The organism is Peptostreptococcus stomatis DSM 17678 (assembly GCF_000147675.1).
Lineage (GTDB): Bacteria > Bacillota > Clostridia > Peptostreptococcales > Peptostreptococcaceae > Peptostreptococcus > Peptostreptococcus stomatis.
On record NZ_ADGQ01000032.1, the window covers coordinates 1 to 57,671 of the forward strand.

General features: G+C 37.0%; 48 protein-coding genes, 1 riboswitch and 1 other annotated feature (1 of these 50 running past the window's edge). Of the genes, 35 read left to right on the top strand and 13 right to left on the bottom strand.

The window, feature by feature from the left end; genetic code table 11:
- From HMPREF0634_RS02860 to HMPREF0634_RS09480, 23 genes are all read left to right on the top strand, one after another.
- Positions 1–537 (top strand): 2-hydroxyacyl-CoA dehydratase subunit D (locus HMPREF0634_RS02860; RefSeq protein ID WP_007788857.1); only part of this gene is annotated, 537 nt, incomplete at its 5' end.
- Between the two features lie 27 nt (positions 538–564).
- Positions 565–1,707: a putative isocaproyl-CoA dehydrogenase AcdB gene (gene acdB, locus HMPREF0634_RS02865; RefSeq protein ID WP_007788862.1), complete on the top strand. Its 1,143-nt coding sequence runs from the start codon at positions 565–567 to the stop codon at positions 1,705–1,707.
- A 16-nt stretch (positions 1,708–1,723) separates the two neighbouring features.
- The gene (gene etfB / locus HMPREF0634_RS02870; protein WP_007788868.1) at positions 1,724–2,509 is read left to right on the top strand and encodes an electron transfer flavoprotein subunit beta; all 786 of its coding nucleotides are present in this window, start codon (positions 1,724–1,726) and stop codon (positions 2,507–2,509) included.
- 27 nt (positions 2,510–2,536) lie between these two features.
- Positions 2,537–3,547, top strand: coding sequence for an electron transfer flavoprotein subunit alpha/FixB family protein (locus HMPREF0634_RS02875; RefSeq protein WP_007788870.1), 1,011 nt, complete (start codon positions 2,537–2,539; stop codon positions 3,545–3,547).
- 331 nt (positions 3,548–3,878) lie between these two features.
- A complete protein-coding gene (locus HMPREF0634_RS02880) occupies positions 3,879–4,877 on the top strand; it encodes a D-2-hydroxyacid dehydrogenase (RefSeq protein ID WP_007788835.1) in 999 nt (332 codons plus the stop codon).
- A 120-nt stretch (positions 4,878–4,997) separates the two neighbouring features.
- Positions 4,998–6,108, top strand: a protein-coding gene (prfB, locus tag HMPREF0634_RS02885) for a peptide chain release factor 2 (protein ID WP_408634983.1) whose coding sequence is annotated in 2 segments (ribosomal slippage) — positions 4,998–5,063 and positions 5,065–6,108 — 1,110 coding nt in all. Because the reading frame shifts where the segments join, the coding sequence is not laid out codon by codon here.
- 47 nt (positions 6,109–6,155) lie between these two features.
- A complete protein-coding gene (locus tag HMPREF0634_RS02890) occupies positions 6,156–8,318 on the top strand; it encodes a Tex family protein (RefSeq protein ID WP_007788872.1) in 2,163 nt (720 codons plus the stop codon).
- Positions 8,319–8,384: 66 nt separating this feature from the next.
- Positions 8,385–8,496, top strand: a riboswitch (FMN riboswitch).
- An 88-nt stretch (positions 8,497–8,584) separates the two neighbouring features.
- Positions 8,585–9,205 carry an ECF transporter S component gene (locus HMPREF0634_RS02895; RefSeq protein ID WP_007788901.1) on the top strand — a complete coding sequence of 207 codons (621 nt, stop codon included), beginning with the start codon at positions 8,585–8,587 and terminating at the stop codon, positions 9,203–9,205.
- Between the two features lie 288 nt (positions 9,206–9,493).
- Complete coding sequence (locus HMPREF0634_RS02900; protein ID WP_007788836.1) at positions 9,494–10,288, top strand: acyl-CoA dehydratase activase; 795 nt, start codon at positions 9,494–9,496, stop codon at positions 10,286–10,288.
- A gap of 345 nt (positions 10,289–10,633) precedes the next feature.
- On the top strand, positions 10,634–11,554 hold the full coding sequence (locus tag HMPREF0634_RS02905; RefSeq protein WP_007788840.1) for a phosphate acyltransferase: 921 nt from the start codon (positions 10,634–10,636) through the stop codon (positions 11,552–11,554).
- Positions 11,555–11,797: 243 nt separating this feature from the next.
- Positions 11,798–12,256, top strand: a complete 459-nt coding sequence (gene tsaE / locus HMPREF0634_RS02910) for a tRNA (adenosine(37)-N6)-threonylcarbamoyltransferase complex ATPase subunit type 1 TsaE (RefSeq protein ID WP_007788893.1) — start codon at positions 11,798–11,800, stop codon at positions 12,254–12,256.
- On the top strand, positions 12,253–12,972 hold the full coding sequence (gene tsaB / locus HMPREF0634_RS02915) for a tRNA (adenosine(37)-N6)-threonylcarbamoyltransferase complex dimerization subunit type 1 TsaB (protein ID WP_007788899.1): 720 nt from the start codon (positions 12,253–12,255) through the stop codon (positions 12,970–12,972). Before tsaE ends, tsaB begins: the two co-directional genes overlap by 4 nt.
- Complete coding sequence (gene rimI / locus HMPREF0634_RS02920; RefSeq protein ID WP_007788846.1) at positions 12,962–13,408, top strand: ribosomal protein S18-alanine N-acetyltransferase; 447 nt, start codon at positions 12,962–12,964, stop codon at positions 13,406–13,408. Before tsaB ends, rimI begins: the two co-directional genes overlap by 11 nt.
- Positions 13,409–13,411: 3 nt before the next feature.
- Positions 13,412–14,431, top strand: coding sequence for a tRNA (adenosine(37)-N6)-threonylcarbamoyltransferase complex transferase subunit TsaD (gene tsaD, locus HMPREF0634_RS02925; protein WP_007788833.1), 1,020 nt, complete (start codon positions 13,412–13,414; stop codon positions 14,429–14,431).
- Between the two features lie 15 nt (positions 14,432–14,446).
- The gene (locus tag HMPREF0634_RS02930) at positions 14,447–16,378 is read left to right on the top strand and encodes an ABC-F family ATP-binding cassette domain-containing protein (RefSeq protein WP_007788842.1); all 1,932 of its coding nucleotides are present in this window, start codon (positions 14,447–14,449) and stop codon (positions 16,376–16,378) included.
- Positions 16,379–16,507: 129 nt separating this feature from the next.
- Positions 16,508–17,143, top strand: coding sequence for a redox-sensing transcriptional repressor Rex (locus tag HMPREF0634_RS02935; RefSeq protein WP_007788824.1), 636 nt, complete (start codon positions 16,508–16,510; stop codon positions 17,141–17,143).
- Positions 17,144–17,535: 392 nt separating this feature from the next.
- Positions 17,536–17,703, top strand: coding sequence for a DUF362 domain-containing protein (locus HMPREF0634_RS02940; protein ID WP_007788886.1), 168 nt, complete (start codon positions 17,536–17,538; stop codon positions 17,701–17,703).
- A 294-nt stretch (positions 17,704–17,997) separates the two neighbouring features.
- A complete protein-coding gene (gene gluD, locus HMPREF0634_RS02945) occupies positions 17,998–19,251 on the top strand; it encodes an NAD-specific glutamate dehydrogenase (protein WP_007788874.1) in 1,254 nt (417 codons plus the stop codon).
- A 188-nt stretch (positions 19,252–19,439) separates the two neighbouring features.
- Positions 19,440–20,096: a hypothetical protein gene (locus HMPREF0634_RS02950; protein ID WP_040565690.1), complete on the top strand. Its 657-nt coding sequence runs from the start codon at positions 19,440–19,442 to the stop codon at positions 20,094–20,096.
- 313 nt (positions 20,097–20,409) lie between these two features.
- Positions 20,410–20,628: a FeoA family protein gene (locus HMPREF0634_RS02955; protein ID WP_007788817.1), complete on the top strand. Its 219-nt coding sequence runs from the start codon at positions 20,410–20,412 to the stop codon at positions 20,626–20,628.
- 115 nt (positions 20,629–20,743) lie between these two features.
- Entirely contained in the window at positions 20,744–20,977 is a 234-nt protein-coding gene (locus HMPREF0634_RS02960) for a FeoA family protein (RefSeq protein WP_007788880.1), read from the top strand.
- A 27-nt stretch (positions 20,978–21,004) separates the two neighbouring features.
- Positions 21,005–23,155 carry a ferrous iron transport protein B gene (gene feoB / locus HMPREF0634_RS02965; protein ID WP_007788853.1) on the top strand — a complete coding sequence of 717 codons (2,151 nt, stop codon included), beginning with the start codon at positions 21,005–21,007 and terminating at the stop codon, positions 23,153–23,155.
- A gap of 29 nt (positions 23,156–23,184) precedes the next feature.
- Positions 23,185–23,352, top strand: a complete 168-nt coding sequence (locus HMPREF0634_RS09480) for a FeoB-associated Cys-rich membrane protein (RefSeq protein WP_083799379.1) — start codon at positions 23,185–23,187, stop codon at positions 23,350–23,352.
- A gap of 104 nt (positions 23,353–23,456) precedes the next feature.
- Here the strand turns inward: HMPREF0634_RS09480 and HMPREF0634_RS02970 are convergent, their stop codons facing one another.
- From HMPREF0634_RS02970 to HMPREF0634_RS02985, 4 genes are all read right to left on the bottom strand, one after another.
- Positions 23,457–25,013: a PH domain-containing protein gene (locus HMPREF0634_RS02970; protein ID WP_007788864.1), complete on the bottom strand. Its 1,557-nt coding sequence runs from the start codon at positions 25,011–25,013 to the stop codon at positions 23,457–23,459.
- A 2-nt stretch (positions 25,014–25,015) separates the two neighbouring features.
- Complete coding sequence (locus HMPREF0634_RS02975; RefSeq protein ID WP_007788822.1) at positions 25,016–25,501, bottom strand: PH domain-containing protein; 486 nt, start codon at positions 25,499–25,501, stop codon at positions 25,016–25,018.
- Positions 25,502–25,512: 11 nt separating this feature from the next.
- The gene (locus HMPREF0634_RS02980) at positions 25,513–26,163 is read right to left on the bottom strand and encodes a trimeric intracellular cation channel family protein (protein WP_007788858.1); all 651 of its coding nucleotides are present in this window, start codon (positions 26,161–26,163) and stop codon (positions 25,513–25,515) included.
- Positions 26,164–26,295: 132 nt separating this feature from the next.
- Positions 26,296–27,249 (bottom strand): AEC family transporter, encoded by a 954-nt coding sequence (locus tag HMPREF0634_RS02985; RefSeq protein WP_007788831.1) that lies wholly within the window; start codon positions 27,247–27,249, stop codon positions 26,296–26,298.
- A gap of 350 nt (positions 27,250–27,599) precedes the next feature.
- Between HMPREF0634_RS02985 and tnpA the strand changes: the two genes are divergently transcribed.
- Together tnpA and HMPREF0634_RS02995 are read left to right on the top strand one after the other, a co-directional pair.
- Positions 27,600–28,061 (top strand): IS200/IS605 family transposase, encoded by a 462-nt coding sequence (gene tnpA, locus HMPREF0634_RS02990; protein ID WP_007788888.1) that lies wholly within the window; start codon positions 27,600–27,602, stop codon positions 28,059–28,061.
- Between the two features lie 162 nt (positions 28,062–28,223).
- Complete coding sequence (locus HMPREF0634_RS02995; protein ID WP_050786340.1) at positions 28,224–29,432, top strand: IS256 family transposase; 1,209 nt, start codon at positions 28,224–28,226, stop codon at positions 29,430–29,432.
- 217 nt (positions 29,433–29,649) lie between these two features.
- On the opposite strand, the gene HMPREF0634_RS03000 is transcribed toward HMPREF0634_RS02995, so the two are convergent.
- The 5 genes from HMPREF0634_RS03000 to HMPREF0634_RS03020 all read right to left on the bottom strand — a co-directional run bounded on the left by HMPREF0634_RS03000 (position 29,650) and on the right by HMPREF0634_RS03020 (position 34,041).
- A complete protein-coding gene (locus HMPREF0634_RS03000; protein WP_040565691.1) occupies positions 29,650–30,363 on the bottom strand; it encodes a hypothetical protein in 714 nt (237 codons plus the stop codon).
- A 14-nt stretch (positions 30,364–30,377) separates the two neighbouring features.
- On the bottom strand, positions 30,378–31,241 hold the full coding sequence (locus tag HMPREF0634_RS09320; RefSeq protein ID WP_007788895.1) for a hypothetical protein: 864 nt from the start codon (positions 31,239–31,241) through the stop codon (positions 30,378–30,380).
- 12 nt (positions 31,242–31,253) lie between these two features.
- Entirely contained in the window at positions 31,254–31,796 is a 543-nt protein-coding gene (locus HMPREF0634_RS03010; protein ID WP_050786337.1) for a C39 family peptidase, read from the bottom strand.
- Positions 31,797–31,856: 60 nt separating this feature from the next.
- Positions 31,857–32,144: a hypothetical protein gene (locus HMPREF0634_RS09830; RefSeq protein WP_007788897.1), complete on the bottom strand. Its 288-nt coding sequence runs from the start codon at positions 32,142–32,144 to the stop codon at positions 31,857–31,859.
- Positions 32,145–32,991: 847 nt separating this feature from the next.
- The gene (locus tag HMPREF0634_RS03020) at positions 32,992–34,041 is read right to left on the bottom strand and encodes an IS30 family transposase (protein ID WP_007788876.1); all 1,050 of its coding nucleotides are present in this window, start codon (positions 34,039–34,041) and stop codon (positions 32,992–32,994) included.
- Between the two features lie 199 nt (positions 34,042–34,240).
- On the opposite strand from HMPREF0634_RS03020, the gene HMPREF0634_RS03025 reads away from it, so the two are divergent.
- From HMPREF0634_RS03025 to HMPREF0634_RS03055, 7 genes are all read left to right on the top strand, one after another.
- A complete protein-coding gene (locus HMPREF0634_RS03025) occupies positions 34,241–34,882 on the top strand; it encodes a hypothetical protein (protein WP_040565692.1) in 642 nt (213 codons plus the stop codon).
- A gap of 231 nt (positions 34,883–35,113) precedes the next feature.
- Complete coding sequence (locus tag HMPREF0634_RS03030; RefSeq protein WP_007788855.1) at positions 35,114–36,271, top strand: cysteine desulfurase family protein; 1,158 nt, start codon at positions 35,114–35,116, stop codon at positions 36,269–36,271.
- Between the two features lie 93 nt (positions 36,272–36,364).
- On the top strand, positions 36,365–37,552 hold the full coding sequence (thiI, locus tag HMPREF0634_RS03035; RefSeq protein WP_007788828.1) for a tRNA uracil 4-sulfurtransferase ThiI: 1,188 nt from the start codon (positions 36,365–36,367) through the stop codon (positions 37,550–37,552).
- The gene (locus HMPREF0634_RS03040) at positions 37,536–38,501 is read left to right on the top strand and encodes a patatin-like phospholipase family protein (RefSeq protein ID WP_007788847.1); all 966 of its coding nucleotides are present in this window, start codon (positions 37,536–37,538) and stop codon (positions 38,499–38,501) included. The genes thiI and HMPREF0634_RS03040 overlap by 17 nt, the downstream gene beginning before the upstream one ends.
- A 239-nt stretch (positions 38,502–38,740) precedes the next feature.
- On the top strand, positions 38,741–40,405 hold the full coding sequence (locus tag HMPREF0634_RS09325; RefSeq protein ID WP_007788884.1) for a cell wall-binding repeat-containing protein: 1,665 nt from the start codon (positions 38,741–38,743) through the stop codon (positions 40,403–40,405).
- A gap of 33 nt (positions 40,406–40,438) precedes the next feature.
- The gene (locus HMPREF0634_RS09330; RefSeq protein WP_050786338.1) at positions 40,439–42,814 is read left to right on the top strand and encodes a hypothetical protein; all 2,376 of its coding nucleotides are present in this window, start codon (positions 40,439–40,441) and stop codon (positions 42,812–42,814) included.
- Between the two features lie 279 nt (positions 42,815–43,093).
- Positions 43,094–44,710 (top strand): DEAD/DEAH box helicase, encoded by a 1,617-nt coding sequence (locus HMPREF0634_RS03055; protein WP_007788838.1) that lies wholly within the window; start codon positions 43,094–43,096, stop codon positions 44,708–44,710.
- Positions 44,711–44,799: 89 nt separating this feature from the next.
- Here the strand turns inward: HMPREF0634_RS03055 and HMPREF0634_RS03060 are convergent, their stop codons facing one another.
- Positions 44,800–47,565 (bottom strand): transglycosylase domain-containing protein, encoded by a 2,766-nt coding sequence (locus HMPREF0634_RS03060; protein WP_007788882.1) that lies wholly within the window; start codon positions 47,563–47,565, stop codon positions 44,800–44,802.
- Positions 47,566–47,750: 185 nt separating this feature from the next.
- On the opposite strand from HMPREF0634_RS03060, the gene HMPREF0634_RS03065 reads away from it, so the two are divergent.
- Positions 47,751–49,301 (top strand): ABC-F family ATP-binding cassette domain-containing protein, encoded by a 1,551-nt coding sequence (locus tag HMPREF0634_RS03065; protein WP_007788866.1) that lies wholly within the window; start codon positions 47,751–47,753, stop codon positions 49,299–49,301.
- A 203-nt stretch (positions 49,302–49,504) separates the two neighbouring features.
- On the opposite strand, the gene HMPREF0634_RS03070 is transcribed toward HMPREF0634_RS03065, so the two are convergent.
- A complete protein-coding gene (locus HMPREF0634_RS03070; protein WP_007788878.1) occupies positions 49,505–51,055 on the bottom strand; it encodes a 4Fe-4S dicluster domain-containing protein in 1,551 nt (516 codons plus the stop codon).
- Positions 51,056–51,532: 477 nt separating this feature from the next.
- Positions 51,533–51,761 (top strand) — a binding site (T-box leader).
- 47 nt (positions 51,762–51,808) lie between these two features.
- Between HMPREF0634_RS03070 and HMPREF0634_RS03075 the strand changes: the two genes are divergently transcribed.
- Positions 51,809–54,460, top strand: coding sequence for a valine--tRNA ligase (locus HMPREF0634_RS03075; protein WP_007788820.1), 2,652 nt, complete (start codon positions 51,809–51,811; stop codon positions 54,458–54,460).
- A gap of 165 nt (positions 54,461–54,625) precedes the next feature.
- Here HMPREF0634_RS03075 and HMPREF0634_RS03080 read toward each other — a convergent pair whose 3' ends face one another.
- Positions 54,626–55,303, bottom strand: a complete 678-nt coding sequence (locus tag HMPREF0634_RS03080; protein ID WP_007788860.1) for a phosphoribosylaminoimidazolesuccinocarboxamide synthase — start codon at positions 55,301–55,303, stop codon at positions 54,626–54,628.
- A gap of 295 nt (positions 55,304–55,598) precedes the next feature.
- Entirely contained in the window at positions 55,599–57,029 is a 1,431-nt protein-coding gene (locus HMPREF0634_RS03085; RefSeq protein ID WP_007788851.1) for an aminoacyl-histidine dipeptidase, read from the bottom strand.
- 332 nt (positions 57,030–57,361) lie between these two features.
- Between HMPREF0634_RS03085 and HMPREF0634_RS03090 the strand changes: the two genes are divergently transcribed.
- Positions 57,362–57,671, top strand: partial view of a bifunctional folylpolyglutamate synthase/dihydrofolate synthase gene (locus tag HMPREF0634_RS03090; RefSeq protein ID WP_243440505.1) — the start only. 1,052 nt of this gene lie beyond the right edge of the window; the window shows 310 of its 1,362 coding nt (coding positions 1–310); the start codon lies at positions 57,362–57,364; its stop codon lies beyond the right edge, outside the window.

Here is a 57,671-nt window from a genome sequence, read left to right on the forward strand (position 1 = left end):
GTATTAAAGAGTGCTCACTTTATGAAGGTTGAAGAACATACAGCTTTAGTTAAAGAATTGGTAGCAGGCCTAAAGGCTATGCCTAAGGAAGACTTTAAGGGCAAGAAGATAATCACTTCTGGTATAATACTAGATGATAAGGGATTATTAGAAGTATTCGAAGCAAATAACATGGCTATAGTAGCTGATGATATTGCTCAGGAAACTAGACAGTTCAGAACTCTAATCCCAGAAGGTGGTAGCGCATTAGAAAGAATGGCACAGTGGTGGGCTGACGTTGAAGGATGTTCACTAGCATACGACCCTGCTAAATTAAGAGGTAAGATGGTAGTAGAAGATGCTAAGAAGTTAGGCGCTGACGGTGTTGTTTACGCACTAATGAAATTCTGTGACCCAGAAGAATATGACTATCCAATCTTCAAGAAGGATATGGAAGGGGCAGGAGTACCTCACCTATTTATTGAGATTGAACAGGGAACAACTAGCATAGAACAAATAAGAACAAGAATACAAACATTCGCTGAAATATTAGCGTAATTGTAATCAAATTTTTGGAGGTTAAAAATGATACTAAAAAAAGAGCATGAATTAGTAAAAAAATCAATTAGTGATTTTTGCCAGCGTGAATTGTATGATACTGATTTAGCTGAAAAGATGGACAGAGAAGGCGTTGATATGCCACAGGAATTTATTGACAAGCTAGCTAGATATAAATTCTCTTGCCCAATCGTACCAAAGGAATATGGCGGTGCGGGAGCAGATTATGTTTCATACGCGCTAATAATGGAAGAATTATCAAGAGCAGATGCTTCTTGTGGTACTTACGTAACTGCAGGTGCATCATTGGTTGCACTTCCACTAATCAACTTCGGTACTGAAGAACAGAAGCAGAAATATCTTAAACCACTAGCTGATGGTACACTAGTTGGTGCATTCGGTCTTACAGAGCCAGGTGCTGGTTCAGATGCAGGTGCTACTCAGACAACTGCAGTACTTGAAGGTGACTACTATATACTAAATGGTAGAAAATGCTGGATAACTAATGGTCCTTTCTGTGATTTTGCTATAGTTTCTGCTGTAACTGAAAAGGGTAAGGGAACTAGAGGAATATCTACTTTCATAGTTGAAACTAAGTGGGAAGGATTCTCTCATGGTGCACACGAAGATAAGATGGGTATCAGAGGTACTAGAACATCAGACCTTATATTTGAAAATATGAAAATTCCAAAAGAAAACCTACTTGGTAAGCTAGGTGGCGGTTTCAAGGTTATGATGAATACTCTTGAAGCTGGTAGAATAGGTGTTGCTGCTCAGGCAGTTGGTGTTGCTCAGTCTGCTCTAGATGAAGCAATCAAGTACACTAAGGAAAGAGTACAGTTTGGTAAGACAATTTCTAAGTTCCAGAACACTCAGTTTACAATAGCTGACATGGCTACTAAGGTTGAAGCTGCTAGACTATTAGTTCATCAGGCAGCTCAGTTAAAGGACAACAAGCAGAGCCCTGCTCTTCTATCATCAATGGCTAAGTACTATGCTGCAGAAGTAGCTAATGAAGTTGCTTACAAGGCATTACAGCTACACGGTGGATACGGATTTGTTAAGGACTATAGAATAGAAAGAATATACAGAGACGCTAGAATTCTTTCAATCTATGAAGGAACTTCTCAGGTTCAGCAGATAGTAATCGCAGGAAATGTATTAAAATAAGAGGGTGGTGTGAATTTTGAAGATCATAGTATGCGTAAAGCAAGTACCAGATACAACAGAAGTTAGAATTGATAAAGAAACAAACACTTTGATAAGAGAAGGTGTACCAAGTATATTAAACCCAGATGATGCAAATGCCTTGGAACAGGCTCTAGCATTCAAGGATGCTAATGAAGATGTTCATATAACAGTTGTTTCAATGGGACCTCCACAGGCAGATGTAATGCTTAGAGAGTGTTTAGCAATGGGAGCTGACGAAGCCATTCTACTATCAGATAGGGCTTTCGGTGGTTCAGATACATGGGCTACTTCAAATGCAATAGCAGCAGGAATTAGAGCTATTGGAGATTATGATTTAATATTAGCTGGTAGACAGGCGATAGATGGAGATACAGCTCAGGTTGGTCCTCAGATATCTGAAAAGCTTGGAATACCTCAGGTTACATATGTAGAAGGTCTAAAGGTTGATGGAAAGAAACTTACAGTTAAGAGACAGTTAGAAGATGGATATGAAATGATCGAATTACAGATGCCAGCTCTACTTACAGCTGTTAAGGAACTTAACGAACCAAGACATATGTACATAGATAAAATATTCGAAGCCTATGAAAAGGAAATTAAGGTTCTTTCAATAGATGATGTTGATATAGAAAAGACTGAAGTTGGTCTTAAGGCATCACCTACAAGAGTATTTAGATCATTTACACCAGAAGTAAAGGGTCAGGGTGTTATATTAGAAGGAACTGAAAAAGAAGTTGCAGCTAAGGTTGTTAGCGAATTAAAGGCTGTACATATAATATAATTTAATTGTTTATAGGAGAAGAGTATTATGGATAGAAATGAATTGAATCAGTACAAGAACATTTGGGTCTATGCTGAACAGAGACAGGGAAAACTTACTCCAGTTGTAATTGAATTACTAGGAGAAGGTAGAAAATTAGCTGACGTTAGAGGAGTTAAGTTAAATGCTATACTTCTTGGTCAGGATATGGACGAATTGGCAAAAGAATTAATTAGCTACGGTGCTGAAACTGTATATGTAGCTGATGATGCTCTTTTAAAGAACTACACAACTGATGCCTATACTAAGGTTATAGTTGATGCTGTTCATGAAATCAAGCCAGAAATAGTTTTAGTTGGTGCTACTCATATAGGTAGAGACCTTGCTCCAAGAATAGCTTCTAGACTAAATACTGGTCTTACAGCTGACTGTACTAAGTTAGAAATAGATCCAGAAGATGGTAAGATTAAGCAGACAAGACCTGCATTTGGTGGTAACATAATGGCTACTATCATATGCCCAGACAATAGACCTCAGATGTCTACAGTTAGACCTGGTGTTATGGACAAGGCTCCAAAGGATGACTCTAGAACTGGTGAAGTTGTTAAGTTAAACATAGATCTTAAGGAATCTGATATCAGAACTAAGGTATTAGAAATCGTTAAGTCTGCACACGAAAAGATATCCCTAACAGACGCTAACATAATCGTATCTGGTGGTAAGGGACTAGGAACTCCAGACGGATTCAAGCTTATAGCTGAATTAGCTGAAGCTTTAGGTGGTGTAGTTGGTTCTTCAAGAGCAGCTGTTGACGCTGGTTGGATAGACAGATCTCACCAGGTAGGACAGACAGGTGTTACTGTTAAGCCTAACCTATACGTAGCTTGTGGTATATCAGGAGCTATACAGCACTTAGCTGGTATGAAGGAATCTGACCTTATAATAGCTATAAACAAGGATCCAGATGCTCCAATATTCGGCGTTGCTGATTATGGTATCGTTGGTGACCTTTACAAGGTAATACCAGAAATACTTGAAGCTTTAAAGGCTGTTAAGTAATTAAGTAGAATTTTTAATCTACAAACTATATAGTGGTAGTTGTGTCGCCGTATCTAGTATATGGCGACCTATTATCATAGTTTTAACTGAAGTATTAATTCAGCTGTGTTTTTTTAATATTGATAGTTAAAAATTTGTTATTGTCATATGAGTGACATAAAATTTGTGTTTTTAATATTTATGTGTTTATAAAATTGTGTTGTTAATCAATATGTTGAGAAAACGTTTAAATTAACAGAATATAGTATAAAATTAAAGAAAAAGAATCAAAATTATTAGTTAATGTTTTTATTAGTTTAAAGTAAATTTATGTGTATTAGGAGGCAGTGTTATGAAAATTTTAGCATATCATGTACAGGGTTACGAAGAAAAGGCATTTAAAAAATGGTCAGAAGAAAATGGAGTTCAGGTAGACTTAGAATATGGTCTAATCACACCAGAATCAATCGAAAAGGCCAAGGGTTATGACGGAATAACTACCCAGCAGGTTATACCTGTTAAGGATGAAGAAATATTCAAGAAGATGAAGGAATATGGCCTAACTCAGGTCGCATCTAGAACTGCTGGTGTTGATATGTTCGACCTTAAGACTGCAAGAAAATACGGAATCTCTGTAACAAATGTACCTAGATATTCTCCAAATGCAATAGCTGAATTAGCTGTTACACACGCTATGACACTACTAAGAAATATCGGACATATTAGAGCAGCTCAGTTTAAGGGTGACTTCACTTGGAATAAGGATCTTATCTCTAAGGAAATCAGAAGCTGTACAGTAGGTATAATAGGAACTGGTAGAATAGGTCTTACAGCTGCAACTCTATTCAAGGGATTAGGGGCTAAGGTTATAGGTTTTGACGAATTTAAAAACCCAGGTGCAGATGGAATCCTAGAATATAGAGATACTGTTGAAGCTTTACTAGAAGAAGCAGATGTTGTTTCTCTTCACCTACCACTAACTGATGGTACTTACCATATGATAAACAAGGATAGAATAAAGCACATGAAGGATCATGCTATCCTAGTTAACACTGGTAGGGGTGGTCTAGTTAATATAGACGATGTAGTAGAAGCTTTAGAATCTGGAAAGATAAAGGGAGCAGCTCTAGACGTTCTAGAATGCGAAACTCTATACGTAAATCAGAAGATAGATCCTAAGAAGATAGAAGGAACAGTAGTTGAAACGCTAATGGGAATGGACAATGTTGTGTTGACAGGACATTTCGCATTCTTTACTGAAACTGCAGTAGATAATATGGTTTCAACTGCCCTTGACAACCTTAAGGTAGAAATCGAAACTGGTAAAGTTCAGAACTGTATGAATGCTTAATTAGGCAAGAGCCTTTCTAAAATTTTAATTTTTTTATCAATGCACGCCATATTTTATGGCGTGCATTTTTGTGCTATAATAAAATAATGAAATTAAGTAAATAACTAAGGGGTGATAGGGTTGATCAACGTTCAAGATTATAAGTCTGAATATGAAGATATGATAAAGAAGGCCAAAGAATTGGGTGAGTCACTTTGACCTAAAGGGTCTAGAGTCTAGAAAGGTAGATATTGAAAAATTGATGGCTGAACAAGATTTTTGGGAGGACACTGACAAGTCCAATAAGATTTTGCAAGAAAATAAAACTATTGAAGTCAGGTTGACACAGTATAGCCAACTAATAACTTCCATAGAGGATATAAATATTTTATTAGAACTAAGTGAAGAAGATAGCACAGAAGAAGACCAGGAAATAGAAAATTCAATAATTGACCAGGTAAAAGATGCCAGGGAAAATCTAGACCGCATGACAATGGAAATGCTATTTAGTGGTCAGTATGATTCCAACAATGCAATTTTATCGGTGAACTCTGGTACTGGTGGACTAGATGCCCAAGACTGGGCCCAAATGTTGCTAAGGATGTATATCAGGTGGTCTGAATCCAGTGGCTATAAGGTCAAGTTAATAGATATTAACTCAGATCCTGAAGCAGGTATAAAGACGGCAACCATACTAGTCCAGGGGCAAAATGCCTATGGTCACTTAAAGAGTGAAAAGGGAGTACATAGGTTGGTTAGGATATCTCCTTTTGACTCGTCTGGTAAGAGACATACATCCTTTGCTTCAATAGATGTAGTACCCGAATTAAACGAGGATATAAAGGTCGAAATAAATCAGACAGACCTAAAGATAGATACATATAGGTCATCAGGTGCAGGTGGTCAGCATGTAAACACGACAGACTCTGCAGTCAGGATTACGCACATACCTACAGGTATAGTAGTCCAGTGTCAGAATGAAAGGAGTCAGCATTCCAACAAGGATATAGCCATGAAGCTTTTGATGGCCAAGCTTATCCAACTAAAGGAAGAAGAGAACAAGGAGAGGATAGAAGACCTCCAGGGCAAGTACTCACAGATTACCTGGGGAAGTCAGATAAGGTCTTATGTATTCCAACCCTACAAGCTGGTAAAAGACCACAGGACAAATGAAGAAAATGCTAATGTAGATGCAGTTATGGATGGTAAGCTGGACAATTTTATGTTCGAATACCTAAAGCAAAAAGTATAAATAACTGGACTTAATCTAGATACGAAAAAATATATTAAGAGGAAATTATGGATATTAAAGAAATACTTATTAAAGAGATGGGCTTGCGTCCAAGTCAGGTAGAAAATACCATAAGGTTAATTGATGAAGGTAATACAATACCCTTTATAGCAAGGTATAGAAAAGAAATGACTGGAGAGATGACAGATGTCCAGTTGAGAGATTTTGGGGACAAGTTGACCTACCTTAGAAATCTTGAAGAAAGAAAAGAGGATGTAAAGAGGCTGATAGATGAACAAGGCAAACTTGAAAAGGGCCTGGTTGAAGCTATAGACAAGGCCAAGACCCTACAGGAGGTAGAAGATATATATGCCCCTTTTAAGCAGAAAAAGAGGACTAGGGCAACTATTGCCAAGGAGAGGGGTCTAGAACCACTGGCTAATATGATACTCCTATCCAAAAATTTAGATATAAGAAAAGAGGCAGAGAAATTTCTTGATCTGGAAAATGGTCTAGACGATATTGACATGGCCATATCAGGAGCAAAAGATATACTTGCAGAAGTCATGAGTGATGATGCAGAGATAAGAAAGTATATAAGGTCCCAGGCCTTGAAAAGAGGCCAGGTTCAGTCAAAGGCCAAGTCAGAAGAGGACTCTGTATATGGAATCTACTATGACTTTACTGAGAGGGTTGTAGATATCCTGCCACATAGGACCCTAGCCATAAACAGGGGTGAAAAGGAAGGCTTCCTAAGCGTTAAGGTCTTGGTTGATGACCAACAAATGATAGACAAGATTGTTGACTCATACAGGAGTCCTCAAAATATGGGAAATGAAGGTATCCTGGAAGAAGTTGCCCAAGATGCCTATAAGAGACTAATTTTCCCGGCAATAGAGAGGGAGGTCAGGAACCACCTGACAGACCTGGCCCAGGAAAGAGCTATAAAGGTATTTGGCAAAAACCTCCAGGGTTTGCTCTTACAGCCACCAATAAAAAATGCTGTAGTTATGGGATTTGACCCAGCCTATAGGACTGGTTGTAAGATAGCAGTAGTCGACAAAAATGGTAAGTTACTGGATTTTACAACTATATATCCAACCAAGCCACAGAATAGGGTGGAGGAGGCCAAGTCTATCCTCAAAAAATTAATTCAAAAGCATAAGGTTGATATAATATCCATAGGTAATGGGACTGCTTCAAGAGAGTCGGAAAAATTTGTTGCAGACATGATAGGTGAAATAGATAGGCCGGTTTCCTATCTGATAGTAAATGAGGCAGGGGCATCAGTCTATTCTGCCTCCAAACTAGCCAATGAGGAGCATCCAGACATAAATGTATCCATAAGAGGTGCTATATCAATAGCTAGAAGGCTCCAAGACCCTATGGCTGAACTGGTAAAGATAGAGCCAAAGAGTATAGGTGTTGGCCAGTACCAGCATGATGTAAATGAAAAGAGACTGACTGAGATCTTGGATGGTGTGGTAGAAGACTCTGTCAACCAGATAGGTGTGGATGCAAATACAGCTTCATACTCCCTACTCGAGCATGTTGCTGGTATATCTTCAGGCCTAGCCAAGAATATAGTTGCCTACAGGGATGAAAATGGAGACTTTGAAGACATTAATGATTTAAAAAATGTAAAGAGGTTAGGACCAGCTGCCTTCAAGCAGGCTGCAGGCTTTATAAGACTTCCAAATGCAAAGAATACCTTGGACAATACTGGGGTTCATCCAGAATCCTATAAGGCCTGTCTAGCCATGTTAGACCTACTGGCTTACAGTTTAGATGATGTGGATGCATCAAGGCTAGACCAAATAGATAAAAAAGTCAAAGATTATGGCTTGGACAAACTTAGTTCAGACATAGGGGTAGGTCAGGCTACCCTAAAGGATATAATTGAAGAAATTAAAAAGCCTGGTAGGGACATCAGGGAAAGTGGTACAAAGCCTATTCTAAGAACAGATGTAATGCAGCTAGAAGACCTTGAAGAAGGCATGGTCTTGAATGGTACGGTAAGGAATGTTGTAGACTTTGGAGCCTTTGTCGATATTGGTATAAAAAATGATGGCCTGGTCCATATATCCAAGATATCAAATAAGATGGTAAAAAATGCATCAGACTTCTTGACAGTTGGTGATATAGTCATGGTAAAGGTTATAGGAATTGACAAGGACAAGGGCAGAGTATCCCTTTCAATGAAGGGGGTTAGCCAGGATCTACAGGCTTAAAATATGATCAAATAATATTGACTTTTAGACAAGATTCTAATATAATAATCTTGTAAAATAAATAAAATTAATCTTCGGGGGTGGGTGAGATTCCCTACCGGCGGTATAGCCCGCGAGCGTAAGCTGATTTGGTGAAATTCCAAAGCCGACAGTAAAGTCTGGATGAGAGAAGTATTCTATAGCAATGTTTATTGTGATGAAGTTGTTATTCCTGGGGATGTTTTCTCCAGGAATTTTATTTTTCCCTCGAAAAACAGGAGGATAAAATGGAAAAGGTTAATTCAGTAAATTTAAAGAAGAGAAGAGTATCTACAATCTCTTTGGTAAAGGTAGCCCTATTGGCTGGGATAGCGTATGCATTGATGTTTTTAGAAATGCCAATACCACTATTTCCCGGTTTCTTAAAGATTGACTTATCAGATATGCCAGCCCTAGTAGCAGGTTTGGCGCTTGGACCAATAGCAGGTTTTGCAGTTGAAGCAGTAAAGAACTTTCTTCACCTGATTACAGCTACTAGTACAGGTGGGGTTGGTGAAATAGCCAATATAGTAGTGGGTTCTTCCTTTGTAGTTGTGGCATCTCTTGTTTATAAGAAAGAAAAGAGCTTAAAGACTTTGGTTAAGGGATTGGCCCTAGGAACAATAGCTATGGTTCTTATAGGAACAGCTATGAACTACTTTATAATGTTGCCATTCTACGGTCAGCTTATGGGACTAGATGCTATAATTGGCATGGGTACAGCTATCAATCCTAATGTAAAGGATCTATTATCTTTTGTTCTTTGGTTTATAGCTCCATTTAACCTAATAAAGGGTATATTATTATCAATAATTACAATACCACTTTACAGAAAGATTGAAAAATTGATAAAAAATAATTTAGCTTAAATTAGGAATAAAAATTAAATGAAAATTTATAAGAGGCCCTATTTTCAATAAGATATTGAAATTGGGGCCTTTTATATGATATAATTGACGAGGAGATGGGTTTGTCAATAGTCCTTGATATTGTTTTTTAATTATCAATGGATAACGGTTGCTAAGAATTAAAATTTGCTACAAAATGTTAAGAAATAAATTTATATTTTGCAAAAATGGGTATTATACTAAATGTTAAAATCTATCGACGATATTTAATCTAAACAAATTATATATGAGTACAGGAGGCGTTTTAAAATGAGCAGTGTATACACAATGGGTATTGACATTGGATCAACATCATCAAAGTGTGTGATAATGAAGGATGGTAAGGAAATTGTAAGTGAAGGTGTAGTTAGCTTGGGTGCTGGAACTAAGGGTTCTGACCTAGTTATTGAGGAAGTGCTTGGTAAGGCAGGAATGACTTTCGATGAAATAGACCTAATCGTATCGACTGGATATGGTAGAAATAGCTATGAAAGAGCTGCCAAGACTGTTAGTGAGCTTAGTTGTCATGCCAAGGGTGGTGGATATATCTTTGGTGGTGCCGGAACTATTATAGATATCGGTGGTCAGGATATAAAGGTATTGAAGCTAAATGACAAGGGTGGTCTTGTTAACTTCCTGATGAATGATAAGTGTGCTGCCGGTACAGGTAGGTTCTTGGAAGTTATGTCTGGCGTATTGGATGTAAAGCTAGATGAACTAGGGGAACTAGATGCCAAGGCTACAGAAGTTACACCAATCAGTTCTACATGTACAGTTTTTGCTGAGTCAGAAGTTATATCATGTATGGCTAAGAAGATTCCTCTAGAAAATATCATAAGAGGTATACACGCATCTGTTGCAACAAGGGTTGCTAGTTTGGCAAGAAGAGGTGGTTTGAAGACTCCTGTAGCCATGACAGGTGGAGTTAGTAAGAACAAGGGTATAGTAAGGGCTCTTAAAGAAGAACTAGAATGTGATATCTTGATATCTCCTGATTCTCAGATGGCTGGTGCTATAGGTGCAGCCCTATATGCATATGACGAATACCAGAAGCAAAACGCTTAATAAATATATAGAGATTTATAGTCTCTCTTAACTCGATTTGTTGGGGATCCTTTTTAGGGTCCCTTTTTGTGTGTACTGTTTTTACAACTATAGTTGAAAGGAACTTTTTGCAAGAATTGTAGATTAACGGAATAAGGGACGATATAGGCTGATTACAGATATATTTTAATAGGTGAAATGCTTAAAAAAGATTATAAATATAAACAAAATGTTAAAAAATACAAAAATTTACAAAAAAATTCAAGAAAACGATACTATTCTCCTATAAATATGATAAAATATATATAAGTGAGTGGTTCTTGGATAACCTACGATAATAAGACTTATGTTATAGGAGTGTATAGAATGATAAATCAGGATTATTTTATTAATTTAGCTAAGGAAAAAACTGGTGATGCAATTCAGACAGTCGCAGTTGCAGCACCACACGACTTAGCCACATTAGAATCTTTAAGAAATGCGGTTGATTTAGGATTTGCAAAGGCCATCCTAGTTGGTGATGAAAATATCATCACAGATGTTGCCAAGGAAGGTAACTTAGATATATCTGATATGGAATTGGTACATGCAGAAGACTTGGCAGATGCGGCTCAGAAGTCTGTTGACCAGGTTACTGCTGGTAAGGCTAGCTTGATAATGAAGGGTCTAATAGATACTTCTGTAATACTAAAGGCAGTAGTAAAGAAGGAAAATAACCTTAGAACAGGGAATACCCTAAGTTATGTTGGTATCCTATTTAATGAAAACAAGGAAAAATACTACCTGACTTCTGATGGTGCCATGCTTATAGCCCCAGATGTTGACCAGAAAAAGGGTATAATAGAAAATGTTGTAGATGTTGCCCATGCCCTAGGAAATGAAATGCCAAAGGTGGCAATGATTTGTGCAAAGGAAAAATACTATGAAAAGATGCCAGCTACAGTAGATGCGGTTGCTCTACAGAGGATGAACCATGAAGGTGAAATCAAGGGTTGTATAGTAAGTGGACCATTACAGATGGACAATGCTGTTGACCTACATGCCGTTGAAGTAAAGGGTATAGATGATCCAGTTGCAGGTTATGCGGACATCCTAATAGTTCCAGCAATCGAAGCTGGTAATGTACTACTTAAGACTGCTAAGTACCTAGGTGGATGGACATTCGGTGGTATAGTTGTTGGTGCTAAGGTACCAATCGTTGTATGTTCTAGGTCTGACGGAGAATCTGCTAAGCTAGTTTCTATAGCCGTTTCTTGTATGTTAGCTGCTAGGAATGCAGGAAAATAAAAACCTATAGGGGTTTATGAGTCCATACCTAGATGTAATTTTTAGTATATATGGACACGTGAAATTAGTAAACATATATTGATTATAATATTTATAAATGAGACACTACCCGAGTCTAGGGCTTTCAGATTTTATTGAGTTTGGAAGTCAATAGACTTGGGTAGTGTCTTTTTAGGCATATTTATTTGTGGGATAGAGTCTATTAATGGTATAATAATATTATTTGATGTATGAGGAGGCTATATGAAGAGTATTTATCTAGAAAATGAAAAAGCTACTTCCAGTCTAGGTAAAAAGATAGGGGAAGTTTTGTTTCCAGGAGCTATCTTGTGCCTAAATGGTGACTTGGGTGCTGGCAAGACCGCCCTTACAAAGTCTATTGCCCTTGGCCTGGATATAAAAGATGATATAACTAGTCCTACCTTTACTATAGTCAATGAATATGAGGAGGGCAGGTTAAAGCTAAACCACTTTGATGTATATAGGATAGGATCAAGTGATGAGATGTATGATATAGGTTTTGAAGAATATATAGGTTCTGAAGGAGTCTGTATTATAGAGTGGTCTCAGATAATAGAAGATGTATTACCTGATGAGAGGTTGGATATAAATATAAAGTATGAAGATGAGGGTAGGCGCCTGGAATTTATACCTAGGGGCCAGGCCTATGAGAGGCTAGTAGAGGAGGTTACTAGAGGATGATTATTTTAGGTTTAGATACTTCGACTAGGGCTGCCAGCGTAGCCCTATGGTCAGATGGGGACTTGTTGGGAGAACTTGTGATAAATGACAAGAGGACCCACTCACAAAAGTTAATGCCCATGTTGGAGACCTTGTTCCAGTTGGCTAATATGAAGGTTGATGATGTGGACCTTCTGGCAGTTTGTATTGGTCCAGGTTCCTTTACGGGGATTAGGATAGCAATGGCAACTGTAAAGGCCCTTGGTCATGTAAGAAACCTGCCTATAGTAGGTGTAAATTCCCTAGAAAGCCTAGCCTATAATTTATATAATTGTCAGGCCAGACTAGTGCCAATTTTAGATGCCCAGGCTAGCCAGGTATATTCTGCCATATATGAAAACATAGATGGGGGACCAAGGCTAGTTAGGGATATAAGGGTTGTGGATATAGATGACCTGGTAGAAGAAGTAAAAGATCTTGATGGACGGACTATATTCTTGGGTGAAGGTCTCAACAAGTATAAGGACAAGTTAAGAGACCTAGGTCCTAATATAAGCTTGGCATCTAATAATACAAATGTATCCAGGGCAGCTAGTGTATGTGCATGTGCCTTATACAAGTATACTATGAGACAAGATATCCATACCTGCTATGATATAATGCCTATGTACATTAGAAAGTCTCAGGCAGAGGTTCAATATGAAGAAAAGCAGAGGGCTATGAAAAATGATTTATAGAAGGATGACTGTCGATGATATAGAGGGGGTTTATGAGGTAGAAGTATCTGCCTTTGAGGACCCTTGGTCATATAACTCCCTAAGGGGGGAACTAAAGAACAAACTGTCAAGATATATAGTAGCAGAAGAAGATGGCAAGATAGTAGGCTATGTCGGGGCCTGGTATATATTAGATGAAGCCCATATTACAAATGTGGCTGTACACAAGGATTTTAGGGGGAAAAAGATAGGTAATGGTCTTATTGAAGCCCTAATTGATATGTGTGACAGGGATAAGATGGCTTCCATAACCCTAGAGGTAAGGTCTGGAAATTTTGTGGCCCAGGGCCTATACAAGAAGTATGGCTTCTTGGCAGGCGGTGTTAGGAAGGAATACTATACGAACAATAGGGAAGATGCAATAATAATGTGGAAACAGCTCAGGGAGGTGTTTTAGTAAGTGAGTGATATTATAACTTTAGCTATAGAGAGTAGTTGTGACGAAACAGCCTGTGCCATCACTAGAAATGGTAGGGAGGTCCTTGCCAATATCATATCTACTCAGATAGATATACATAAAAAATTCGGAGGCGTAGTGCCAGAAGTGGCATCCAGAAAGCATATAGAGAATATAGATCCGGTAGTCCAGGAGGCCCTGGATACAGCTGGTATGACTTTTTATGATATAGACCATATTGCTGTTACATATGGTCCCGGTTTGGTAGGAGCCTTACTAGTGGGCCTATCCTATGCCAAGGCCTTGGCCTTTGGACTAGGCAAGCCCCTTGTTGGTGTAAATCATATAGAGGGCCATCTTTCTGCCAACTATATAGAACACAAGGACCTAAAACCTCCTTTTATCACCCTGATAGTATCAGGTGGCCATACCCACCTTGTAGAAGTAAATGGCTATGGCAAGTATGAAATCTTGGGCAAAACCAAGGATGATGCCTCTGGTGAGGCCTTTGACAAGGTTGCAAGGGCCATGAATTTAGGCTATCCTGGTGGTCCTATAGTTGACAGGCTTGCCAAAAAGGGTAATCCCAAGGCCATAGACTTTCCGAGGGCATGTATCCATGAGGAGGGGTATGACTTTAGTTTTAGTGGTCTTAAGTCTTCTGTATTAAACTATTTAAACTCAATGAAGATGAAGAATATAGAGGTCGTTCCAGAGGATGTCTGTGCATCTTTTCAGGCCGCGGTTGTAGATGTCTTGACTGATAAGGCGATAAAGGCCTGTAAGGATAAGGGCTACAAGACTATAACCCTATCTGGTGGAGTTGCATCAAATTCTGGCCTAAGAGACCAGATGGCAGACCTATGTGCCAGAGAAGGTATAGATTTAAGGTATCCACCCCTAGTCCTTTGTACAGACAATGCAGCCATGATAGCCTGTGCAGGTTACTATAGGTATATGGCGGGTAGGAGAGATAGCATGGACCTAAATGCCCTTCCTAACCTAAAGATAGACCAGGAATAGAATGGGGGTAGGTCTATGATAATGTTATCGTGTAATAAGGTCTCCAAGACTTTTGGAGTGGAGACCATATTAGAAAATATTTCCTTTTCGGTAAATGAGGGGGACAAGATAGGTATAGTAGGGGTAAATGGTACTGGAAAAACGACCCTATTTAAGGTGATAACAGGTATATTACCCCATGATAGGGGGGAAATTTTTACCTCAAAGAATTGTAGGTTGGGGTATTTAGAACAGAATACCAACTTTTACTCGGAAAAGACTATATATGATGAAGTAGTCTCTGTCTTCTCTGACCTTATAGGGGCAGAGGAAGAACTGAGGAGTTTGGAACACCAGATAGCCAGTCTATCTGACAAGGGGGGTTCATCGGGAGACCAATTAAAAAAGACCATGGACACCTATGGTAAAAAATATGAGGAATTTGAAAAAAATAATGGATATGCCTATAAGAGTGAAGTAAGAGGAACTTTAAAGGGTCTAGGCTTTAGTGATGAAGAAATGGACAAGCCTGTAAATGTCCTGTCAGGAGGAGAAAAGACCAGGGTCTTACTAGCCAAACTCCTTCTGAGCAAGCCGTCACTTTTGCTACTAGATGAACCTACCAACCACCTGGATGCTGATGCCATAGAATGGTTGGAAGGTTTTTTAAGGTCTTATGAGGAAACTATAATGATTATTTCTCATGATAGGTACTTCCTGGACCAGTCTGTAAACAGGATTTTTGAAATGGAAAACAAACACCTGACGACCTATAATGGAAACTATACAGACTATCAGAAACAGGCTAAGATCAATAGGGAGATAAGGCTAAGGCAGTATGAAAACCAGCAAAGGGACATAAAAAAGCAGGAAGAATCAATAGAAAGACTCAAGGCCTATGGTAGGGAAAAGCACCTTAAGAGGGCCAGGTCTAAGGAAAAAATGCTAGACAAGGTAGATAGATTAGAAAAACCACAAGAGCTGAGAAAAAAGGCTAGGTTTAACTTTGTCCTAAGACACCATAGTGGTAATGATGTCCTAAAGGTCCAGGGCCTGGCCAAGTCATTTGATGATAGAAAGCTATTTGAGGGTGTGGACTTTGACCTATATAGGGGGGAGAAGGTTGCCTTGATAGGGCCAAACGGAGTAGGTAAGTCCACCCTATTTAAGATTATTATGGGGGATGAAAGTCAGGACCATGGTGACTACAAGCTTGGTCAAGGGGTGGATATAGCCTACTTCCACCAGGAACAGAAGTCCCTAAACTTGGAAAATACTATTATAGACGAGGTTTGGGATGACAATCCTCATATGACCCAAACAGAGGTTAGGAACCTCTTGGGAGCCTTCCTATTTGAAGGGGAAGATGTATTCAAAAGCATAAGGAGTCTGAGCGGTGGTGAAAGGGCCAGGGTTGCCATATTAAAGTTAATCCTATCAAGGTCAAACCTCCTACTACTGGATGAGCCTACCAATCACCTGGATATAGATTCGAAGGAAGTTCTTGAAGATGCCCTAAAAGAATACGAAGGGACCCTATTAACCATATCGCATGATAGATATTTCCTTAACACAGTTGTCGACAGAATCCTGGTACTTAAACCAGATGGGGTAGAAGAATATTTGGGTAATTACGAATATTATCAAAATAAGAAGAAACAGGAGTCTGAAAAGAGCTACTTGGCTGATATGGAAGACCAGGTAAGCAAGACGAAGACCCAGATAAGGGAAGAAAGAAGACGGGAAAAAGAGCTTAAAAAGAATGAAAATAAGGCCAAAAAACTAATAAAAGATTTAGAAGTCGAAATAGAATTAACTGAGAAACAAATCGGTGGTCTAGACCATATGCTTTGTCAAGAAGAGGTCTACACTAGTCCAGAGCGTATGAAAGAGGTCAATCAGGAAAAAAGTGACCTTGAAAAGCGTTTATCCAAATTATACGATAAATGGGAACAAATAATAGGATAAAAAGTGTTTTAAATTTATCGAAAATGGGGTATAATATATATTATAATTGTGTAAAATGCTAGAGTTGACTCTTTTTTAACAAGAATCAGCTTATGACTTTATAAAATATAGGATACTAGGAGGACTAGAATGGGAAATAAGAATATTTCGATGGCCGTAATCAGGAGATTACCTAAGTATTATAGATATTTGGCAGACTTATTGTCAAAAGATGTGCAGAGGATATCTTCAAAAGAATTAAGTGAAATAATAGGATTTACAGCTTCTCAGATTAGACAGGACCTGAACAACTTTGGTGGTTTTGGTCAGCAAGGATATGGATATAATGTAGAGGCTCTTCACAAGGAAATAGGTAAGATACTTGGACTGGATAGGAAGTACCGTGCAATTTTGATAGGTGCTGGTAACCTGGGTCAGGCCTTAACTAACTATACTGGTTTTAGACTTGCTGGATTTGAAACAATAGCAGTCTTTGACGCTAATCCAAAGATGATAGGTCTAAAGATCAGAGATTTTGAAATAATGGATTCAGATAATGTAGAAGAGTTTGTTAGGGAGAATGATGTAGATATAGCTATAGTATGTATACCTAAAAACGGTGCCCAACTTGTAGCGGATAAACTTGTTAGGGCTGGTATAAAGGGTATTTGGAATTTTGCTCCAATAGACCTTGAAGTACCAAGTGACATTATAGTAGAGAATGTAAACTTGACAGAGAGTTTATTTACCCTTTCTTACTTGATGAAGGAAAATTTAGAAGGTTAAATTTAATTAGATATTATAATTAGAATATGTAGATATAGGATAGGGGCTAGACCTTAATCCTATATCTTTTTTTTATATATTATTTTAAAAGAATAATAAGGGTTTATAGTCGAAGTTATAATATAATGGATAAATAGTATGTAGATCGTATAATACTGGATGAAAATACATAACTACTGATAATGAAAGTAAATCATTATAGATATTCAATTCTCAATTAATATAAAATACATGGAAAGTTGATAAAAATAGGAAATAAAAAAACGAGTAATAACAAGGGTTATAAGTGTTAATAAATTTTTTTATTTTTTTAAAAAATCAATTGCAAAAAGACAGAGACTTTGTTATAATAAGTCTATCGATAAAATATAATTAATTAGGAGGAAATGAAAATGGCATATGTAATTAAAGATTCTTGTATAGCTTGTGGTGCTTGTGCAGCTGAATGTCCAGTATCTTGTATATCTGAAGGAGATATCTACACTATAGATGCTTCAGCTTGTATCGATTGTGGATCATGTGCTGGTGTTTGTCCAGTTGATGCTCCTCAGCCAGAATAATAGCAAGAGCAAATTTAGAATTTAAGGGACCCAATAAAGGCCCTATGACTACCGAATGTGGAGACACATTCGGTATTTTTTTTAATCATTTAAGATAATTAATATAGGACAAAAAATATTGTTAAAATATAAATTATTATACACTATTTAACTTACATGTGTTATAATTCTATTAGGGCAGGAAAATGTTTCTTTAGCACAGGAAAGGGATTTTCGAATCACTTTTTGTGCTTAAAATATGTTTTTCTGGAATAAATAAAATTTAGAGTATCTTAAATTTAAGGAGGCTTACAAATGGCAAATGTATTTGAAATGGCACAGGCTCAGGTTAAGAATGCTTGTGACAAGTTAGGAATGGAACCACAGGTTTATGAACTATTAAAGGAACCAAGAAGAGTTATCGAAGTTAACATTCCAGTTAAGATGGATGACGGTTCTATAAAGGTGTTCAAGGGATATAGATCTCAGCACTGTGATGCAGTTGGACCAACTAAGGGTGGTATCAGATTCCATCCAAACGTATCTCTAGAAGAAGTTAAGGCGCTTTCTATATGGATGACATTCAAGTGCTCAGTAACTGGTATTCCTTACGGTGGTGGTAAGGGTGGTATCATAGTTGACCCATCTGAACTATCTGAAGGTGAATTAGAAAGATTATCTAGAGGATACATCGATGGTATCTATAAGTTAATCGGTGAAAAGGTTGACGTTCCAGCTCCAGACGTAAATACAAACGGTAAGATAATGTCTTGGATGGTTGACGAATATAACAAGCTAGTTGGTGTTTCTTCTATCGGTGTATTAACTGGTAAGCCAGTTGAATTCGGTGGATCTCTTGGTAGAAACGAAGCTACTGGATACGGTGTTGCTGTTACAGTAAGAGAATCTGCTAAGAAGATGGGTATAGATATGACTCATGCTAAGATAGCTGTTCAGGGATTCGGTAACGTTGGTGCTTTCACAGTTAAGAACATCCAGAAGTTAGGCGGAACAGTTGTTGCTGTAGCTGAATGGGCTAAGGAAGTTGGACCATATGCTATATACAAGGAAGATGGACTAGACTTCCAGGCTATGTGGGATTACAGAGCTGAAAAGGGTAACCTAGTTGACTTCCCAGGTTCTAAGATGATATCTATGGACGAATTCTGGTCTGCACAGGTAGACGTTGTGGTTCCAGCTGCTCTTGAAAACTCTATAGACGCTGCTGTAGCTGAAAAGATCCAGGCTAAGCTTGTTTGTGAAGCTGCTAATGGTCCTACTACTCCAGAAGGTGACGAAGTTCTTAACAGAAAGGGTATCATACTTACTCCAGACATCTTAACTAATGCTGGTGGAGTTACAGTTTCTTACTTCGAATGGGTACAGAACCTATACGGATACTACTGGTCAGAAGCTGAAGTAGAAGCTAAGGAAGACGAAGCTATGGTTAAGGCTTTCGAAGCTCTATGGGCTATAAAGGAAGAATACGGAGTAACTATGAGAGAATCTGCTTACATGCATTCTGTAAAGAGAGTTGCTACTGCTATGAAGCTTAGAGGATGGTACTAAAATATAAATAATATTTAGTATATTGTAAATTTCTAAATACATATAAGGGCTAAAGATATAGTCGTTAAACAGTATATGAATTACAACTGAATAATCAAGAGTCACTGGTTTTACTGGTGACTCTTTTTTTATCTCCGGGAAGATATAATCATCGTAGTGTGGTATAATAAAACTGTGGAGGGGAAGCTATGAAGAAGATAATAAAGATATTGTTAGGGTTGACAGTTTTATTTGCTTTGTTAATGCTGACGGTAACCTATTTTTTAAAGCCTAGTGACAGACTTAAAAATGATGATAGACTGTGGAATGTATCAGACAATGTTGATATAGACTCATATAATAGAGAGGTTTTGGGTAATATCAGTCTGGACAAGGGCAAGCTAGTATCTGAAATAAAAATTGATGATTATAATTTCAAGAAGCTACTTAAATATGCCTTGGCCCACAATGGGAATGCAGAAATGCAGGAGGCTAGCTATAGCTTAAAGGGTGACCGTATATTGATAAAATACCCGGTAAAGTTGTGGTTATGGAATAGTCAGGTAGATATAGAAGCCAGCCTGTCAAATACCAGTAATGAATTAGTATTTAAGGTTGAAGAAGCCAAGTTGGGTAAGGTCAACCTATCAAAAAATATGATAAGTAGGGTCCTAGCTAAATTAAAGGAAACTGGTTATGGAAATATTAGGATAGAGGACAAGAAGATATATGTCCAGGTAAATGCACCTAATATAAGTATCAGGAAGGCAAGTATAGCTAATGATGTCATGAGGCTCCAGGTACTTGTGAAATATAAGGGAAGAATAAATATACAGAGAGAGATTATAGAGACGCTGGTTCAATAAAACCAGTGTCTTTGTATATTTAGAGATATAAACACTTGTGGTTTTGGCTTAATTTTTGATATACTATAGTGACTTGACAAATAATATAGTAAATATCACTATAATAAATGTATATTAATAATAGTCTGAATATATTGATAATAAAATTGATTGAAGTATTAGCATGACTCGCTTCTTCAAGAGATAAAAACTATCATAACTTATTGACATATACTACTGAATGTTTTATACTAAGATGTAGAAATAAAGGTTTTAAGTCTTTTTCATAAGCAATTCAACGCTTTTAATTACAGTTTGGGGAGGAGGAACTACTATGAATTTGTCCATAGCACCAATGGGAGTAGCACTGAAAATTTTAAAAATTAAAATCGAAGGAGATCAGAAAAAGCTATTAGCTAATATGGGGTTTGTTGTCGATGCCAATGTTACTGTTGTAGCTGAAAATGCGGGTAACCTTATAATTAATATTAAGGATAGTAGGGTTGCAATTGGGCCAGATTTGGCTAAAAAGATAATGGTAAGTCCTGTATAAATGTAGTTAAAAGCATAATGAGCGATACGGTAGGACTGTATGGTTCATTTTTATGCTATATTGACGATATATATTATCAATATCAACGAAAAAATAAAAAGGTAGGAGGAGTATTATGACAACGCTGAGAGAAGCCATAGTAGGCAAGAACTATGTAATCAAAAAGATACATGGTGCAGGTCCTTTAAAGAGAAGGATTATGGATATGGGGCTATCTAAGAATGCTGAAATTTATGTCAGGAAGGTAGCGCCACTTGGAGATCCAGTTCAGATTAGAGTAAGAGGTTATGAACTGTCATTAAGAAGAGAAGATGCAGAATGTGTCGAAGTAGAAGAAATCAACGTATAATATTTTGAGAATTGAAAGGGGAATAAAATGAGCATAACAATTGCCTTAGCGGGAAATCCCAATTGTGGTAAATCAACTTTGTTCAATGCCTTGACAGGTTCTAACCAGTATGTTGGTAACTGGCCAGGTGTAACGGTTGAAAAAAAGGGTGGTGTATATAAGAAGGACAAGGAAGTTAATATAACTGACTTGCCAGGTATCTATTCTTTATCACCATATACTTTAGAGGAAGTAGTAAGTAGAGAGTACTTAATTAATGAAAAGCCAGATGTAATCGTTGACGTTATAGATGCATCTAATATAGAGAGAAATCTTTATTTGGCAACTCAGCTATCAGAAATAGGTATACCAATGGTATTGGCCCTAAACATGATGGACGTAGTTGAAAAGAATGGTGACAAGATTGATACTGACAAGCTAAGCCAAGAGTTTGGTTATCCTGTTGTTGAAATATCTGCCCTTAGAGGTAAGAATATAGACAAGGTAATTGAGGTTGCTAAGCAGGTTGCTGGAAGAAAGCACGAAGTAGTTAATGTCTATGATGAAAAGCTTGAAAAGGTCCTATCAGACATAGAGGCTAGTGCAGGATGTCTAGCAAATTCTGAATACAAGAGATGGTATGCTGTTAAGCTATTTGAAAAGGATACAAAGGCTACAGAAAAATTGGAATTATCTTCTGTTGAAAGAAATAATATCGACGAAATTATAGCAAGGGCTGAGGAAGACTTTGATGATGATGGTGAAGGTATCATAACAGATGCACGTTATACATATATAACAGATGTAGTTGCAAGAACAGTAAGCAAGGGAAGAGCTGGTCTTACTACAAGTGATAAGATAGACAAGTATGTAACTAGTAGACTATTGGCTATACCAATCTTTGCTGCCATGATGTTCTTGATATACTATGTGGCAGTAACTGTTGTTGGTGGTCCAGTTACAGACTGGGTAAATGATGTGTTCTTTGGTGAAATAATTGGTGGTAACGTAGGTAAGATGTTAGAGGGAGCTGGAGTGGCTCCTTGGGTAAACAGCCTAGTTGTAGACGGTATCATAGGCGGTGTTGGTGGAGTTCTTGGCTTCCTACCTATAATCGCAACACTTTACCTATTTATGGCTATCCTAGAGGATATAGGCTACATGTCAAGAATAGCCTTCATACTTGATAGGATCTTCCGTAAGTTTGGTCTATCTGGTAAGTCTTTTATACCTATCCTTATAGGTACAGGTTGTTCAGTACCAGGTATTATGGCTACTAGGACTATAGAAAATGACAATGATAGAAGGATGACTATTATGGTTGCTTCTTTCATGCCATGTGGTGCCAAGACAGATATAATAGCCCTATTTGCAGCTTCGATATTTGCAGGCAGCAAGGGCTGGTGGTTCGCCCCAGTTTGCTACTTCTCAGGTATATTAGCCGTTATAATCTCAGGCTTGATGTTAAAGAAGACTAAGCAGTTCGCAGGAGATCCAGCACCATTCGTAATGGAGCTACCAGAATACCATATGCCTCTTGCTTCAAATGTTCTAAGAACACTATGGGATAGGGTTAAGGCCTTCATAGTAAAGGCCGGTACTGTAATCCTAGTTGCAACAGTAGTAATCTGGTTCTTAAAGAATATATCTACTAGCTTTGAATTTGTTGAGTTCTCTGACAATAGTCATTCACTCCTTGAAGCTATAGGTAAAACTCTAGCACCAATCTTTAGCCCTCTAGGCTTTGGTAACTGGGCAGCCACAGTTGCAACAGCTTCAGGTCTAATAGCCAAGGAAGTAGTAGTAGGTACATTGGGTGTTGTTGCTGGTCTAGGTGAAGTTGGCGCTGATGATGCAGGAGTAATAAGCTATGCAGCTACTTTATTTACAAGTGTATCTGCCCTAAGCTTCATGCTATTCAACCAGTTATGCATACCTTGTTTCGCAGCAGTTGGTGCTCTAAGGGAAGAAATGAACAGTGCTAAGTGGACTTGGTTCGCTGTAGCCTACCAGTTGTGCTTTGCATATGCAATAGCCCTAATGGTATATCAGTTTGGTAATGTACTAGTAATGGGTGCAGCTCCAACAGTATGGACAGGTGTAGCAGTAGTGATTTTAGTTGCTATGATCTATGCAATGTTTAGAAAACCTAAGTTTGATAAGGTTGAAGCTAAGAGAGCCGTACCAGAAAATAACTAGTAAGGTATTTTTTGAAAGGAAGTGTAGACATGGGAAATACTTCAATGGTGTCAACACTAATAGTATTGGCAGTAATAGCGGTAGCAGTTGGTTTTGCTATCAAGAGAATGAGGAAGAAGGGAGCTTGTGGCTGTGGTCATGAAGATGGCTGTGGAGGTTACTGTAGTTCTTGTGGTCCTAAGGAAAAAGAAAACTAAATTGTTATGTATACTTAGACCACTTCCAGGTCTAGGTTAGGAAAATAGAAAAGATAGTGCTAAAGAAAAATTTATTCTTGGCACTATCTTTTTATTTTTGTTATTTATTGGCTAGGAATTTCACCATTGATGTAGTAGTCAATTAGCTGGTCAAATATACCAACCGGATAGGGACCAGTATCTACAACAGTTTTTCCCGTCTTGGGATCCCTCTTATATATAGTGAGCGAGTAAAGCCCCAACTTCTTGTAGACAGGGTTTTGGTTTATGGTTAACATATCTATTTGATTAATCGGTATGATAAGGGTTTGAGATGAAAAGAGACCTTTTTTTATTATCAAGTCCTTATCTGTTAGTTTTATCTTACGTCCTAAAAACTTATATAGGCTAGCGACTAGGGCTAAGGGCAGGCCTATTAGTCCTGTCCAGTACTTACCCAGGGGTAGGCCAATTACTACAAATATAAGGAGGAAACTGATAGTGAATAGGGGGCCATAGTATTTTAGGATACTTACTGGTTTAAGTATATAATCACTCTCATCTTCATCCAGGGTGAACTCTGGTATGACTCTCTCCATAAAGGTATTTATAGAATCATTTTTCATATATAGTGAAAGAAGTCTATTTTCATTCACTTCGTTGCCATATCCTATAGCGTCAAGGGTTAGGCACTTGTAACCAAATATTCTTGCTATAATCGACTTATGACAAGCTACAGAGGATATATTTTCTATTGGTATAGTAAAGTCTTTGAGGTTGAATAGGCCATATTCAATGTGTATATGGTCTGGATACCTCTTGACCTTAAATTGGTAAAGGGCATCTATCTTACTTGAAAAAGTCTTTATCATACCGAGGTTGGCTATGGCGAATAAGGCCAGCACCTTGGTTATTAGGGCAATTATAGCTGCTACAAAGAGAACAATATTAAAAACACTAATATCCAAGAAAAAGTGGCGTATAGCATCTTTTGACATAAAAGTATATGTGGCCAGGTCTTGTTGGTTACCCCTATATTTTGGCCTTAAATCGACTTTTTTATCTTCATTTAAATCACTTTCTACAAGAGTATTCTCTTTATCACTAGGACCTTCTATTTCGATAGCAAGACTTTCATTTTTTTCAGAAGAGACTTCTATTCTCTTATTGGGGTCCAGAACCCAGTTCTTAAATATCTGGACATTTTTTTTGGATAGGTATATTTTATAGTCCAGTTCTTTGGCAGTTGCCGAAGAATCTATATCTATAGTCAAAACACTCAATCCCAATATACCATATATAATTCCTGAACGAATATTTACATTAGCTATATTGGAGAAGTTGACTTCCCTGTGAACCTTACCCAAAAGCCCCTGCCTGGTATAAAATAGGGTATTTTGACCAAGGCTTATAGAGGAATTCTTCCATTCAAAAAATGACCTAAGTAGAAAAAGCATGATGACTACAAGCATTCCAGCAAACATAAGAGAAGGTATCTTGTGGTCTAAAATATAGCCTATCATATCTCTTGTCAAGTACTTACCTAGATCAGTCCATAACTCAATAAGGCTAAGGTCACCCTCAACTATCTCTTCTATTATTGAAAAGGTAAGCCAGGCAAGAAAACCCATGATAGCAAGAATGGGTTTTAAAAGTATTATTGGATGGTTCTTGAATTTCATACCTAGACCACCCTTTCATTAATTTTTTTCTTTAGGTTTTCAGCCAGGAGATCTGCCTGGTCTAGGGGCAAGAAGTCTATACTGGCCACACCACCACCGGTAGTTATGCTTATATCAGCCAGGTTAAACAGCTTGTTAATGGGACCTATGCTGATATCTATTTGCTGCATCCTACGAATAGGTATTACTGTGTGTTCTATAAAAAATACACCCTTTATAATATCTATACTTTCATCATTAATCCTGTATAGGTGTCTTTTATAACCCAACGTTGGCTCCAATATCAAGTATAGACCTAGATAGCCTATAATCAGGCCTCCTATGCACTTATACCAGAAAAATACTGGTTTGGGTATTGGAAATATATGTAGTATTTGCCATATAGATACTATGATGGCAAGGGCTATAACAAGGCCTATTGCAGATCCAAATATCATACTATACCGAGCCCTTGCCGGTATCTTATTGTAGTCATTTTTGTTTATCATAAATACTCTCCTTATTCTTTAAAGTTATGACCCTGAATTATAGGCAGGTCTAGTTTGAAGCGGGCTGCCAAGAACCTTATCAAAAAGACTGTTGATGTTCCGGCCAGCATGGCTATACTTTGGCCGCTTATATCCCATAGGTATATACATACTATAGCACCCAGGATAGAGGCCGATGCATATATATGTTTGACAAAGATATAGGGCTTGTCCCCAGCCATAATATCCCTTACCAGGCCACCTCCTACACCCGTAACCACACCAACCAAGACTAGGAGGAAGAATCCGGGTGAATTTAACCTGTGATAGGCTGCATTTATACCTACAACTGTAAAGAGGCCTAGACCTATAGAGTCAGATACCAAAAGAAGGTTGTTGTAGACCAGTTTGAAACTATACTTGATGGGCCTATCACGGTATATATAGGCCACTAGAAAGACTAACAATGATGTGGCTATAGAAACCTTGGCATATATGGTATCCTGGACGCTAGAAGGGGGTATGACTCCGATTATGACATCCCTGATAATTCCACCGCCTATAGCAGTGGTCAGGCCCAAAACAATGACCCCTAGTAGGTCCATTTGCTTTTTTATAGCCAATGCTGAGCCTGATACGGCAAAGGCTATAGTTCCTAATATTTCAATTGCAAAAATTAACAAGTTATTCCTCCCTCTACTTAATCCGGAAAATCTTTATAATTACCTTATATATTAAGCCTTGTCCTAGCCAGGCATAATAAATCTACTGGCTAATACAAGGCTCTTATTTACATTATTAAATGACTAGTATTCCTATATCAAGGACATATACCTCAAGATAAAGATCCAGAAGGTAAAGGTCACTGATGATAATAGGGTGGTCATGACCACTATATTTGACATCAAGACATAGTCATTGTCCATAGCCTTGGACATTATATATCCAGACACTGCTGAAGGTGCTCCTAGCATGACCAGGATAGCTATCAGGGCTGAATCCCTAAATCCCATATAGATGGCTATAGGAAGTACAGCTAGTGGTAGTATCACCAACTTTATGGTAGATGCTATGGCTGACGGCTTGAATTTTGCAGTCAGGTCGCTCATCTTGAAGTCTGCCCCTATTGATATTAGCATTAGGGGTACTGCCATGGTTCCTATAGAGGTCAAACTCTTGTCCAAGATAGGTGGCAACTTGATGCCGAGTATACAAAATGGAAAACCAATCAAGATGCCCCTGATTAGGGGGTTTTTAAAGATTGATTTTAGAATCAGCCTGTACTGAATTTTTGTCTTGGAACCACTTAAAAACTTTCTTGATGAAATGGTCAAGATGACAACCGAATAGGCATTGAACAAGGGTACGGCTGCCAGTATCATCAGGGGTACCATCCCTGGATCACCATATATATTCGTTACAAAGGGTATACCCAATATGGCAGCACTACCCCTGACAGCCCCCTGGGCAAATGACCCCACCATGGTCTTGTCTTTTAGGCAAACCATGCTTATCAGGTAAATTAAAAAAAACATGGCCGTTGTAGATACCATACAGAATATGATAAAGGTCATGTCCAGGTCCTTATGTATATCCATCTTGGCTATATCTAGGAACAGGACTACGGGCAGGGCATACCTAAAGGCCATCCTGTCAGAAATCCTTGTCCATTCCTCATTTATTATACCAACCTTCATAAAAAATCTTCCTACTAGGATTACCAGGAAGACTGGAAGAGTCGAGTTTAATGCGAAAATAAAGCTACTCAAAATAAACATCTCCTTTATATACTAAGTATACAAAAATGGTATGTAAATTACAACTATTTTAATGTGGTATTTGAGTACAGTTTTTAATAAAAATAAATACGTAAATTGCAATATCAATAAGAGTATGCAAAAAAACTCTGTAAATTAAAATAAGTCCTTCTATGGTAAAATATAATTATCATAGGAGGGCTTTTAAAATGTAGGGACGTGTCCCTGTTGAGCTCGCAAAGCGTGCGAAACAATAATCCACCCGCTATGCGGGTGCGCGACAGATGTTATACAAAAAAATCACCATTCCGTAGTATAATTGAATTGTTCAAGCTCAATAATACGAATAGGAAGGTGATTTTATGGCTAATAAAGCGAACAGCTTATCTCACACAAAATGGATGTGCAAATATCATATAGTATTTACACCAAAATACAGGCGAAAAATAATATACAATCAGTATAAACAAAGTATAGGCCAAATTCTGAGACAATTATGTTCGTATAAAGGTGTAGAAATACTAGAAGGTCATCTTATGCCAGACCATGTACATATGCTAGTAAGTATACCACCTAAAATTAGTGTATCACAATTTATGGGTTATCTCAAAGGAAAAAGTGCACTAATGATATTTGACAAACACGCAAACTTAAAATATAAATTTGGAAATAGGCATTTTTGGTCTGAAGGATACTATATAAGTACAGTTGGATTGAATGAAGCAACTATAAAGAAGTATATTCAAGAACAGGAAAAACATGATATAGCCATTGATAAATTGAGTGTCAAAGAATATGAAGATCCCTTTAGGGATGGCAAGTAGTACAAATACCCTTTAAAGGGTGGCGACGAGTCAAAGGCCGAGCTTGAACAGAGTGAAAGCCAGCGCCTTTAGACGCTGGCCGGTAACCCTTGGGCTTATAGCCCTTGTGCAAACCACCCGTTGGACGGGTGGTCATGATTGGGAAGAAGAAAAAAAGAACCAATGGATCCGGCAAAGAAAAATATTGTAAGTGAATTAATTAAGACTTATGATATCAAAACTGCAAAAGATATTCAGGAAGCATTAAAAGATTTACTAGGAGAAACTCTGCAAGACATGCTAGAAGCAGAAATGAATGAACATCTTGGCTATGAAAAATATACTCGAGAAGATGAATCAAGTAATTATAGGAACGGATATAAGACTAAGAAAGTCAGAAGTTCAATGGGAGAACTTGAAATTAACGTCCCTCAGGATAGAGACTCAGAGTTTGAGCCACAGATAGTGAAAAAGAGACAAAAGGATATATCAGAAATTGAGCAGAAGATAATAAACCTTTATGCATCTGGAATGAGTAATAAAACCATAATAGAGGAAATAGAAGATATATATGGATTTGAGCTATCAGAATCTCTAATATCAGATATTACCGATAAGGTAATACCAAAGATAGAGGAATGGAAAAATAGGCCTTTGGATCCTATATATCCGGTGATATACATCGATGCTGTTCACTTCTCAGTAAAAGATTCAGGCATAGTAAAAAAGAGAGCTGCATATATAGTTTTAGGAATAAATAAAGATGGCTTAAAGGAAGTTCTAGGAATGTATATCGGAGATGCAGAATCATCAAAATACTGGCTTTCAATCCTCAATGAATTAAAAAACAGGGGTCTCAAGGACATAATAATTCTTTGTGCAGATGGCTTATCAGGTATAAAAGAATCAATTAATGCAGCCTTTCCTAATACAGAATACCAAAGATGTATAGTACATCAAGTTAGAAATACATTGAAATATGTATCCTATAAGGACAAGAAGGAATTTGCAAGTGATTTAAAGAGCATATATTTATCTAACAATGAAGAACAGGCTAGACAGAACTTAGATGCTGTGGATGAAAAATGGTCTGAAAAATATCCGAATGCAATGAAATCATGGTACGTAAATTGGGACTGCATAACACCAATATTTAAATTTTCACCTCAAACAAGGAAGGTAATTTATACAACAAATGCGATAGAAAGCTTGAATTCTCAATTTAAGAGATTAAACAGAAATAGGAGTGTATTTTCAACTAAACTATCGTTAGAAAAGGCATTGTATCTATCGATAGAGAGAATAAGCAGGAAATGGACTCATCCTATTAGAAATTGGGGAGTGATTTTCGGAGAGTTATCAATTATGTACGAAGAACGTATTGGATATTAATATGTAAAAAAACTGAAAACGTCAGTTTTTCTTGACATGCAAAAAAATAAATAATATTATGAAAACAGAGCAGGCTTTTTGAAAGCCAACTCTGAAGTCACTTATTATATAAATTTAAGTTGTCTAAATTGACAAAATTGCCATAGAAGGCAAATTTACAGAAAAAATTCTACACTCTCGCACAGTTTTTTACACACCCTTATATATTCATTCTAAACTATTTACTATTATCCGCAAGATATTTATTAAAATCTGTAATTATGTAACCATCGCTATCTCTAGTTGTTGATCTAGTTGATATGTTCAATTCAAAAGGGACTATAAATTTAGGCTGTTTATTTACAAATACGACTGCCTTTAAATATCTATTATTATTCAAATTTCCAATAAATTTAACTTTTACATCATCTCTATTTAAATCATTTTTATTTATCAAATTATCAACGATATTCTTATAGTTAACCAATTCTTTATCATAAGTTTTTAAACGAAATAGCTTGTACCTTCCTTGGTTAGAATTGATTTCTAATATTTCTTCTTTTGTGAGAAGATGCTTTATACTCTCGTTTAATGGTTTTGATTCTGCATATTCCGCTCTATAAAATTTATCTGTTATTGGTATACTCCAAATATACGCACTATGATTTAGATCCTCATATAAGTTTTTTAAATTGTAATCTTTATCAATGTTTATATCAGTATAAATCTTTATCGCATTTTTGTAATCAATTTGTTCTTTATTGTCAAGTTCCAAATTATTACCTTTAATAAATTTTACTAATTTATTCTCATCTTCTTTTATCTGTTTTGATTCTTTTGCTTCGGTAAATAGATCGAAATGCTTAGATTCCATATAACCATTTGCATAAGTTCCTGCAAATAATAAAACTAGCATTGAGAGTGCAATAATTTTTTTTATTCTACTTTTCATCTTTTCCCTCCTATTTAGTTAGACTCACATAAAGCATACAATAATTCTTCAAGATTTTTACAACTATTATCCTGATTTATATATTCTGCGTAACTAATCCTAAACTTATTTCCATTTAACGAGAATCTGATAATATTTGAATCCTTCAAAACAATATTTACACTTGCACCACCACCTGTAAAGTCTTTAATTTCTGATTTATTATTTTGAGTAATAGAATTTAATTTAATTAAATTTACAAGAGATATCACAGAATTAATATCATCTTTTTTTACTTTATATGTTTTAACAGGTGGATTTAAGGATACATATATATTATCTACATCATCGTACATTATATTGGACAAAATACTTTCTATTTTATTGGAGTTTGTACCATATGCTCGTCCATCCTTATCAAAAGTATAATCAAATCCATCTATATTCATTGTCTTATTTGTAACTAATTTACCACTGATATCTGCGTAGTATATACTCTTTGAAACACTTATCCAGCCTGTAACCATAGAACCATCAGGCTTAAACCTGTACCAGTCACCACTGATTTTTCTCCAAGCCAAGTTCACATTTGCACCATTTTCATCAAAATAGTACCATTTGTTATTATACTTCAACCAACCAATTTTCATGCTACCATCATGCGTCATATAATACCACTTATCATGATTATAGAGCCAACTACTTTTTACTTTTTTACCACTATTATTTGTAAAATACCACTTGCCATTTATTTTTGTCCATCCATGTAAATTCTTTAACTCTGTTTTTTGTAGGTTATCATAGGTGATTGCGTATGTTTTATTAAAGGCAAAAAAAACCATACTTGTAATACTAATGATTGATGATAGTATTAACGCAGAAAATTTATTATTTTTCATAATATTACCCCCTTAATAATAAATTGTATCTTCAAATGTTCCAGTACCTGTTTCTATATGTGTTCCATTAACTAAATCACTATATGAATAGTATGTGTTTGTTGTATCTTCCCATGGATCAACACAATACACTAATCTATTATTTGAATTATATCCTGAGCAAACAATAGCATGCCCCTTACCACTATTCCAACGCATTATTATTACAAAAGGTTTCAAGGAATCAACTGAACTTACTATTCTACTGAACGAAAACGGTTCACCATATACAGAAGCCGACTTCATGTTCATAGAAGAATAATTTATAGCTCTCATTATCTCATCATTTGTTCCTCCTTCATTAATTGAAGAAGATCCTTTTATATAATTTACTATATCGTACTGATCTCTGTAATTATTGAGATTATAGCCTCCAACAGATTCAGATGCTGCTGCCCAACACCATTTATCTCTCGCTTGTCTAACTCTCGAAACATCCAATTCTGTTATATATAGTGAGCCTCCTTTATTGAACACATATTTTTTTCCATTCTTATACATAGTACCAGTTCTCATTTGTCCTTCACTACCTTCTCCATATTGATTAAAATAGTACCAATCTCCATTAACTTTTTTCTAACCAGTAACCATCCATCCGCTCTCATCAAAATAGTACCAATATCCACCTATTTTTTCCCAATCATTTTTCGTATATGTTCCATCATAGTGTTTATACCACCACTTACCATTACTTCCTTTTATCCATTTACCTTTAGATTCTGCTCTTGTTAATATTATTTCGCTCTTATCATAATTAATATCTGTAACTGCATAAGAATTTGCTAATAAAAAAGTTGTAACCAACGATAAAGACATAATAACAGCGATCAATTTCTTACTTTCTAAAAATCTAACTTTTTTCATATATATACCTCCTAAAATACTAATAATATTCATATTTTAAATAATTTATTATACCTACATATGTTATATAACAAATTTATTATAAAATATCTTTAACCTACTATTCATATGCACATTGTACTTTTCAAATACATAAAACCCTCTATACAGTATTTATGTCAAAACAATACTATCTAAATATTTTTTCACTCTATCCAATTAGCATTAAATCCTTATAAAACAAATTTCGGTTAATAATGCAATCCTTTAAAGCATTTATTACGTGGTGTTATTCAGCTTTTCTGTGTAAATATAACAGCCGGATAAGTATCATAATTTTAACCTAGATATTTCGATTATTTTTTGCTTTATTATCTATAAGTATCAGTAGAACTTCTTCATATCACTTATCTAAATTGATAATAGAAAATTCTATTTTTAAAAACTTTCTATACTCTACAAATAATAAATGTCCTCTTAAAAAATTAAATTTTATAAGTAGCCATTATTGCATTATAGTTATAAATCAGAGTATAAAAAACATAATAATAATATATATTATTATATAGTTGATTATATTTTTTGTCAAATTTTTTATATATTAACAATGTATGGTGTAACATAAGTATATGTTTTTTGTAAGGTGAATTATTAGACTACTTGCATCTAAATATGCTAATAGTTCTTCCTTATATATTAAAAAGGATCGTAAATTGCAATATCAATTTGTACACTTTTTTGCCACTCTTGCAAAAATATCGGCACTTGTCCTAAAATATATGTCAAGACTAGGCCTTGCCTATTCATTTTAGTCTTGAGTGCTATTTTAGGACTAGTAAACTGATATTTAAAAGAGGGCTTCTATACTTTAAGCCACATCACTCGTAGAGTATATTTTATCCATCTCTTCATCAAAGATTTCTTCAGGTGTTCTGTATCCTAGATTTTTTCTAGGCTTAGCATTTATTATGTCAACAAAATACATAATCTCATCCTCACTAAAGTCATTAATACTTCTACCTTTTGGAATGAATTGTCTCAATATCCCATTGTGTCTTTCATTACTGCCTCTTTCAAATGAAGAGTATGGGTGACAAAAGTACATAGGTACAAGTGATTCAAGGTCACTTAGCCCTGAAAACTCTGAACCATTGTCGCTTGTTATGCTTTTAAATACTTCGGCAACTTTTGTTTTGCTTTCCATTATAAAATCTAAAAGTGCGTCATTTACTCGTTTTGAGAACTTAGAATCTATTTTGATAACCTTATAGTATCTAGATTTTCTCTCTATTATCGTCAGCAAAACATTTTGGTCTGATGTTTTCTTGCCTATTACAGTATCTATTTCCCAATGTCCAAATTCTTTTCTGGGCTCTATATGTTTTGGTCTTTCAGATATTGATTTTCCAAACTTTCTCTTATTTATACGAATTCTTGTAGACTTTGGAATTCTTTTAAGTTTCTGAGGCAGGTCAGTGTTTTTTATCTTCAAAAAACCTAGTTCAACATACTTGTATAGTGTCTTTGTGCATACTGTATTTTTGAATATCTTCTCTGACTTTGCTCTACCATAACACTCATCTAAATACCAGCATTGTTCCTTAAATGATTCATCTACAAACTTGATAAAATCTACACATTCTAATACCTTGAACTTCTTTTTTGAATTTTTTCTGTTTTTTTCATACTGTGTTTGTCCTGCATCGGGGTAGTATACTGTAACCTTGTGTCCATTTCTTATTTGTTCTACCCTGCCACGTTTAAGCTCATTGTAAATAGTAGTTCTTGATCTGTTCAAATGCCTGGCAATTGAGGATATTGAGTGTCCTAGTTCGACCATGGCGTAAATTTCTCCTCTTTCATACTCACTTAGGTGTTTAAAGTTTCTCTTTTCTGTGTTAAAATTAAGTTGATTCATTGTGGTCCTCCTGTATATATTTGTGTGGTGACTTATATTTTAACACAGGATTCACAATGAATCATTTTTTATTCAGTTGTACAAATTGATTATACAATCAACCATAAAAATAAATAGAATAGTGAAGCTTAAATAAATATAATTTTAATATTTACTATTTTTAGATTTTATACTATAATGATATGAAGAGGGTGGTTTTATGAAATTAAATACAAAAAAACTTTTGTTACAGATAACTTTATTGATAATAATAATATCATTACCTACCAGGTTGTGGTTTTTAAATCAAGAAAAGAGGCAAGTATCTTCTATAGCAGAGACTTTTATATCTAATTCATACAATTCTTATTTTAGTGATTACGATACTAGGCTAATTGATAAGGAGTCAAAGGTCTTCACATATTATTTTAAAAAGAGAAACTCAATTAGAGAAAGGGCTCTTAGATATGCAGGCTACACACCTAATACTCTAAAGCATACATCCAAAAATTTTAATTCTCACCTTGTTACCATAAATATGAACACGGCTTATGTCAGACTAAATGAAGTGTACTATGTTTATGATAAGACTAGTTCAGATTTTGACCAACCAGGTATAGCTTCTGTGGACTATGAAGTAGTTCTACATAAAAGAAATAATAAATGGTATATTTGGTCATGTACATCACATGATCCAATAATAAATGATCTTGATAGAGAAATAAATGCCTTTTTAATAGCTGGCTGGCCATCTGACACCTTAAAAATGAGAGAGAGGCTATCTATTTATCGTGAGTATGATAAAAAAAATATAAACTTGATAGATATGATTTATAATAAGAATATAAAAACATATATATAATAATTTTCTGTAAATACATTTTAACGTGTGATATATAGTGTCAAGGGTAATTAAAAGCTCTCAAAGTTATAAAGCGATGAGACAAAATTATCCTTGATGCTATATATTTTTTTGTGGATAATTTGTGAACTGTATGGAAAAACATCCTAATTTCATTGTATAATAATGCTTGAAATCTTATATAATAGCTCAAGATATGATATAATTAAGGTTTGAAAGGGAGTTGATTTTATGGAGGTATACCTAGACAACAGCGCAACTACAAAACCCTATAATCAAGTAGTAGATGAGATGTGCACGGCCCTTAGGGATGATTTTGCCAACCCATCATCTGCCTACAGGAAGGGATTTTTGGTTGAAAAAAAGATAAAGAAGATAAGAGAGAATATAGCAAATACAATTGGAGTTGAAGATAAATCTATAATATTTACATCAGGAGGAACAGAGGGTAATAATGCCATTATAAGAAGTGTGGCCAGACTAAACAAGAGGAGAAAAAACCACATAATCACCTCATCTATAGAGCATCCAGCAGTTTTAAATACTGTGAGGTCACTTGAAGAGGAAGGCTTTGAGGTGACTATCCTAGGTGTAGATGAAACCGGTCTGGTAAATGTGGATGAATTGGAAGAGGCTATAACAGACAAGACCTGTCTGGTAAGTATAATGTATGTGAATAACGAATTGGGGTCTGTCCAACCAGTCCAGCAGATTGGCGAGATAGTATCCAGACATGACCAGGTATTTTTCCATGTTGATGCTGTCCAGGCTTATGGTAAGATAAACTTCAAGATGAAGGATATAGGGGCTGATTTTATGACTGTAAGTGGTCACAAGATTCATGGACCCAAGGGGATAGGTTTTATGTATATCAAGGACCCTAATAGGTTCAAACCCCTGTTGACAGGCGGTGGTCAAGAATTTGATCTGAGGTCTGGTACTGAAAATGTGCCGGGTATATACGGCCTAGGTAAGGCTATAGATATCCTATTTGAAGACCTTGACAGTAAGATAGAAAAGATTAGGGAAAACAGGGACTACCTATATATGAGAATTTCCCAGAAGATAGACGGAATAAAGTTAAACACCGACCTCTTGAGAGGGGCCTGCCATATATTAAATATCAGTTTTGACGGTGTAAAGGGAGAAGTTCTGCTCCACTATTTGGATGACGAAGGTATCTATGTATCTACAGGGTCTGCCTGCTCAGCCAAGAAAAAGGGGAGTCATGTCCTAAATGCTATAGGGCTAAGTCCTGCCCAGGTGGATGGAACAATCAGGTTTAGCCTGTCAGAGGAAAATACCAGACAAGAGATGGACTATGTAGTTGAAAAACTACAAAAACACATAGAAATGATTAGGTTTTTTGCCAAGAAAAATAGGAGATAAGAAGTCTATCTTGTAGATAAGATAAAGGGATACAAAAGACGGATAAGCAAGGTTATTCTGTGGCAAAAGTATGAGTATAAAGGAGTTAGATAGATGTATAATATTTTGATAGCCAAGTATGGTGAGATAGGTGTTAAGGGTAAGAACAGGTATATCTTTGAAAACAAGCTTATAAGAAATATTAGGAATATGTTAAAGCCAATGGGCAAGTTCAACGTATATAAAGAATATGGAAGAATATATATAGATGTGGACGACAGCAACTATGAGGAAGTTATAGAAGAGGTAAGGAAGGTCTTTGGTGTAGTTGGTGTTTGTCCAGCTATAAAGAGGGACCAGGACTACGACCTATTGAAGGAAACCTCCCTATATATGCTCAAAGAAAGGGTAGCCCAGGGGGCCAAGACTTTTAAGGTAGCATCAAAGAGGGGGGACAAGTCCTTTAGGCTGACTTCCCAGGAGATGAGTATAGATATTGGAGGCTATGTATTGAGCAAGCTGAACAACCCTGATATAAGGGTTGATGTTAGAAATCCAGAAGTGACAATTACTTGTGAATATAGGAAGGAACACATTTTGGTATATACAGATGCAGTTGCAGCTTATGGTGGTCTTCCACTTGGTACTAATGGCAAGGCTATTACCCTGCTTTCCGGTGGTATAGACAGTCCAGTTGCATCTTGGTTGGTTGCCAAGAGGGGGGTAGACATAGAGGCTGTTCACTTCCACTCCTATCCATTTACTAATGAGAGGTCTCAGGAAAAGGTAAGGGACCTGGCTAGGATCCTATCAAAGTACTGTGGTCCTATAAAGTTACATATGGTGAATATACTTGATATACAAAAGGCTATAGCTGAAAAGTGTAACGAAGAAGAGACTACTATCCTATCCAGGAGGTTTATGATGAGGATAGCAGAGGAAATAGGAAAATCAAGATATTGTGACGCCTTGATTACAGGTGAAAGTATAGGCCAGGTTGCATCCCAGACTATGCAGGGTATAGTTTGTACAAATGCAGCGGTATCACTACCTATATTTAGGCCACTGATTGCCATGGACAAGGTTGATATTATAAAGTTGGCAGAAGAGATAGGAACATATGATACATCAATAATACCAGAAACTGATTGTTGTGCCTTGTTTTCACCTAAGAAGCCAGTGACTAAGCCTAGACTAGAACGCATAGAAAAGTCAGAATCCAAGTTAGATGTAGAGGGTTTGATAAAGGCGGCGGTAGAGGCTTCTGTAATGGAGGTTATAGAATATGGAGAACATGCTTAATATAAATACTAATATAGAAGAAAATATCAGTAGTGGCATGAATGGTGCTGACACTGAAAAGAATAAGAATGACATCAAGACCAATGTAGAAAAAATTGCCCTGATATTCGAGGGCGGAGGTATGAGGGCTGCATTTTCCTGTGGTATCTCCAATACCCTTTTAGAAAATGGTATATATTTTGACTATGTTGTTGGTTTATCTGCAGGATCTAGTATGACTGTAAACTATATAGCCAGGGACAAAGTGAGGACTAAGAGATCTTTTGTGGAGTTAGCAGCAGACCCAAATTTTGGTGGTTGGAAGACTTTTTTACAGGGCAAGGGATTTTTTAATTCAGAGTATATATATGAACATACATCTGGGCCAGGCCAGGCCCTGCCATTAGATTTCGACTTTTTCATGGCCAATCCAACCAGGTTTAGGATAATTGCCTATGATATGGCAGCAGATGGGCCAAGGATATTTACCAATTCAGATATAAAGAAATTGCCAGACCTGATGAAAATAGTAAGGGCATCTTCATCCCTGCCAATTTTTATGAAAGCCACAGAGTATGAGGGCAAGATATATTATGACGGAGGAGTTTTGGGTGGTATACCCCTTGATGTTGCCATTAGCGAAGGCTATGAAAAATTCTTTATAGTTAGGACCCAAGAAAGGTCATATAGGAAAAAGCCGGTCAAGCATCCTAGATTGATGGAGGCATATTTCAGAAAGAATCCTGCCATGGCCAAAAGAATCATAGATAGGCCACAAGTATATAATGATATATGTGACCGGATAGATATGCTAGAAGCCCAGGGAAAGGCCTATGTAGTATATCCTGAAGATATGAAGATATCAAATAGGGAGAAGAATGTAGATATTCTTGAAGGTCTTTATAGGCAGGGTCTAGAGATAGGCAAAAGAGACCTGGAAAAGTGGAAAAAATTTATAAATAATATTTAAAAAATAAGCATAGGGATTCGTATGACCCTCTTTACTGGACAAAAAGTTTAGTAAGGAGGGTTATTTGTTTATAGTCGTAATTCCTTCTATATAAAAAATGCTATGAAGTGCTAATAATTAAAAATAAACAAAAAAAATCTATCGCAATATATATTGATAATAGGTAGCAGATATGCTAAAATAATAGGAAAGTTTAGCCTTAAATAGGTTAAAAGAAGATATAATAGGAGGAATTTGGTATGAAAATTAAGCAGACTAAGTCCATTGGTATAGCTTTAGCAATGGCAGTAGTTGTTGGTGGTATTACGCCAGGCGTATATGCAGACACAACAACTAACAAAACAGAAGTAGAAAGAATCGGGGGAGCGGATAGAACAGAAACTTCCCTAAAAGTATTGGAAAAATTAGGTGGAGTAAAGAAGACATACCTGGTAAATGGTTACCAGTTTTCAGATGCTCTTTCAATTGCACCAGTAGCAGCAGCAAACAATGAGGGTATTGTGCTGGCAACTAAGGGCAACGTAGATGCTAGTCTTTCAAAGCAGGGTATAAGTGAAGTTACATTGGTTGGTGGAGAAAACTCTATATCTTCAAGTGTAGAAAAGAGCCTGGCTTCTAAGTTCAAGACTAATAGAATAGCTGGTACAGACAGGTACAAGACTTCAGAGATGATTGTAGAATCAACAGGTAAAAAAGAAGTCGGTGTTGCAACAGGTAAGGACTTCCCGGATGCCCTATCTTCAGGAGCATTTCTTGCTAAGAAGAATCTACCTCTTCTATTAGTAAATGGAAAGACTCAGACTAGCCTACCTCAGGGACTAAAAGGCCTATATACATTTGGTGGTAAGTCAAGTGTTGCAAATGACTTCGGTAAGAGAATTGCAGGCACAAATAGGTATGAAACTTCTGAAAAGATAGCAGAAGAATTCGGAAAGAGCGATGTTGTAGTATTGGCATCAGGAACAAACTTTGCCGATGCATTGGCAGCAGCTCCTCTAGCTAAGAAGATGAATGCCCCAATAGTTCTAGTAAAGAAGGATTCACTTAGTGAAAATGCAAAAAAGCTTGTTAAAGAAGCTAAGAAGGTATATGTAGTTGGTGGTGAAAACACAATTTCAAACAAGTTAGTTGATGAAATAAAGACTAAAGATGCTGCAGATAATACAACATCTTCTGGCTCAAGCTCTGGTGGTGGAAGTAGTGCGCCAGCAGTAAATAAGGTTGAGGTTAAAGAAATTAAGATACTAGGTGAAGGTGTTAATGGGGCTGACGGTGCCTACAATGTAAGCATGGATGCAGGCAAGTCACTAAAATTAACGACTGAAGTAATAGATACTAAGTTACAGAAGTTAGCCGGTAAAGATGCCGAAGTTGAAATAGCTAAAATTGGTGACTACCCTATGGGAGTGGAAGTTAAGAAGGCTGATGACGGTTCAATAACTATTGAAGCAGACAAAGACTTAAGTAAAGATGCTACAATAAAGGTAGAGTTAAAGTCTACTAAGAACCCAAATGTCAAGGCTGAGATAACAGTTACTATAAAGAAGGTAGAAGCCCCTAAGCCTAAAAAAGACCCACAAGCAAAATTAGAATATTCTGGAGGTTTGTACTCTACTGATAGTGATTGGACGAATGCAGTAAGGACTGGAAAGGCTATTGTAAAAGTCACAAATGCTTCAGGCCAAACTACAACATTAACACACAATCCGAAGGGTTATGAGTATGGTAAAAACAATATCTATTACATAACTAACTCTTTCAACCAGAATTTTGGCTGTGTTGTAGAGGGTGTAGCTAAGGGCGATATATTCACAATAGAAGTAGAAGGCTACAAGACTGTAAAGGTTATAAGTAAGAGTACTTATAAATCACCTACGTTTGAAAATCTTACAATATTAGATTAATAGCTTTAAAAAGGATAGAAAAAGAGGTTATGTATGAAAAAGATTATTTCAGTATTAATGTCACTTGTTCTAATCTTGTCAGCAGTAGGCCTAACTAGAGCTTCAGCTGACGAAAAAACATCGCTAGATATTAGAATAGTTACTGTAGCAGATACAGTATCATACTTGGTAGTAGATGCGTCAAAGTATGAATCAGGTGTAAGGGAAGTCTACCTTGATGGGGTAAAGAAGGATTTCTCAAAAGTCGATGTTGAACAGAGAATTGTTAAGAGAGAATTCGATGGTTCTCACTCAAAAATCAAAGTAGTATTAAATAACAATAAGGTTATTGAAGAAAATATTTCTAATATCTACAAGAGGTTCCCTTACAAGTATACGGGTTCAGGCCAAGATTCTACTCCAGACGTAGTCCTTGGACACGCCACAATGGCCGTTTGGGACTACCATAATGTAGCCAAGGGTGCAGATGGAAAAGAATTGACTTATCCTACAAGAACTACATTTGATGTAGACTACACTACAAAAAAGTCTGTAGATACTACGACTACAGCTACACCAAATGAATCACAGGGGTCAAATTCAGCTAACAGTGGACTTCCATTCTTTAAGTACGGTGAAAATGTTGAACTAGAATATACTTATTCAAATAAGGATCAGAGGGCCAAGTTTAATGCTGCTAGAAAGATATATCTTTCTGATAATGGTACAAAAAAGGAAGTTTATGCTGTTAAAGCTATAGATGGTGATAAGGCCAAACTAAAGATTTATGCAAATGATGCAACTTCAACTCTTAAAAAGGGTGAAAATGAATTAATCATTGAGTATAAGGACAAGACATCTGATAAGATAAAAATAGTCTATGATGACAAGAAGCCATCAAATTCAGGTTCACAGTCTAATAATCCTTCATCAGCTGGTAATCCAAACCCAACTGAAAAGGCTGACCCAAGAGTATTTGACTATAAGAGAGACCTAGTATTCAAGTATAACTTAAGTAATAGCGAAGAAAAGAATAAGTACGATCACTTAATAAAGATAAGCAAGCTTTATACACAGCCGAGCTCAGAAGCACAGCTTAGGATAAGAAAGTCTTCTACATCTGATGGTACTGGTTATGTGACTATTTCATATAATTCTTCAAGACCAATCCAGAGAAATGGAAAGCACCTACTAAAGTTCTACTATGATAATAAGTCTCCTGAAACTGAGACTATTTACATAAAGGATAAGGCTCCAGAAGTAATACTGACAGCAGATTCTGGTGAATATGTAGTAGGAAAGTCTATCATATTTAACCTAAAGGGATTCTCATATATATTCCAGCAGGATACAGGTATCCAGACAGTCTATCTAAATGGCCAAAAGCTTACTAGAAAAAGGGTAGTAAATCCAGATGAAAACTATGAAGACCTAAAGGCTAAGGGTGAAGATGTAGCAGAAAATGAAGCAGAAAACCCTTGGCATGTAGTAGGTGAGACATTTAGGATAAAAAATGACGGTATAAAGTACCTTAAGAGGGGTGTAAATTACCTAACTGTCCAGTATGATGGTTACCATGATAGTAACTTCAAGTTTGTCCTAAATGCAAATCCTAATGCTAAGGCCAATGAGAAAAAGTCTGAAGATGTAGCTAAAACTAGGACAACTAGGGCAGCCAGGGCTGACGTAGTTACATCTGCTACAGGAGGCGGAACATCTAAGCCTTCAGTTGGAGGAGACGGTGGCGGCAGCGTGACTATGCCAGCTAAAATAGCCTTCAAGTTTGATATGGTTGCCAACGCCTTTATACTAGAAAAGTTATCATATGATGTAGCTAGTGCAAAGAAGATTGGAGATACTTGGGAAGGTACATCAAAAGAAATAGCCTTGATGAACGGTACTATAAACAGGAGAATTGTTTGGGATAGGTACCTTACATATGTTCAGAATAACAGGCTAAATAATGGTGTATACAAGACTTTTGCTGAATATTACAATGATAATTCCGCATACTTGTCTCAGAATGGATACAATACATTTAAGTATATATTTGGAAGTGGATTAGGAGCTCCAATATACAATATGAAGGTGTATGAGAATTCTGATGAAACATCAAATCCTGAAAAATCTACTAATGTAAATATAGAAGTAAGGTTTAGGGCTGAAGGATATGCTGACAGGGTGATGAAGGTAAATGATGAAGCCAAGTTTGATATCCAAAATTTTGATGCACCTGCAGTTACAAGTGTAGACATAATAAAGCCGAATAAAGAGAAGATAAGAGTTGATATCAATGAATGCAAATATATTAAGTCTCTAGGCATGTTATCAATAAAGGCTGATCACTTCACTGAGGCTGGAGAATATACAGCAATATTCCATTTTGATGGAGCAAATGATACAGAGGTAGTCTTTACTGTTGAACAGTAGATAGATTATATACCCATCTAATAAAAATACATAATTATATAAAGATAATAAACAATATCTATTTTTCCTCCTTGATGCTAGCATCAAGGAGGATTTTTTATATGTTCGGATAAATATGTTCGGATAAATAGGTTTATAATTTGAATGAAATTTTTTAAGTGTAAAGGAAGAACTATAGGATATATAAGACCTTTTTATATAAAAACAATTGATTTTTTCTTTCATTAGATGTATAATAACAAGAATGTGTACAAAGTATGTACAAGGAAAGGAAAATATATGGAAATAACAAAATTCAATGAATTACAAGTAAGTGAAGAAATAAAGAGAGCTATAGAGGATCTAGGTTACGAAGAGCCATCTCCAATCCAGGCCCAGGCCATACCATGTATGATAGAGGGTCATGATGTAATAGGCCAGGCCCAGACAGGTACGGGTAAGACAGCGTCTTTCAGTATACCAATCTTAGAAAATATTGATAGAGACAATAGAAAGTTACAGGCAATAGTATTGTGTCCTACCAGAGAATTGGCTATACAGGTCTCTGAGGAGGTCAGAAAGCTTGCAAAATACATGCAGGGTATACGTACCCTACCAATATATGGTGGACAGCCTATAGACAGGCAAATAAAGGCTCTAAAGGGTGGTGTACAGGTCGCAATAGGTACACCTGGACGTGTAATCGACCATATAAATAGAAAGACATTAAAGCTAGACCAGGTAAAGATGGTTGTCTTGGACGAAGCGGATGAAATGTTAGACATGGGCTTTAGGGAGGATATAGAAACTATCCTGTCAAATGTGCCTGAAGAAAGGCAGACAGCCCTATTCTCAGCTACTATGCCTAAGGCCATTCTAGAGCTAACTAAGAAGTACCAGAAGGACCCTGTCCATATCAAGGTTGTAAGAAAGACCCTTACAGTTTCAAATATCAAGCAGTACTATATAGAAACAAGGAAATCTAACAAGCTTGAAGTTTTGACTAGACTTCTTGATGTATACAACCCAAAGCTAACAGTGGTATTTACTAATACTAAAAAGGGGGCAGATGAACTAGTATCAAGCCTACAGGCCAGGGGTTATGGGGCTGATTCGCTACACGGTGACCTAAAGCAGGTTCAAAGAGACATAGTTATGGACAAGTTCAGGGCTGGAACTATAGATATACTTGTGGCAACTGATGTGGCTGCCAGGGGTATAGACATAGATGATGTAGAGTGTGTAATCAACTACGAGCTACCTCAGGATGATGAGTACTATGTACACAGGATAGGTAGGACTGGTAGGGCCGGTAGAGAAGGTATAGCTTTTTCCTTTGCTTTTGGTAGGGAAATGAGGAAGTTAAAAGATATAGAAAGATATACCAAGTCAAAGATAGTAAAGCATGACATACCGTCTGTAAATGATGTAGAGGAAAAGAAGGTTAGTCAATTTTTCCAAGGTGTAAAGGAAACCCTAGAGGAAGGAAATATAGCCAAGCATGTACAATGGATAGAGGACTTCTGTAATGAGGAAGATTACTCTATGATAGATATTTGTGCGGCTATCCTAAAAAATAGCATGGGCGATGAAGAAATGCAGGAAATAGTCGAAGAAGCACCAAAATCTAGGGATAGGCACAGATTGAACCAATCGGATGTAACTAGATTATTCCTAAATGTAGGTAAGAACCAGAGGATCTTGGCCAAGGATATCTTGGGGGCCATAGCTGGTGAAACAGGTATCAGGAGCAAGTTTATAGGGAACATAGATGTATATGACAAGTATACCTTTGTTGATGTAGACAAGAACAAGGCCAGAGAGATTATAGAAAAAATGAAAAACAGGAAGATAAAGGGCAATAAACTCAATATAGAAAGGGCAAATAGAAATAATCGCTCAAGAAGAAAAAAGTAATTAGATAATACTAAAGGGAGTCATAAAATGTGACTCCCTTTTACTTATATATATTTTTAAATTAGATATTTTACCCCATACCTGTCAAACTATGGCTGATTTGGTGTTGTCCCCGGTTGCTGGCCGGGTGTTGTCCCTGGTTGCTGAGGACTAGGCTGAGGATTCTGTGGTGTCCTCGGAGTAGTCTGGCCACCTCCAGGAGCGGGTTGTCTAGTTGAAGGTGTCTTTTTCTTTGGTGTCTGTATTGCAGCATAGCTGTACCTATCAGGTGCTGTTCCATTTATAAAGGCTGCTAATACACCATAAGATGCACGACCTCCATCTATAGCATTTATAGTAGTCATATACACATTATCAGGTTTAGTAAAGGTCTTGTATTCAAGGTTCTGATGAATCCTATTCATTATCTTTGCCCATAACCTTGATGATGTCATTGCGGCACCACCTTCGATACGACGCCTCTGCATAATCGTTCCGTCTTCGTTCTTGACCCCGGCATCATCACCTATGTAAGTTGCCCCTACATAGTATGGTGTATAGCCGACAAACCAAGTATCAAGATAGTTGTTGGAAGAACCAGTCTTACCAGCTACCGGTATACCAGAACTTAGGGCTGCATTGTTACCAATACCTTCTTTGATAACGGCTGTTAGCATATCAGTTACAACATAGGCCACATCAGGGTCTACAACCTTATGTGTCTTAGGCGTATTCTTGATTATTAATTCACCGTTATATGTAGTTATTGTAGTGAATACTTCTGGCTCGATGTAGACACCATTATTGGCTAGGGTACCAAAGGCTGCTGCCATTTGTAGAGGCGATATACCCTTAGTCAAACCACCCAATACCAATGAGTTGAAGTGACGGTCACTACGTTGCATACCGGCCTTTTTCTCTTCCTTGAAGTCAAGGATAGAAGTAATACCGAAGTTTCTCAAGTAGTCCATCATAACATCTATGGCATCATCATATGTTGGTCCTAGTAATTCACCTGTCTTGTAGGCGATTGTATTAGATGATAGTGCCAAGGCATGTCTCAAACTCATAGAACCATAACCGTTAGTAGTTGTTTCCGGGTTGTCTGCCCTATTTTCCTTAAACCTATAGCCACCCCTTGTGTCTGACATTAGGGTAGACTGGGTAACCTTCTGAGTGTCTATAGCAGGTGTATAGACTGATAGAGGCTTGATAGTAGAACCTGGCTGGTAAGGTGTGATGGCCCTGTTAAGAGTCTTCCTTGCCTTGATGTTTCTACCACCTATTAGGCCCTTGATATTACCAGTCTTGTAGTCTATAACTACACTTGCTGACTGAGGTTCACTCAGACCATTAGCTGCTACAGTATCGTTAGGGAAGTTTGAATTAATAGCATATTCAGCCTCGATTGACTTTTGTATCTTAGGATCTATAGTTGAATTAACTATCAAACCACCGTTGTAATACATGTTTCTAGCTTCTTCTTCAGTTTTACCCTGTTCCATTAGGGCGTCTATTACATCATATTCTATTAAACTCTCTACAGAGTTTGCTATTTTTTCGTTTGAATCAGGGAACTGGATATTAATTTTTTCGTTAATTGCAGCCACATACTGCTTTTCAGTTATTACACCTAGTTCCTTCATCTTGCTAAGTACGACTTCCTGTCTAGTCTTAGCATCTGGGTTGTTTATAGCCTTTCTGACAAGTAGGTCACCACTCTTCAACTGCTTGTAGGTATCCTGGTCTACTAGGTCCCACTCATAAAGTTTTTCATACATAGATTTTTCAGTTGAATTTGCCCCTTCTAGTCCCTCTGTTGGAAGGAAGAATAAAAGTTTATGGTCTAGGTCTGACTTGGATTCATCCCCGGTTATTCTTGCTGATGAATATGGGGCATACTTAGATGGGTTCCTTGTTACACCGGCTAACATTGCTGCCTCTGCCAAAGTAAGGTCCTTTGAATGCTTGTTAAAGTATCCCATGGCACTGGCTTCAGCACCAGATAAGCTCTTACCAACGAAGTAGTTGTTTAGGTATGTTTCCAAAATCTTGTCCTTGTTGACTGACTTACTCATTTCAAGTGCATAGTAGATATCCTTAATTTTACGGCTCATAGTCTGGTCACTACTAGTTAGGAGTATCTTTGATACCTGCATAGGTATTGTACTACCACCCTGTTTTTTACCAACAAGAGTCTTAACAACAGAACGTCCTAGCCCCCAATAGTCTACACCACTGTGAGAGTAGAAACGCTCATCCTCTATGGATATTATAGCCTTTCTAAGATAAGGCGACATGTCACTTAGAGGGATAGGTGTCTTCTTGTACTGGGAAGGTGCTGTAGACATAGTTTCACCATTAGAATACTTGATAGTAGTAGTCTGGTGGGTCAACTTGTCAAGCAAGGCTTCATTGACTGGCTTTACATCCTTTAGAGATGCGAATACAAAACCGAGTACAAGAGCTGATGCGATTATGAAGAAGGCTATTACACCACCTATAATCTTTTTCTTTCTTCTTGACCTCATCTTTCTCTTAAGTGTTTTTGAATTATTACTCTTAGAAATATTCTTTTTATTATTGTCATTTGCATTTGCAGAGTTTTTATTGCTATTTCTGTTTCTAGTTCCTGACTTAGACCCTGGACTCACAGCCCTGGTTTTTGTCTGAGGATTACTAGAGGTAGAAGACCTTCTGGAATTTGATGAGCTGGTCTTACTTTTTCTTCTATCTGAGCTGCCATTCGACTTTGAACGTTCTGATGGTAACATTAAATCAGAATTATTCGAAGATGGCCTACGATTAGAAGACTTGCTAGATTGACCAGCAGGTTTCCTTCTTATCTTGTTATCTTCAGGATTTTCTTTTTTCATGTATAATTAACCTCCTTACTATCTAATAATTATACTGTAAATATGTGCATTTTACAACATTTTTGCTTGAATAAATCACGAATTAATAATATTATATAGTAGTGAATCATGATATAATAGCTAATAATAAAACAATATTACAGTGATAAAATTTACAATAAAATTATAAAGATTAGGAGGATTAGATGTTAGTTGTAGAAAATGTTAGTCATGGCTTTGGGGCCAGGACTATTTTAGAAGATGTATCTTTTAGGATTAGAAAGGGAGAACATATAGCCCTGGTAGGTCCAAATGGAGAAGGAAAGTCTAGTTTTTTAAATATAATTACAATGAGACAAATGCCAGATGCAGGGGATATAAAGTGGTCAAACAGGGTTACAGTTGGATACCTTGACCAGCATACTGTCCTGGAAAAGGGCAAGACAATCAGGGAAATCCTAAGGGATGCCTTCAAGCATATGTTTGACCTGGAAAAGGAAATGCTAGAAATATATGACAAGATGGGTGAGGCCAGTGATGAGGAAATGAGTAAGTATCTTGAAGATACTGCTGAAATACAGACCATGTTGGAGCATAGTGGTTTTTATACCATAGATGCCAAGATACAGGAAGTTGCCAACGGTTTGGGCTTGGGTGACTTAGGCCTGGACAAGGATGTTACAGACCTGTCTGGAGGCCAGAGGACAAAGGTCCTATTGACAAAACTACTTCTGGAAAATCCAACTATATTAGTTTTGGATGAGCCTACCAACTTCCTGGATGAAGAACACATTACCTGGTTGACTAGGTACCTAGAGGAATATGAAAATGCATTTGTACTGGTATCTCATGATATCGACTTTATCAACAATACATGTAATGTTATCTACCACCTGGAAAATGGGGAATTAAATAGGTATAAGGGTAATTATGATGAATTTGAAAGGCTAAATGAAATTAAGAAACGTCAGGAAGAACAGGCCTACGAAAAGCAGGTTGAAGAGAGGAAGAAACTGGAGGACTTTATAGCCAGGAACAAGGCCAGGGTTGCTACCAGGGGCATGGCGAATTCCAGACAAAAGCAACTAGACAAGATGGAGATTCTTGAAAGACCAAAGGAAAAAATTAAGCCTACCTTTGCCTTTAGGAATGCTCGTACTTCAGGCAAGTTGATATTTGAGACTAGCGACCTGGTCTTGGGTTATGATGAGCCACTAACTAAGCCACTAAATTTTAGGTTGGAGAGGGGCAAGAAGATAGCCCTAAAGGGAATGAATGGTATAGGTAAGTCTACCCTACTAAAGACCCTATTAGGTATAGTAAAGCCGTTTGGGGGAGACTTGAGATTGGGTGACTACTTGGAAGTTGGATATTTCGAGCAGGAATCTTCACATGAAAATACAAATACGGCCATGGATGAAATATGGAATGAATATCCGGGTATGGACAATATAGAAGTTAGGCGTGCCTTGGCCAAGTGTGGTTTGACAAATGACCATATTACCAGCCAGATGAGGGTCTTATCGGGAGGAGAGGCAGCCAAGGTAAGGTTGTGTAAGATTATGTTAAAAGATATTAATTTCCTGGTTTTGGACGAGCCTACCAACCACCTGGATGTAGATGCCAAGGATGAATTGAAAAAGGCTATAAAGGAGTTTAAGGGGACTGTTTTACTGGTAAGCCATGAGCCTGAATTCTATAATGATGTAGTAGATGAAGTCTGGAATATCGAAGACTTTACTACCAAGTTGGTATAATTTGAAGACTAGTTCAAATATTGGGGGCAGTGATTATATTGGTTGGAGTTTATACGGCCAATGTTAGGTTTAAACAAACTCATATAAGAATTGCATACATATAAATTTATAAAAATAAGGCTGGTGCGTAGATAATACACACCAGCCCCTATTATTTATGATAATTTTCGTTCAATTATTATTTATTCAACTTCTAGTATTATTTATTCAACTTCTAGTTCCCATTCGTCAAACCAAGATTCGTCCAACTTAGATAGCATTTCAGCATACTTACTTTCGTTGGCAACCTGCTTTTCGGCCTTCTTCTTGTAGTTATTTACTGTAGCAGTACTCTTGTTGACCGGCTGGATAGTACCTGTACCGGCAACACAACCACCAGGGCAAGCCATACCTTCTAGCAGGTAGCCATTTCTCTTACCAGCCTTAGCTAGCATTAGCATATTTCTACATTCCTTTAGACCATCAGCCTGGTCGATAGGTATTTCTCTGTTTGGATCAATCTTCTTGACTACATCCACAACAGCGTTGGCAACACCACCAGATACTGCAAAACCTCTACCGGCTCCAGTACCAAAGCTCATATTATCTGCTGGCTCCATTTCTTCAAGGACTATATTCTTGGCTTCAAACATACCCATTACTTCTTCAAATGTAAGTACATAGTCAACATGACTCTTTACTGTTTTTCTAGTTGCCTCTAATTTCTTAGAAACACATGGTCCTATAAATACAACCTTAGAATCCTTGTATCTCTGCTTGATGAAACGTGCAGTAAATACCATTGGTGTCATGGCCATTGATATATTGTCAGCAAACTCTGGGAAGAGTTTCTTGGCCATAACAGACCATGATGGACAACATGATGTAGCCATAAAGTCTAGTTTTTCAGGTACATTCTTCATGTAGTCTTCTGCTTCTTCTATAGTACAAAGGTCAGCACCTATGGCAACTTCAACAACATCGAAGAAACCTAATTCTAGTAGGGCAGCTTTTAACTTTTCTGGTGTAACCTTAGGTCCAAACTGGCCAGCAAAGGCAGGTGCTATTTCAGCTATAACCCTAGAACCTGACTTAATTTCGTTTATTAACTGGAAGATCTGAGACTTATCAGCTATGGCACCAAATGGACAGGATGAAATACATACACCACAAGATACACACTTGTCGTAGTCTATTGATGCACGACCATACTTGTCTGATTCAATGGCATCCATACCACAAGCCCTGGCACAAGGTCTTTCCAACTTAGCTATTGCATCATATGGACAGACAGCCTTACACCTACCACACTTGATACATAGGTCCTGATCAATGAAAGACTTGCCGTTTACCATTGATACAGCCTTTTTTGGACATACTTCAACGCAAGGTCTTGCTAAACATCCCCTGCAGATATCAGTAGTTTTATATACATTGTCTGGACATGAATTACACGCAAACTTGATTATGTTGACAAATGGTGGCTTGTAGATAGTATTTGTAAGAGACTTCTCATCTATACCGGCTGGTATAGGAGCATGCTCAGAAATACGTCTAAGTGGAAGACCCATCGCCAAACGAATTCTTTCACCTACGATAGCCCTTTCTAAAAAAATACTTTCTCTATGTGAAGCGATTTCACCGGGTACTATCTTGTACGGAATTTCTTCTAATGTGTTGTAATTTGGACTATCCTCATAGGCAAATCTTGCCACTTCTGTGAAGACGTCACGACGAACTTTTGCAATAGCAGTAAAGATACCTTTTAAGCTCATTGTATACCTCCATATAAAAATAAACTAATAATAAATTCTCTAAAATTCTTGTATTCGTATAAAGTATAACACAGAAATACCTCTAAATAAACAAGAATATTAATATATTTAAACAAATTATAAAAAATAACTAATTTTTCAACATATTATATAAGAATAAAAGCATAAAAAAGTTAATTATTAGAGAAAAATATCCATAAAACAAATGTTAAAGTTTCTTTAAATTAGTAAATCCAGCAAAAAAATTGCGAAAAAAAATTAGAAAAAAAGTATTCATTACAGATTTAAATTTTTAAATTAAAATTAGAAAAGACCCCTAAATACTAGGCTTTTATGGTGGTAAAAATAAGAATTGTCTAAATATTCGAAGAAAAAAATCAAATATCACTTAAGACGAATTATTTACAAAAAGCCCCTAAATTTTCTTGAAAAATGGTCTAATATGCTATATAATCTACTTATTATATAGGAATTATATATTATGCCTTGAAGAAGAGGAGTAAACAGGCCTATTTTACAGAGAGAAAATCATTGGTGGAAGGTTTTTAAAGATGGTGTGTTGAAGGTAGCTTCTGAGCATATTGCATGAAGTCTAGTTATCTAATAGATAATTATATGTTAGTGTAGTACGGTTGACCCCGTTATAGGTTTTGAGTGCCGGCTATTAGCCGGAATTAAGGTGGTAACGCGAGCTTTCGTCCTTTTGTGGATGGAAGCTTTTTTTGTAAGAAAATAAATTAAGGAGGTTTAAGAATGGATAAGAATTTAGCTAAAAATTACAATCCCAAGGATTTTGAAGACAGAATATACAAAGAGTGGCAGGACAAGGGTCTTTTTAAGTCAAAGATTGACAAGACTAAAAAGTCCTTCTCTATAGTAATGCCACCACCAAATATCACTGGTCAGCTACATATGGGGCATGCCCTTGACGATACCCTACAGGATATCCTGACTAGGTGGAAGAGGATGGATGGTTATGAGGCCCTATGGATACCGGGTACTGACCATGCCTCTATAGCTACTGAGGTAAAGGTAGTAGACAAGATCAAAAAGGAAACTGGCAAGTCTAAGTATGAGATAGGTAGGGAAGAATTCCTTGAACATGCCTGGGCCTGGAAGGAAGAATTTGGTGGTAAGATAGTAAACCAGGTAAAAAAACTAGGGGCATCATGTGACTGGGACCTAGAAAGATTTACAATGGATGAAGGCTGCAACAAGGCCGTTACTAAGTTTTTTGTAAAGTTATACGAGGAAGGTCATATTTACAGGGGTAACAGGATTATAAACTGGTGTCCAGACTGTAAGACAACCCTATCCGATGCAGAGGTAGAACATGAGGACCAGGAGGGTAACTTCTGGCACATCAAGTACCCTATCAAGGATAGTGAAGAGTATTTGGAAATAGCCACTACAAGACCTGAGACCCTATTAGGAGACTCTGGTGTGGCAGTACACCCTGAAGACGAAAGGTACAGCCACCTGGTTGGTAAGTTCGCCATATTACCATTGGTTGGCAGGGAATTGCCTATAGTTGCCGATGAATATGTAGACAAGGAATTTGGTACAGGTGCTGTAAAGATGACACCAGCCCATGACCCTAATGACTTCGAGGTTGGTCAGAGACACCAGCTTGAAGAGATAAATGTAATGAATGACGATGCTACAATGAATGACCTGGCAGGTAAGTATGCGGGTATGGACAGGTATGAATGTAGGAAGGTCTTGCTTGCTGACCTGGAAGAAGCTGGCTACCTGATCAAGGTAGAAAAACATGACCATGCAGTAGGTACTTGCTACAGGTGTCATACAACTGTAGAGCCAAGACTATCATTACAGTGGTTTGTAAAGATGGATGAATTGGCCAAGCCAGCTATAGATATATTAAAGAAGGGTGAATTAAAGTTTGTTCCAGACAAGTTTGACAAGACCTACCTACAGTGGCTAGAAAACATCAGGGACTGGTGCGTATCCAGGCAGTTGTGGTGGGGTCACCAGATACCAGCCTACTATTGCCAGGATTGTGGTCATATAATGGTTTCCGAAGAAACGCCACATGAATGCCCTAAGTGTAAGTCAAGCAATATAAAGCAGGATGAAGATGTCCTAGATACATGGTTCTCATCAGGTTTATGGCCTTTTGAAACTATGGGATGGCCAGACCAGACTGACATGTTGGACTACTACTATCCAACTAGCGTATTGGTTACAGGCTATGACATAATCTTCTTCTGGGTAGTTAGGATGGCATTTTCAGCCATGTTCTGTATGAATGAAAAGCCATTTGAACATGTCTTGATACATGGACTAGTTAGGGATTCAGAGGGTAGGAAGATGTCCAAGTCCCTAGGTAATGGTATAGACCCACTTGAAATAATAGACCAGTATGGTGCAGATGCCTTGAGGTTTACCCTTACAACAGGTAACTCACCAGGTAACGATATGAGATTCTATATGGAAAGGGTTGAATTTGCCCGTAACTTCAACAATAAGCTATGGAATGCATCCAGGTTTGTATTTATGAACCTAGAAGATGAGAGCCTACTGGACAACCTAACTCGTGAGTCAGTTGAAGCCAACTTAACGCTAGCTGACAAGTGGATTATTTCCAGGGCCAACAGGCTAGTAAAAGAAGTTAACTACAATATGGACCAGTTTGACCTGGGTATAGCCCTACAGAAGGCCTATGACTTTACATGGTCAGAATACTGTGACTGGTATATAGAAATCGTCAAGCCAAGACTATATGGTGATGATAGAGAGGCTAAGAGGGCAGCCCTATACACATTGACATATGTACTAGAAAAGATATTGAAGCTATTACATCCATTTATTCCATTTATAACAGAGGAAATATATTCATACCTACCAACAGTAGAAGGATATATTATCACTGCTGAATATCCTCATTACAAGGAAGCTGATGATATGCTAGCTGAAGAGGAAAAGATGAACCTAATCATGGATGGTATCAGAAATGTTAGAAATGTAAGGGCAGAGATGAATGTACCACCTTCAAAGAAGGCCAAGATAATTATTGTACCTACAGATGACAAGAGACCGGCCATGGAAGATGGCAAGGAATACTTCAAGTCTTTGGCATCAGCATCAGAAGTTGAAATCCAGGACAACAAGGATGGTATACCAGAGGATGCAGTATCCGTAGTAATAGACGGGGTAGAGCTATTTATACCGCTAGATGAATTGGTAGACTTTGAAAAGGAAAAAGAGAGACTGAATAAGGAAAGAGACAAGGCCCTAGCTGAAATAAAGAGGGTAGAAGGCAAGCTGAATAACCCTGGCTTTGTAAATAAGGCACCAGCAAAATTGGTTGAAGAAGAAAAGGCTAAGAAGGAAAAGTTTGAAGAAATCCTTAAAACTATTGAAGAAAGATTGGCCAAGTTCTAATAAGCTGATATTCCAAGTCCTAATAGGATGATTTATAGAAAATATAATAGTATACAAAAAGATGCACTTAGGAAAAGGCCATAAGTGCATCTTTTTTACTAGAGAGATATTTAAGGAAAAATCCCTAGTCATATTATATGTGAATTATATTAAATTGAGGCCAAATTAACCCAACATGATTTTTTCAAGCTTTAGAGGTTCGATGTATTCATCTCCCTTATAAGCCCTCATGTTTCCACCTGATATTTCATCTATTAGTGCAACCTTGCCGTCTACCATACCGAATTCGAACTTGATATCGTATAATTCTAGGTCCTTCTTAGCTAGCTCAGCCTTTACAACCTCACCTATTTCTAGGGCAAGCTTTGCTAGTTCTTCATATTCAGCTTCTGTCATGATATTTAATATGGCAAGAGCATCCTTAGTGATTAGTGGATCGTTTCTATCGTCATCCTTTAAAGTTACTTCAACGTATGGAGGGATTACAGTTCCAGATTCTATATATTCACCATATCTTCTGATGAATGATCCTACTGCCCTGTAACGAACAATTACTTCTACACCCTTACCAAATACCTTGGCCTTTCTAACTACAGCTTCGTTCTTGTCAACATCAGCAGATACGAAGTGAGTATTTAGTCCCATAGCATTTAGCTTTTCATAGAAGAACTTAGTCATAGCAACAGCTGAACGACCAGCCCCTTCTATCTGTAGGCCTACTTGGTTTTCGCCTGGATCAAAAACACCGTCTTTACCAGTTACATCGTCTTTAAACTTTAACAAGACGTTCTTATCGTCAATTTCAAATACATCCTTTGTCTTACCAGTATAAATCTTATTCATTTTAAACCTCCTATGAATAGAACCATAAAAATAATATAGTAAATGTACAATATACGCACATTATTATAAGTTTTGTAAAAATAGTTCGCTTTTCTATGGACTTATTATCTCACAATGGAACTCAATAGTCAATTTTTTTTTGGGAATTTCTTCAAAAAATTGAACTTTTTTTAGATTTATATGTAGAAAGCTTGGGGAAATAAAAAAGACTGAGATTGGGAGAAATCTGTTATATGTTGGTATTCAGCCGGTTTCTCTTATCTCAGTCTTAAAGTTATTATTTTCTTTTATATGACTACTTTAAAGCAGCAAGTAGCTTTTTAGTGTATTCCCAAACTCTTCCAACAGATGATATATACATATGTTCTTTTGGTGTATGGGCATCGAATATACTTGGTCCATAACTTATCATGTCAGTATCAGGCAAGATACCCTTTAATAGTCCACACTCTAGGCCCGCATGGATAGATGTAATATGAGGTTCTTTTCCGTACATATCTACATATATCTTTTCAGCTATATCCCTAAGTGGAGAAACAGCTTCATACTGCCATGCTGGATATGCAGAGTATTCTCTTGCTACTGCACCCATTCTGTTGGCTATAATAGTTACCACGTTTAGGATTTCTCTTAGTGAGCTAGATGATGCAGAACGAACTGAAGCAGTAAGTACCAGCTTACCATCCTCTTCTAGGATTACGGCATTGTTTAGGGATGTCTGAACTAGGCCTTCTATATCCTTGCTCATGTACTGGACTCCATCTGGTAGGGCCATAACCATGTCTATTACTGAATCGCTAAGGTCCTTAGTATATACCTGGTCAGCAGTAGCTTCTGTGATATTTATTGTTAGACCTGGATCCTCAACCCTGTATTCTTCCTTTAGGTCAGCTATTAGGGCATCTAGGCCTTCCTTCAATGAATCAAACTTGTCTGTAGCAAATACAACTTCAGCATTTCCTGGAACTGCATTGTGCTTGATACCACCATCAAATGATGCAAGTCTAACATCAGCCTTTACCAGGTAAAGAAGTCTAGCGGCTAGCTTGATAGCATTAGCCCTCTGCTTGTCTATTTCAACACCAGAGTGACCACCCTTTAAGCCAGATATAGATAGCTTGTAGGCCTTGCTTGAATTTGCTTCTCTTGCTATGTCAAAACTAAGGTCTATATTTGATCCACCTGAACAACTAACCAAGAATTCACCTTCTACTTCTGTATCCAGGTTTAGTAGACGAGTACCTGTTAGGTGGTCAGCTGTTAGGGCCATGGCACCATCCATACCAGTTTCTTCGTTAGTAGTTACCAATAGTTCTAGTGGAGGATGAGGGATATCATCGGCATCCAATATAGCTAGACCATAGGCAACTGCTATTCCGTCGTCTCCACCTAGAGTAGTGTTGTTGGCTCTAAGCACGTCACCTTCGACTATCATTTCTATAGGATCAGTGTCAAAGTTGTGGTTGGAATCATCAGTCTTTACGCATACCATGTCCATATGTCCCTGGATAATTAGGGGCTCAGAGTTTTCATAACCTGGTGTACCAGGCTTCTTTATAATTACGTTAAGGATTTCATCCTGGTAAACTTCAAGGTTTCTATCCTTGGCAAACTGTACTAAAAAATCACTTACTTCTTTTTCGTTTCCAGAACTTCTAGGGTGCTGGTTGATTTCGTAAAACCATCTAAACACTTCTTTTGGTTCCAAATTACTTAAGTTATTCATAAATTAAACCTCCTAAATTGTTTAAAATTTTATAAACTTTCCTATAATTATAATAACGCATTTGCTAGGATTTATCAAGAAAATGTAAATTAATCAACCCTAAAAATGAATTTCAAAAAGCCCTATAATAAGAATTTACATTACTTTAATAAGATTTAGGGAGGGGGTATTTTACATAAATTAGATTATGAGGTAAAATTATAGGATATATAGAAAAAAAGTTAAAAATGATTTAGAAAGGAGAACTTGGCTTGAATTTTTATTTGGCCAATAATTTATAGATGAACTATAGTGAAGCATTAGAATTTATACATGGAGTGGAGAAGTTTGGCATGGTTCTGGGCCTAGATTCCATAAAAAATCTCCTAGATAGGTTGGATAGGCCCCAAGATAAGTTGAAATTTATCCATATATCAGGAACCAACGGTAAGGGGTCAACTTCTACCTTTATATCCAATATCCTGATAGAAGCAGGCTACAGTGTAGGCCTATACACATCACCTTTTTTGGAAGTTTTCAATGAAAGGATTAGGCTAAACGGTTGTAATATTGATGACCAAGACCTGGCAGATAGTGTTGAATTGGTAAAGGAAGCCTGTCAAAAGATGCTAGGAGAGGGCTTGGCCCATCCGACCGAATTTG

Coding starts and splice junctions, on each gene's coding strand:
- HMPREF0634_RS03020 (WP_007788876.1), bottom strand. CDS start 34,041: ATGAATCAACTTAATTTTAACACAGAAAAGAGAAACTTTAAACACCTA.
- HMPREF0634_RS03040 (WP_007788847.1), top strand. CDS start 37,536: ATGGAGAACATGCTTAATATAAATACTAATATAGAAGAAAATATCAGT.
- HMPREF0634_RS03025 (WP_040565692.1), top strand. CDS start 34,241: ATGAAATTAAATACAAAAAAACTTTTGTTACAGATAACTTTATTGATA.
- gluD (WP_007788874.1), top strand. CDS start 17,998: ATGGCAAATGTATTTGAAATGGCACAGGCTCAGGTTAAGAATGCTTGT.
- HMPREF0634_RS03030 (WP_007788855.1), top strand. CDS start 35,114: ATGGAGGTATACCTAGACAACAGCGCAACTACAAAACCCTATAATCAA.
- HMPREF0634_RS02900 (WP_007788836.1), top strand. CDS start 9,494: ATGAGCAGTGTATACACAATGGGTATTGACATTGGATCAACATCATCA.
- HMPREF0634_RS03065 (WP_007788866.1), top strand. CDS start 47,751: ATGTTAGTTGTAGAAAATGTTAGTCATGGCTTTGGGGCCAGGACTATT.
- HMPREF0634_RS03060 (WP_007788882.1), bottom strand. CDS start 47,565: ATGAAAAAAGAAAATCCTGAAGATAACAAGATAAGAAGGAAACCTGCT.
- HMPREF0634_RS02895 (WP_007788901.1), top strand. CDS start 8,585: ATGGAAAAGGTTAATTCAGTAAATTTAAAGAAGAGAAGAGTATCTACA.
- HMPREF0634_RS09330 (WP_050786338.1), top strand. CDS start 40,439: ATGAAAAAGATTATTTCAGTATTAATGTCACTTGTTCTAATCTTGTCA.
- HMPREF0634_RS09480 (WP_083799379.1), top strand. CDS start 23,185: ATGGGAAATACTTCAATGGTGTCAACACTAATAGTATTGGCAGTAATA.
- HMPREF0634_RS03055 (WP_007788838.1), top strand. CDS start 43,094: ATGGAAATAACAAAATTCAATGAATTACAAGTAAGTGAAGAAATAAAG.
- HMPREF0634_RS09325 (WP_007788884.1), top strand. CDS start 38,741: ATGAAAATTAAGCAGACTAAGTCCATTGGTATAGCTTTAGCAATGGCA.
- HMPREF0634_RS03085 (WP_007788851.1), bottom strand. CDS start 57,029: ATGAATAACTTAAGTAATTTGGAACCAAAAGAAGTGTTTAGATGGTTT.
- feoB (WP_007788853.1), top strand. CDS start 21,005: ATGAGCATAACAATTGCCTTAGCGGGAAATCCCAATTGTGGTAAATCA.
- HMPREF0634_RS03070 (WP_007788878.1), bottom strand. CDS start 51,055: ATGAGCTTAAAAGGTATCTTTACTGCTATTGCAAAAGTTCGTCGTGAC.
- rimI (WP_007788846.1), top strand. CDS start 12,962: ATGATTTATAGAAGGATGACTGTCGATGATATAGAGGGGGTTTATGAG.
- HMPREF0634_RS03075 (WP_007788820.1), top strand. CDS start 51,809: ATGGATAAGAATTTAGCTAAAAATTACAATCCCAAGGATTTTGAAGAC.
- tsaE (WP_007788893.1), top strand. CDS start 11,798: ATGAAGAGTATTTATCTAGAAAATGAAAAAGCTACTTCCAGTCTAGGT.
- HMPREF0634_RS03000 (WP_040565691.1), bottom strand. CDS start 30,363: ATGAAAAGTAGAATAAAAAAAATTATTGCACTCTCAATGCTAGTTTTA.
- HMPREF0634_RS02905 (WP_007788840.1), top strand. CDS start 10,634: ATGATAAATCAGGATTATTTTATTAATTTAGCTAAGGAAAAAACTGGT.
- HMPREF0634_RS02935 (WP_007788824.1), top strand. CDS start 16,508: ATGGGAAATAAGAATATTTCGATGGCCGTAATCAGGAGATTACCTAAG.
- tnpA (WP_007788888.1), top strand. CDS start 27,600: ATGGCTAATAAAGCGAACAGCTTATCTCACACAAAATGGATGTGCAAA.
- HMPREF0634_RS09320 (WP_007788895.1), bottom strand. CDS start 31,241: ATGAAAAATAATAAATTTTCTGCGTTAATACTATCATCAATCATTAGT.
- HMPREF0634_RS03080 (WP_007788860.1), bottom strand. CDS start 55,303: ATGAATAAGATTTATACTGGTAAGACAAAGGATGTATTTGAAATTGAC.
- HMPREF0634_RS02875 (WP_007788870.1), top strand. CDS start 2,537: ATGGATAGAAATGAATTGAATCAGTACAAGAACATTTGGGTCTATGCT.
- HMPREF0634_RS02960 (WP_007788880.1), top strand. CDS start 20,744: ATGACAACGCTGAGAGAAGCCATAGTAGGCAAGAACTATGTAATCAAA.
- HMPREF0634_RS02880 (WP_007788835.1), top strand. CDS start 3,879: ATGAAAATTTTAGCATATCATGTACAGGGTTACGAAGAAAAGGCATTT.
- HMPREF0634_RS02930 (WP_007788842.1), top strand. CDS start 14,447: ATGATAATGTTATCGTGTAATAAGGTCTCCAAGACTTTTGGAGTGGAG.
- HMPREF0634_RS02995 (WP_050786340.1), top strand. CDS start 28,224: ATGGATCCGGCAAAGAAAAATATTGTAAGTGAATTAATTAAGACTTAT.
- HMPREF0634_RS02940 (WP_007788886.1), top strand. CDS start 17,536: ATGGCATATGTAATTAAAGATTCTTGTATAGCTTGTGGTGCTTGTGCA.
- HMPREF0634_RS02975 (WP_007788822.1), bottom strand. CDS start 25,501: ATGATAAACAAAAATGACTACAATAAGATACCGGCAAGGGCTCGGTAT.
- HMPREF0634_RS02955 (WP_007788817.1), top strand. CDS start 20,410: ATGAATTTGTCCATAGCACCAATGGGAGTAGCACTGAAAATTTTAAAA.
- HMPREF0634_RS03010 (WP_050786337.1), bottom strand. CDS start 31,796: ATGAGAACTGGTACTATGTATAAGAATGGAAAAAAATATGTGTTCAAT.
- HMPREF0634_RS02890 (WP_007788872.1), top strand. CDS start 6,156: ATGGATATTAAAGAAATACTTATTAAAGAGATGGGCTTGCGTCCAAGT.
- HMPREF0634_RS09830 (WP_007788897.1), bottom strand. CDS start 32,144: ATGAAAAAAGTTAGATTTTTAGAAAGTAAGAAATTGATCGCTGTTATT.
- acdB (WP_007788862.1), top strand. CDS start 565: ATGATACTAAAAAAAGAGCATGAATTAGTAAAAAAATCAATTAGTGAT.
- HMPREF0634_RS02970 (WP_007788864.1), bottom strand. CDS start 25,013: ATGAAATTCAAGAACCATCCAATAATACTTTTAAAACCCATTCTTGCT.
- thiI (WP_007788828.1), top strand. CDS start 36,365: ATGTATAATATTTTGATAGCCAAGTATGGTGAGATAGGTGTTAAGGGT.
- tsaB (WP_007788899.1), top strand. CDS start 12,253: ATGATTATTTTAGGTTTAGATACTTCGACTAGGGCTGCCAGCGTAGCC.
- HMPREF0634_RS02950 (WP_040565690.1), top strand. CDS start 19,440: ATGAAGAAGATAATAAAGATATTGTTAGGGTTGACAGTTTTATTTGCT.